A 52,741-nucleotide genomic window follows, 5' to 3' on the forward strand; every position below is an offset into this window, starting at 1 on the left:
GGGGGGAGCGGTATTTGTTCGCGGCAGGCGAGCCTCGCTCGCAATTGCTGGATGACCGGGGGCAGTCGTTACAGGTCATGCAGGTACGGGCTGAGGATGGCCGGGATCTGGCACCAGAGCAGTGCCAGCGGCGGGTGGTCCGGCACGGGTGAATGACTCAAGGACCTGGCGCACGACAGGTCCTTGAGGCTGGCCTCAGCGCTTGCCCAGCAGGCGCGCCAGGCCGTCGATGAAGGGCGTCGGCTCAGGCAGCTCGAAACGCGCCAGCAGCCGCGTATTATCAGCCCGGGAATGGCGGATGTCCCCCGCGCGCGCAGGCCCGTGGCTGATCGGCGGCAGGCTGCCGATCACGTCCTGCAACGCGGCCAGCAATTGCTTGATTGAGGTGGCTTGGTTAAGGCCGATATTCACTGCGCCCTCTTCCACCTGCGGCTGCTCCAGCGCCTGGACCATCACCTTGATCAGGTCCCCGACATAGAGGAAGTCACGGGTCTGCTCGCCATCGCCGAACACGCTGATCGGCAGGCCGGCCAGCGCACGCTCGGCGAAGATGCTGATGACCCCGGAGTACGGCGAAGAAGGATCCTGACGCGGGCCAAAAATATTGAAGAAGCGAAACACCACCGGTTCCAGGCCGTGCTGACGGCGATAGAAATCCAGGTACTGCTCGCTGGCCAGCTTGTCTACCGCATAGGGTGTCAGCGGCGCCTTGGGCGTGTCCTCGGCGATCGCCACGCCTTCGCCGTTGTTGCCGTACACCGCCGCACTGGAGGCGAACAACACACGCCGCACGCCACTCATACGCATGCCTTCGCACACGTTCAGGGTGCCGATGAAATTGCTCTGATGGGTTTTCACCGGATCGTCCACCGAAGCCTGCACCGACGCCACGGCCGCCAGGTGTACCACGGCCTGGCAACCGGCGACGGCGCGCGCCACCAGGGCCGCGTCGGCGACATCGCCTTCGATCAGCGTCAGACGCGGATGCTCCAGTTGCAGGTTGTCGCGTTTGCCGCTGGACAGGTCGTCGAGCACGCGCACCGCGTAGCCGTTCTCCAGCAACGCATCGCACAGGTGGGAGCCAATGAAGCCGGCACCGCCGGTGATCAGGATGGGGGCATCAACCATGTCGGTAGAAACGGTCCAGTAGGGGCGGCAAACCGGCGCGCCAGGCACGCGGCTTGATGCCAAAGGTATGAAGGATCTTCTTGCAGGCCAGCACCGCGTTCTGCGGCTCCTCGCTGGCATCGGCGCGTGCGGCGTGAGCCTGGGCGGTCGGCGCCTGCACAGCCAGGGTATGCCACTGGGCGGCTTCGGTCAGGATCGCCTGACCCAGCGCCAGCGGTGTGGTGGCCTCGTTGCCGGCATAGTGGTAGGTGCCCCACAGCGGCGCTTTGCAGTCGAGCTGCTTGAGCACCGAGAGGATCACCCGCGCCGCGTCGTCCACTGGCGTCGGGTTACCGCGCCGGTCATCGGCCAACAGCAGTTCCTGGGGTTGCTCGGCACGGGTCAGGAACCGCCCCAGCGAGCCGTCGCGGCTTTCATCCAGTAGCCAGCCGAAGCGCAACAGCACGTGCTGCGGACACGCGGCACGCACGCTTTGTTCGATACGCCAAAGCGCTTGCCCTCGTAGGCCCAGGGGCACGGGTTCGTCCTTCTCGCTGTAGGCCGTGGCGCGCGAGCCATCGAACACCCGGTAGCTAGACGGTTGCACCAGGACGATCTCGTGGTGCTGGCACAGCTCGGCCAAGCGCTCCACCGCGCGCTCCTGCTGCGCCAGGCGCGCCTCACTGACCGACTCGGCCTGGAACCAGTCGAAGTAATAGGCCAGGTTGACCACCGCGTCGGGGCGTTGCTCGTCGAGCAGCAGCGTCAGGCTCGACGCGCTCCAGCCACCCTCCGGTGGGCGCGGCGCCAGGAAGGCGATGTCTTCCTCGGCCCCGAGACGAATCAGCGCTTGCCCGAGGGCATTGCCACCACCCAACAGCATCAGGCGCATACGCATAGAGTCAGAAGGTCCGGTCCGATCGATAAGGGAAAGAGAGCATTTTGCGTTTTCCGCATGGGGAAGTCCAACCCAGACCGATGCAATACGGGCTGGGGGCTTTTCCACCCAGTCGCTTAGGAATCAGCTGATAGCCTACTCAGCGCCGTCGCACTGTTGGCGCGCTTCATCAATGCGAACGCCGGGGCTGGCGGGCGTTTGACGCTACCGGTGCTGTTCATCGTCGGTATCGACCCGGTGGCGGCGCTGCCGGCCTCGGGCGCAACTGGGGGCGCGCTGCGCGGTACGTTTCGGGCCAGGCCTGATTCGGCCTATGCTGGTGATCATGTGCTGTGCCATGGCGGCGAAGTTGCTGCGCACACCCGGCAACGCGCTAGGGGAATGGCTGCTAGGGTGGTTCACTTAGCCCCTCCAAGCGCGTTGCCAAGATGCCAAGTGAACCCGCGGGCCCGATAGAGGCGCTTCGACAGGAGGGCGAATGGAGCTAAACCCGATCAGCGCGCAACGCGCACTGTGGCAATTCGACGAACCCGCGCCAGGCGTGGAGCGTTTTCTCGACGAGCACTTCGAGGGCTACTGGCAGCAGGCCCGTCTGCTGCTGCCGAGCAACGAGCGAGCGGCGCCGCTGTTCGTGATCGGCGGTGCGCGCTCGGACTTCACTCGCCTCAACCCTCTGCTGTACCGCTTGCAACAGCAAGGCATCGGCTCGCTGACCGGCAACCTGTCTGGCCATAGCCGCGCGGCGCAGCCAGGGGCCAGAGACGCATCGCTGCGCAACAACCTGGCCGAGGCCCTGCGCTTTCACCGCTACCTGGAGGCGTGCAGTGACACAGTTATCGGCCATAGCCTGGGAGGCGCCATTGCCCTGAAGCTGGCCGCGCAGCGTCCAAGTGTGCGCAAACTGGTGCTGATCTGCCCTGCGGTCTATCCCGATAACGCCCACGACGCGCCGTTCGGCCCAGCGTTCACCAAGGCCATTGGCCGACCTTTCGGTTTTCTGGACTGCGATAGCTACACCTTCCTGCGCCAGTTCCGTGGCCGGGTGCTGCTGGTGATCGGGGAGTACGACGGGCTCAATTCGCAGGTGCATGGGAAAGGACCCGGGACCTCGGCTGGGGTACGCCGGCTGGGCGGCGTGGAGCGCTACAGCCCAATCCCTGAAGAAGTCACCCATGCGCTGCTGCGCTCGGTACCGGCAGCCGACGTGGAATGCCTGCTGCTGACAGACTGCGACCACGGCATTGCCGCACACTTGCGCGAGTGGCCAGAAGTGGCGGATCAGGTGGCCGAGGCGGTGAGCGCGTTCGTCATGCGCTGATGCACGACGATCACGCCCAAGCCCAGCGGTTTTTTACTCGATCTCGAACAACCCGTGGCTGATCATCCCTGCGCTCAGCCGCTCGCGAATGTCATCGTCGATGCGCGGATCGTCCGGACGATACAAGCGCACCTGACGGTAGGCATTGATACGATTGATCTCCTCGCCCAGGTACTCCCACACCACACGGGTACACGCCGGGTTGCGCCGGTCACCACTGGAAACCCCGGTTTTGAGACCATTGAGCCGGCTGATGCGACTTTTGAAACTGGGGATCAAGATAGTCTGGCTCATTTCGTTGAGCGTCAACGACTCGTAGTCGATCAGAAACATCCGGTCCTGCAACTGGAACGCGGCCCCCAGGTAGCGGCAGCGCACCTCGGCGTGCACGTCATGGGCACTGCTGCGCTCCTGGCGCTCCTGGCGCTCGAAGAGGAAGCTGCCGCGCTCCTCGCGCAGGTGCACCAGCGACACCAGGATCGAACCTGGGACCGACATGCAGTTGGAATACTCGAAGTAATACCCGCAGTAGCGCGACAGGTTGCCGGCCTCTTTGTGCAGCGGCTTGAACAGTTCGCTGATCGGGTCACTCAGTTGCCCCGGCTGCTCGCTCGGGGCCCGTGCGCCGATCAGCCGGGCGAATTGTTCCGGCGGCAGGCCCAGTTCGTAGTCCTCTACCCCGAAGAAATCACCAATCCGTTTGAGGTTGTAGGCCGTCGGACGGCTCTGCCCGCTCAGATACTTGTTGAACTGCGCGCGGTTGATCGACAGTTGCCGACAAACCTCCGAAATAGAGCGGTAGTGGCTGCAGGCCAGTTTGAGGTTGGTAGCGAAGTGATCGCCCATGATGCGGGGGTCCAGATGATGCGAGTGAAGCCAGTGTAGCATCAAGTCGCACCAAAATGGAGCAACCCGCGAAATTGTAACTACAGGTGTCATCGCCAACCATGCGCGCTAACGCCTAGCGGTGCGCCTGCCGTCCGCTTGTCATTCCATACGAAGAATAAGAATCGAGGTCATTTTCAATGCTCGAATTAATCAACGACTTCCTCTCGGGGAAGGTGCTCATCGTGCTGATCGTCGGACTCGGCAGCTACTTCACCCTCCGCTCGCGGTTCGTGCAGTTCCGCCACTTCGGCCACATGTTCGGTGTCTTCAAGGAATCCCTTCGCGGCCAGGCAGGCCAACTAAGCTCTTTCCAGGCCCTGATGCTGAGCCTGGCCGGTCGCGTCGGCGCCGGTAACATCGCCGGTGTCGGTATCGCCGTGACCCTCGGCGGCCCAGGCGCCGTGTTCTGGATGTGGGTCACCGCACTGGTGGGCATGTCCAGCAGCTTCTTCGAATGCACCCTGGCCCAGGTCTACAAGCGCGCCGATGGCGATGGCCTGTACCGCGGCGGCCCGGCGTACTACATCCTGCACGGCCTGAAGAACAAGCACATGGCGATCGTGTTCTCGATCCTGTTGCTGGTCACCTACGGCTTTGCCTTCATCGGCCTGCAGTCGTACACCGTGACCCACTCGCTGCAAAACGCCTTCGCCTTCGACCCGCAACACACCGGCATTGTCCTGGCCGTGCTGCTGGCGATCACCTTCATCGGTGGTATCAAGCGTATCGCGGCCGTCTCGGACCTGCTGGTGCCGGTCAAGACTCTGGCCTACATCGGCGTCACCCTGTACGTGATCGGCACCCAGATCGAACACGTACCGGCCATGCTGGAAACCATCTTCAAGAGCGCCTTCGGCCTCGACCCAGCGTTCGGCGGCCTGCTCGGCAGCGCCATCGTCATGGGCGTGAAGCGCGGCGTGTTCGCCAACGAAGCCGGTCTGGGCAGTGCCCCGAACGTGGCCGCCGTGGCGGCGGTGAAGCACCCTGGCGCACAGGGCGTGGTCCAAGCCTTCAGCGTGTTCCTCGACACCTTCGTGATCTGCACCTGCACCGCGCTGCTGATCCTGCTGTCGGGCTTCTACACCCCTGGCTTCGAAGGCGACGGCATCGTCCTGACCCAGAACTCGCTGGCCGCCGTGGTCGGTGACTGGGGTCGCCTGTTCGTCAGCGTTGCGCTGTCGCTGTTCGTGTTCACCTGCATCCTCTACAACTACTACCTGGGCGAGAACAGCCTGCAGTTCCTGAGCCGCAACCGCGCAGTGCTGATGGGCTTCCGCGGCCTGGTACTGGTCCTGGTGGTATGGGGTTCGATGCAGGACCTGTCGACTGTGTTCGCCTTCGCCGACATCACCATGACCTGCCTGGCGTTCGTCAACCTGGTGGCCCTGGCCTTGCTGTTCAACGTCGGCCTGCGTGTGATGCGCGACTACGACCAGCAACGCAAGGCAGGCATCCAGCAGCCAGTGTTCGACTCCAGCAAGTTTGCTGACCTGGATCTGGACCGCGCCGCCTGGCCAGCCAACCCGCAGGTAGAAACAGCCGCTGACAATAGCACTGTGCAAGTGCAAACCCAGCGCTGATACCCTGCACTGCCGCAGCCGCCCCACTCGTGGGCGGCTGACTATTTCCTCGCTCTCCCGCTACGGAATGCTCCCATGCGTGCAGTCTCGAATCTTCTCGTCCTCTACACCGGTGGCACCATCGGCATGTTGCAGACCGCCGAAGGCCTGGCGCCGGCCGGTGGTTTCGATGCACGCATGCGTGACCACTTCGCCGCCAGCCCAGACGCCCCACGACTGAACTGGACGCTGCGTGAACTCAATCCGCTGATCGATAGCGCCAACATGCAGCAGGCCAACTGGCTGGCGATGCGTGAGGCCATCGTCGAGGCCGTCGAGCGCGATGGCCACGACGGTGTACTGGTGCTGCACGGCACCGACACCCTGGCCTACAGCGCCGCCGCCCTGTCATTCCTGCTGTTGGGCCTGCCGGTGCCGGTGCTGCTGACCGGCTCCATGCTGCCCGCAGGGGCGCCGGAAAGCGACGCCTGGGCCAACCTGATCGGCGCCATGAACCTGTTCGAAACCGGTCTACAAGACGGCGTGCAGCTGTACTTCCACGGCCGACTGCTACATGGCTGCCGCGCCTCCAAGCTACGCAGCGAGGCGTTCGATGCCTTTACCGCGCCAGCCCGCCACCGCGAAGGCCAGCGTGCCGGCGAGGTGCCGGCCGTGCTGGGCTACCGCCAGGTACGCCAGCCGGTGAAGCTGGCGGTGCTGCCGGTGTTTCCAGGACTTGCGGCTGAACACATCGACGCGCTGCGGGCCAGCGGTATCCAGGGGCTGGTGCTGGAGTGCTACGGCAGCGGCACCGGCCCATCGGACGACCAGGCGCTGCTTGATGCCTTGCGCGGCGCGCGTCAGCGCGGCGTGATGATCGTCGCGATCAGCCAATGCCCGGAAGGTGCGGTGGTCTTCGACACCTATGCTGCCGGCAGTCGCCTGCGTGATAGCGGCCTGGTCAGCGGCGGCGGCATGACCCGTGAAGCCGCGTTGGGCAAGCTGTTCGCGCTGCTGGGTGCCGGGCTGGACGTGGCGTCGGCAGAGCACTGGTTCGCGCTGGATCTGTGCGGCGAACGCGTGTAGCCGCTGCCTTGCGTCGCGATGCAAGGCAAGTGCCTTCGGGCGTTCGTGAGATCAGTTGTTGGAACAACCATTCCCGATCACGCGGTACTCCATGATGTGCCGGTCGCCCTTGGAGTCTTCGTACGTCAGTTGCATCGGCACGACCTCGCAGACCGTGGGTACCGGACTCACCGCTAAGACACGCGCGATATCAAGGTTCTGACCGTATCGATAGGGCTCGACGGTAACCTGTGCCGTCTCAGCCACAGGCTCTGCCGCCATCGCGACGCAACCCAGGCAGCCGAGGAACAAAACGATTAACAGCTTCATGGCAATCACCTGTAGTAAGGGGTGAGCAGGCCTGAACGCGGGATGGCGCTCAGGCGTCATGCAGGTGGGGAGAGCCCAGCGCCATCTGCCGCCGGGCCAGGAGACTTCAGAACGGCTTGGTCGGCAGGTACTTGCCGTCCAGGGTGATCACCGCGCGGTGGCCACCTTCTGGATCTTCGACCTTCTTGATGTCCAGCTTGAAGTTGATGGCGCTGATGATGCCGTCACCAAACTTCTCGTGAACCAGGGCTTTGAGGGTGGTGCCGTAGACCGACATCATCTCGTAGAAACGGTAGATGGTCGGATCGCTCGGGATGCCTTCGAAGAAGCTCCCACGGATCGGCATCGATTGCAGCAAAGCGACTTGATCAGCGTCGAGATCGAGCTTGTCGCCAACGACTTTCGCGGCGCTGGCCGGCAGCGGATGCTGGCCGAGCAAGGCGGCGGTCACGAAGGCCTCGGACAGGCCGGTGCCCTCGACGATTTCGGCAAAGGACAGGTCTTTGCGAGCCTTGGCCAGAATGATGGCTTCGGTCAGTTCCTGGCGAGCGGTACGGGTAGCTTGAGTCTGGATCATGGTGAATCGCCTCAGTGGGTAAAGGGGCAGTTTTCAGGCAACGTGCCTGGCGTGGTGGGATACGGCATGGACTTCGGGATTTTCGGCAAGGGACACGAAGGCCCCGGTACGGCCATCGAAGGCGTCGATACGCCCTGACTCGATGTCATAGACCCAGCCATGCAGGGTCACGCGGCCTTCTTCGAGGGCCAGGCGAACAGAGGGGTGAGTCTGGATATTGGCCAGTTGCGCGATGACGTTTTCGCGCACCATAGAGGCGACTTTGCTCGGCTTGTCCGAATGTTGACGGGCTTCGTTGACCACCTTGGCCGAGTCGGCGTAGCGCAACCAACCGGCAACAGCGGGCATGTGATCCAGGCATTTGCAGGTTGCGATGGCCGTCATGGCGCCGCAGTCGGAGTGACCGCAGATCACGATGTCTGCGACGTTGAGTCCGGCCACCGCGTATTCGACCGAAGCCGATACACCCCCAGGCTCCGGGCCATACGACGGCACGATGTTGCCAGCGTTGCGGATGACGAACAGATCGCCTGGCTCGCGCTGAGTGACCAGTTCAGGAACCAGTCGGCTGTCTGAGCACGAAATGAACAGTGCCTTGGGGCTCTGCTGGTTGGCCAAGTCCTTGAACAGTTTGACCCGCTCAGGGAAGGCGTTTTGTTGGAACTTCAGAAAACCGTCGATAATCGCTTTCATGTTGGCTGCCTCAATGTCGCGGGTTGTGAGGCAAAGATTAAGCAGTGCATTACATAAGGTAAAAGTCTGAATTATTATGCTCCGTATCAGATAATCTTATGGGTAAGGCCATGCTCGCTCGACACATCCAGTACTTCCTCGCGGTGGCGGAACATTCGAGCTTCACCAAGGCGGCTGCAGCGCTGCATGTCTCCCAGCCCGCTCTTTCGCAGCAGGTCCGGCAGTTAGAGGAAAGCCTTGGGGCTCAGTTGTTCGATCGTTCAGGACGTACAACCCGGCTGACCGATGCCGGCGATGTCTACCTGATCTATGCACGGCGAGCCCTTCAGCAACTTCAGGAGGCTAAACGCGCCATTCATGACGTGAGCGACCTCAGCCGGGGCTCATTGCGCATAGCCGTCACGCCCACGTTCACCACCTACCTGGTTGGGCCGCTGATCGAGGCCTTTTATGCGCGATACCCCAACATCACACTTAACCTGCAAGAGATCTCCCAGGAGCGCATCGAGGCGCTGCTCATGGCAGATGAGCTGGACATAGGGATTGCGTTCGACGACATACAGACACCGGACCTTGAAGCGGTCCCGTTGTTGAGTGAAACCCTCGCCTTGGTGGTCAGCCGCAAACATCCCTTGGCCGAGCTGCGGTCCATTACATCGCAGGGTTTAAGTGCTGAATCATTGGTGCTGCTGGGCACCGAGTTCGCCACGCGCGAACAGATCGACCGCTACTGCCGCCAATACGAGATTCGCCCCCAGGTGCAGATGCAGGCCAATGCGCTGGGTGCCGTAATCGAGATTGTTCGACGCACGGGCCTGTCGACGCTGTTGCCGGCAAAAATTGCGTTGGCCCATGACGATCTGGTGGCCATCACCCTGGAACCAGAACGCTTGCAGCGCACGGCCGTCTTGATGCGGCGAAAAGATGCCTTCCTGAGCGCAGCAGTACGCGAGTTCATTGAGCTGGCTAAAGGCGTCGCCAGCGAACTGGGAGAGTGAGAGACGCAGGGTTCGCGTACGCCAACCGATGCCGGCCATGTGCCTTGCCTGGCGCGCGCATGGGGGTCAGTAGCCCCACTCAAAATAAAAAACCTGACCCTTCTTACAAAGGATCAGGTTCGGCACGACTTACAGACCCAGTTCAGTCAGCCCTGGATGGTCATCCGGGCGACGTCCCAGCGGCCAGTGGAACTTACGCTCGCTTTCCTTGATGGGCATGTCGTTGATGCAGGCAAAGCGGCGGTGCATCAGGCCGTCGGCTTCGAACTCCCAGTTTTCATTGCCATAGGAGCGGAACCAGTTACCTGAATCATCATGCCACTCGTAGGCATAACGGACGGCGATACGGTTGTCGGTGAAAGCCCAGAGTTCTTTGATCAGGCGGTAATCCAGTTCTTTTTTCCACTTGCGCGTCAGCAACGCCTGGGCTTCTTCGCGATTTGTCGCGAACTCGGTACGGTTACGCCATTGGGTGTCTCGGGTATAGGCCAGCGCAATTTTTTCAGGGGTGCGGGTATTCCAGCCGTCTTCTGCGAGGCGGACCTTTTCAATGGCCGATTCGCGAGTAAAAGGAGGAAGTGGCGGGCGAGCGGGTTCGTTGGACATGGTGGTGCCTCCAATCATTTGGATGCTGCAGTTGAGTGAGTACTTCTGAAACTTATAGCGCCGACGCGCTATACATCTTTAATCAACAACTCGGCGACTTCTTTTGCACTTTCGAGGGCCGTAAAGTCTCCCATGACACGCGCCACTGTTATCGCGCCCTCTATCAGCACGAACAATTGCCTGGCCAAGCGCACTGGATCTTTGACGCCTAAGTCACTGGTCAGCACCAGCATATAGTCCAGTAGCTTCTGCTTATGCAGCTTGGCAATTTGTCGGATCGGGTCATTTGCATCACCAACCTCCCCGGCCGTGTTGATAAACGCACACCCTCTAAAGTCGTCTGACTCGAACCAACTATTAAGCACATCAAACATGCTGATAACGCGTTCTCGCGGCGTGTGTGCTTTTTCGCACTCGCTTCTGAACCACTGCATCCAGCGTACATCGCGTGCATTGAGTGCCGCGGCAGCGACATCGTCCTTGTTCGCAAAATAGCGATAGATACTTTTACGTGCTACACCGGACGTCTTTACCAAAAGATCCATGCCGGTAGCGTGGATTCCGTTTTCGTAAATCAGTTTCTCGGCAGTGGCCAGGATTTTCTCGCGGGTATCGGTCATTGGCTTATCCATGTAGCCAGAGTAGAACGATCGTTCTCCCTGGTCAAGCAGCTATTGCATTTTTTCGATTACAGCCCGGGACGGACGCTCAATGGGTCTTGTGCTCAGGCCTGTGCGTGTTGGCTGCCCGCATGATGCTCGCGCATCCGACAGCCAAGCTGCCCGCGAGCCAGGCGCTTTGAAGGTCATCGAAGCTCGCCGTATCGGCGTATGCAGGCCAAAAAAAAGCGAAGCCAAATCAATGGCTTCGCTTCTTATGTTTACGGCTTTGTAAAACCTGGGCTTCAGAACGGAATATCGTCATCGAAGCTGTCGAAGTCAGCCGCTGGCTGTGGCGCCGGCTGCTGGGGGGCTGGGCGCTGCGGCGCTTGCTGCGGACGCGGAGCCTGCTGGCGTGGCGCCTGGTTATACTGCTGCTGGCCGCCGCCCTGGTTGTAGTTGCCACCACCCTGGTTGTAAGGGTCACCGCCCTGCTGCTGGCCCTGAGGACGCCCGCCGAGCAACTGCATGGTCCCGTTGATGTCGACGACAATCTCGGTGGTGTAGCGCTTGATGCCGTCTTTTTCCCACTCGCGGGTCTGCAACTTACCTTCGATATAGCATTGCGAACCTTTGCGCAGGTACTCACCAGCAATCTCGGCAACCTTGCCGAACAGCGCGACGCGGTGCCACTCGGTACGCTCGACCTTCTGCCCGGACTGCTTGTCGGTCCACTGCTCGCTGGTAGCCAGGCTCAGGTTGGTCACGGCATTACCGTTGGGCAGGTAGCGGACTTCGGGATCCTGGCCGCAGGTACCGACCAGAATGACTTTGTTAACCCCACGGGCCATAACGTTCTCCTAGGCTTCGCACGCCGCTGAGGCTGGGTTCACCAGACGCTCGAGGGTCGCACGGTCCAAAATTTTCGTATCCAGTTTGATATAGATGGCGGCTTCATCTGCCACCACCACAGCGTCGGTCACACCCGGCACGGCCATCAGACGCTCGGTCAGCCCGGCTTCACGGACTGCTTCGGGCGTCAGCGGCATGCGCAGGCTGGTCACATACGGCGGCTCGTTCATGCTCAAGGCGACGATCAGCCAAATGGCACATAGCACCGCGCAGCCGAGGAACACCGTATCCAGCCCACCGTGCTGGAACAACCAGCCTCCGAGGATTCCTCCCAGCGCCGCACCGAGGAACTGGCTCGTGGAGTACACCCCCATCGCCGTCCCCTTGCCACCGGCAGGCGACACTTTACTTACCAGCGAAGGCAGCGAAGCCTCCAACAGGTTGAATGCGGTGAAGAATACCACGGTGCCAATCACCAGTCCGCGCAAACCGTCAGCCCACTCCCAGAAGTATACCTCCGTCAGCAGCAGGACACCGACCGCGCCGGCCAGCACGCGTTTCATCTTGCGCTTCTTTTCGCCGTAGATGATGAACGGCACCATTGCAAAAAATGAGATGAACAGCGCGGTCAGGTACACCCACCAGTGCTGTTCTTTCGGCAGGCCGCCGCGCTCAACGAAGGCCAGTGGCAAGGCTACGAAGCTGGCCATGAGAATGGCGTGGAGGATGAAAATACTCACATCTAGGCGCAGAAGGTCCGGGTGGCGCAGGGTCGGGCCAATCGCCTGGCGCGCCACACCCGATTCACGGTGCTGCAGAATGCTGTGGGTGTTGGGTACGACGAAGGCGATCAACAGAATGCCGACCAAGGCAAGTCCTGCGGTAGCCAGGAACAATCCTGACAAGCCAAAGGCACTTGTCAGCAGTGGCCCGACCACCATCGCCACGGCGAATGACAATCCAATGCTCATGCCGATCATCGCCATGGCCTTGGTGCGATGTTGTTCGCGAGTGAGGTCGGACAACAGTGCCATGACCGCAGCGGATATGGCCCCTGCCCCCTGCAGGATACGTCCGGCAATCACCCCCCAAATCGAATCGGCCTGAGCGGCCAATACGCTGCCCAGGGCGAAGACCACCAACCCCAGATAGATCACCGGGCGCCGGCCGATGCGATCGGAAATCATGCCGAACGGAATCTGCAGCACCGCTTGGGTCAGGCCATAGGCGCCGATGGCCAGGCCGATCAACGCAGGTGTTGCACCCGCCAGATCCATGCCGTACGTGGCCAGCACCGGCAGGACCATGAACATGCCCAGCATACGAAAGGCAAAGACCAGGGCCAGGCCACCAGCGGCGCGGGTTTCGCTGCTGCTCATGCGATCGTTGTGGGTGTTGTGCATGGATTAACCTCATGTGAACCGGCGGCGATTCTATCAGTCCGACAGCTTGACGGCATCTGCGCGACGCTTTGCCGCGTGCTGGCCACGCGCCGTATACTTCCTTGTTTATGCCCGCCAAGCGAGGCCGCAGTGGACAAGATCCTGATTCGTGGGGCTCGTACCCACAACCTGAAGAACATCGACCTGACCCTGCCTCGGGACAAGCTGATCGTGATCACCGGCCTGTCCGGTTCCGGCAAGTCGTCCCTGGCGTTCGACACGTTGTACGCCGAAGGTCAACGCCGCTACGTGGAGTCGCTGTCGGCGTATGCCCGGCAGTTCCTGTCAATGATGGAAAAGCCCGATGTCGACACCATCGAAGGCCTGTCGCCGGCGATTTCCATCGAACAGAAGTCCACGTCGCACAACCCGCGCTCGACCGTGGGGACCATCACCGAAATCTACGACTACCTGCGCCTGCTGTACGCACGCGTCGGCACACCACGCTGCCCGGACCACGATATCCCACTGGAGGCGCAGACCATCAGCCAGATGGTCGACCTGGTGCTGGAGAACCCCGAGGGCAGCAAGCTGATGCTGCTGGCGCCAGTGATCCGCGAGCGCAAGGGCGAGCATCTGGCGGTGTTCGACGAACTGCGGGCCCAGGGCTTCGTGCGCGCCCGGATCAACGGCAAGCTCTATGAACTGGACGAACTGCCCAAGCTGGACAAGCAGAAGAAGCACAGCATCGATGTGGTGGTGGACCGCTTCAAAGTGCGCGCCGACTTGCAACAGCGTCTGGCCGAGTCGTTCGAGACTGCGCTCAAGCTCGCCGACGGCATCGCGCTGGTGGCGCCGATGGACGATGAGGATGGCGAGGAGACTATCTTCTCCGCGCGCTTCGCTTGCCCGATCTGCGGACATGCGATCAGCGAGCTGGAACCGAAGCTGTTTTCCTTCAACAATCCCGCAGGCGCCTGCCCGACCTGCGATGGCCTGGGGGTCAAGCAGTTCTTCGACACCAAGCGCCTTGTCAACGCCGAACTGACCTTGGCCGAGGGCGCGATACGCGGCTGGGACCGGCGCAACGTCTACTATTTCCAGATGCTGGGTTCACTGGCCGCGCATTACGGTTTCAGCCTCGAAGCCCCGTTCGGCGAGCTGTCGGCCGAACACCAGAAAGTCATCCTGAACGGCAGCGGCAAGCAAAGCGTCGATTTCAAGTACCTCAACGACCGTGGCGATATCGTCAAACGCTCGCATCCATTCGAAGGCATCGTACCTAACCTGGAACGGCGCTACCGCGAGACCGAGTCAGCCACTGTGCGCGAAGAGCTGGCCAAGTTCCTCGGCACCCAGCCCTGCCCCGACTGCCGTGGCACACGCCTGCGCCGTGAAGCGCGCCATGTATGGGTCGGCGAGAAAACCCTGCCAGCGGTGACCAACCTGCCAATCGGTGAAGCCAGCGATTATTTTGGCGCATTGACCCTGACCGGCCGGCGTGGCGAGATCGCGGCGAAGATCCTCAAGGAAATCTGCGAGCGCCTGCAATTTCTGGTCAACGTCGGCCTGGACTACCTGACCCTGGACCGCAGCGCCGATACGTTGTCCGGCGGCGAAGCCCAGCGTATTCGCCTGGCCAGCCAGATCGGCGCCGGACTGGTGGGTGTGATGTACATCCTCGACGAGCCGTCGATCGGCCTGCACCAACGCGACAACGACCGCTTGCTGGCCACCCTCAATCACCTGCGCGACTTGGGCAATACGGTGATCGTGGTGGAGCACGACGAGGACGCCATTCGCTTGGCCGACTACGTGGTGGATATTGGGCCAGGTGCTGGCGTGCATGGCGGGCAGATCGTCGCCGAGGGCACGCCCGACGAGGTCATGGCACACCCCGACTCGCTTACCGGCAAGTACCTGTCCGGACGCAAGAAGATCGTCGTGCCTGCAAAACGTACACCGCGTAACAAGAAGCTGCAGCTTAAGCTCAAAGGCGCACGCGGCAATAACCTGCAGAACGTCGACCTGGAAGTGCCGATCGGCCTGCTGACCTGTGTAACCGGCGTCTCCGGCTCCGGCAAATCGACGCTGATCAACAACACGCTGTTCCCATTGGCAGCCACCGCGCTCAATGGCGCAAGCAGCCTGGAGGCAGCAGCACACAGCAGCATCGACGGCCTGCAGCACCTGGACAAAGTGGTCGATATCGACCAGAGCCCGATCGGGCGTACGCCGCGCTCCAACCCGGCCACCTATACCGGTATTTTCACGCCTATTCGTGAACTGTTCGCGGGCGTGCCGGAATCGCGCTCGCGCGGCTACGGGCCGGGGCGTTTCTCGTTCAACGTCAAAGGTGGGCGCTGCGAAGCGTGCCAAGGCGATGGCTTGATCAAGGTAGAGATGCACTTCCTGCCGGACATCTATGTGCCCTGCGATGTGTGCAAGAGCAAGCGCTACAACCGCGAAACCCTGGAGATCAAGTACAAGGGCAAGAACATCCATGAGGTGCTGGAAATGACCATCGAGGATGCCCGTACATTCTTCGACGCGGTGCCAGCACTGGCGCGCAAGCTGCAAACGTTGATGGACGTAGGCCTGTCGTACATCAAGCTAGGACAGTCGGCCACCACGCTGTCCGGGGGCGAGGCGCAGCGGGTCAAGCTATCGCGCGAGCTGTCCAAGCGCGATACCGGCAAGACCCTGTACATCCTTGACGAACCCACCACCGGCCTGCACTTCGCGGACATCCAACAGTTGCTGGATGTACTGCACCGCCTGCGTGACCATGGCAACACCGTGGTGGTGATCGAGCATAACCTGGATGTGGTCAAGACCGCCGACTGGCTGGTGGACCTGGGGCCGGAGGGTGGCTCCAAAGGTGGGCAGATCATTGCCTGCGGTACGCCAGAGGAGTTGGCTGAGCAGAAGCAATCGTATACCGGACATTACCTGAAACCGCTACTGGAACGGGACCGGGCATAAGGCCACAGGGGCGCTTGCGCCCCGTTCGCGGCACAAGGCCGCTCCTACAGAGAGCGCAGATCTGACGATCTGCGATGTCCAAGAAGCGGCCTTGCCGGAGCGGGCGCAAAGGGCTGCAAAGCAGCCCCGCTTGTTACATCTGCGACTGCAGGTAGTTTTCCAGACCGATAGCCTTGATCAAGCCTTGCTGCTTCTCCAGCCAGTAGGTGTGATCTTCTTCGGTATCAGCCAACTGCGCGCGCAGGATGTCACGGCTGATGTAGTCCTTGTGCAGCTCGCACAGCTCGATGCCCTTGCACAGTGCGCCCCGCACCTTGTACTCGAGCTTCAGATCGGCTTCGATCATTTCGGGTACGGTGCTGCCTACTTCCAGATCGTCGGCACGCATATCGGGAGTGCCTTCAAGCATGAGGATACGGCGCATCAGAGCGTCAGCGTGCTGAGTCTCCTCCTCCATCTCGTGGTTGATACGCTCATAGAGCTTGGACAAGCCCCAATCCTCGTACATGCGCGAGTGGATGAAGTACTGATCGCGTGCTGCCAGTTCGCCCTTCAGCAACGTGACGAGATAATTGATTACGTCCGGGTGACCTTGCATTGCCCTGATTCTCCCTGTGAATACTTCAATGGCTCATAGTTTGAACCAGCTTTTGCTGGCGGTCACGGAAAAATGCGCAATTACTAGCAAAAGATCGGCTAAACAGTAGTGATATTCATTGAAAAACCGCCCAAACGAGGGCGGTTCTTGTTATCACTTCGACTTAGGCGAGATAGATCCCCAATGCCTTGGCGATACCTTCGCCATAGGCCGGATCCGCCTTGAAGAAGTGCTGCAGTTGGCGCTGCACCACATCCTCGCTGACGCCAGCCATGGTGCCGGCGATGTTGTCGATCAGCAGCGCTTTCTGTTCGTGATTCATCAGGCGGAACAGCGCGCCGGCGTGGCTGTAGTAGTCATTGTCCTCGCGGTGGTCGAAGCGGTCGGCTGCGCCACTCAGGGCCAATGCCGGCTCGGCGTGGCGCGGCGACTGCTTGGGCGCATCGCTGTAGCTGTTCGGCTCGTAGTTCGGTGCGCTGCCGTAGCTGCCGCCTGCCATGGAGCCATCACGCTGGTAGCTGTGCACCGGACTGCGGGGCGCATTCACTGGCAGTTGCTGATGGTTAGTGCCGACACGGTAGCGGTGGGCATCGGCATAGGCGAATACCCGGCCTTGCAGCATACGGTCTGGAGACAAACCGACACCCGGCACCATGTTGCTTGGGCCAAAGGTGGCCTGCTCAACCTCAGCGAAGTAGTTAAGCGGGTTGCGGTTAAGCTCCAACACCCCCACTTCAATCAGCGGGTAGTCTTTTTGCGACCAGGTCTTGGTCACGTCGAACGGATTCTCTTCGCGGTTCGCTGCTTCGTTTTCGCTCATCACCTGGATGCACACGCTCCAACGCGGATACTCGCCACGCTCGATGGCCTCGAAGAGGTCACGCTGGGCGTAGTCCGGGTCAGTGCCGGCCAGGCGAGCAGCATCGGCTGGAGCCAGATTCTTGATACCTTGCTGAGTCTTGAAATGCCACTTGACCCAAGTGCGCGCACCCTCAGCATTGATAAGGCTATAGGTATGGCTACCGAAACCATGCATGTGCCGATAGCCATCTGGAATACCACGGTCGGAGAACAGGATGGTGATCTGGTGCAGCGCCTCAGGCGAATGGGACCAGAAGTCCCACATCATCTGGGGGCTCTTCAGGTTGGTTTGAGGGTGGCGTTTCTGGGTGTGGATGAAGTCAGGAAACTTCAGCGGGTCACGGATGAAGAACACCGGCGTGTTGTTGCCAACGATATCCCAGTTACCTTCCTCGGTGTAGAACTTGACGGCAAAGCCACGTGGATCGCGCTCAGTGTCCGCAGAACCACGCTCGCCACCGACGGTGGAGAAGCGCAGGAACGTCTCGGTCTGCTTGCCAATGCTGTCGAAGAGCCTGGCACTGGTGAATTCGCTGATATCCCGGGTGACGGTGAAGGTGCCGTAGGCACCCGACCCCTTGGCGTGCACACGACGCTCGGGGATGTTCTCACGATTGAAATGAGCGAGCTTCTCAATCAGGTGAAAGTCGTCCAGCAACAACGGGCCGCGAGGGCCGGCGGAACGGGAGTTCTGGTTATCGGCAACCGGTGCACCGCTGGCGGTGGTCAGAATCTTGCTCATGGGCTCTCCTTATCAGTCTCTAATGGCCGGCTAAACGGCATATGGAGAAGTATTCGCGAGCAGGAGACAAAGAACCAATTCATTGATATTGTCGAATTGATAGAAATTAATAATCAATGCACACACAAAAAACCGGGCACTAGGCCCGGTTTTTTGTAGCAGACTGGACGTCTTACTCGGCAGCTTCTACAGCACCACCGACTGGACGATCAACCAGCTCGACGTACGCCATAGGCGCATTGTCGCCAGCGCGGAAACCGCACTTCAGGATACGCAGGTAGCCGCCCTGACGGGTGGCGTAGCGCTTGCCCAGATCGTTGAACAGTTTGCCAACGGCGGACTTCGAACGGGTACGATCGAAGGCCAGACGACGGTTGGCTACGCTGTCTTCCTTGGCCAGGGTGATCAGCGGCTCGGCAACGCGGCGCAGTTCCTTGGCTTTCGGCAGGGTGGTTTTGATCAGCTCGTGCTCGATCAGCGACACTGCCATGTTCTGGAACATAGCCTTGCGGTGAGAGCTGGTACGGCTCAGGTGACGTCCACTTTTACGATGACGCATGATTCATTCCTTACCAAACACTACGTTCGGTGATTACGACGATCAGGCAGTCGCCTTGTCGTCCTTCTTAAGACTTGCAGGCGGCCAGTTGTCGAGGCGCATGCCGAGGGACAGACCACGAGAGGCCAGAACGTCCTTGATTTCAGTCAGGGACTTCTTGCCCAGGTTAGGAGTCTTCAACAGCTCTACTTCGGTACGCTGAATCAGGTCGCCGATGTAGTAGATGTTCTCCGCCTTGAGGCAGTTGGCCGAACGTACGGTCAGTTCCAGGTCGTCAACCGGGCGCAGCAGGATCGGATCGATCTCGTCTTCCTGCTCGACCACAACCGGCTCGCTGTCACCTTTGAGGTCGACGAACGCAGCCAACTGCTGTTGCAGGATGGTCGCGGCACGACGAATAGCCTCTTCAGGATCCAGGGTACCGTTGGTTTCCAGATCGATGACCAGCTTGTCCAGGTTGGTACGCTGCTCAACACGGGCGTTCTCGACCACATAGGCGATACGACGCACCGGGCTGAAGGAGGCGTCCAGCTGGAGACGGCCAATGCTGCGGCTTTCGTCTTCGTCGGTCTGACGGGAGTCGGCCGGCTCGTAACCACGACCACGAGCTACGGTGAGCTTCATGTTCAGGGCGCCGTTGGACGCCAGGTTCGCGATTACGTGATCGGGGTTGACGATCTCGACATCGTGATCCAGCTGAATATCGGCAGCGGTAACCACCCCCGAACCCTTTTTCGACAAGGTCAGCGTAACTTCGTCACGACCGTGCAGCTTGATAGCCAGGCCTTTCAGGTTCAACAGGATTTCAATGACATCTTCCTGTACACCTTCGATCGCGGAGTACTCATGGAGTACGCCATCGATCTCGGCCTCGACTACTGCACAGCCAGGCATGGAGGACAACAGGATGCGGCGCAGCGCGTTGCCCAGGGTATGGCCGAAGCCACGCTCGAGAGGCTCGAGCGTGATCTTGGCGCGGGTTGGACTGACAACCTGAACGTCGATGTGACGGGGTGTCAGAAACTCATTTACCGAAATCTGCATGGATGCACCTATTTTCTAGCCCTTACTTGGAGTAGAGCTCGACAATCAGGTTTTCGTTGATGTCGGCGGACAGGTCGCTGCGAGCAGGAACGTTCTTGAAAACGCCCGACTTTTTAGCAGCATCCACATCAACCCACTCAACGCGGCCACGCTGGGCGCACAGTTCAAGGGCTTGAACAATGCGCAGCTGGTTCAGCGACTTCTCGCGAACTGCGACCACGTCACCCGGACGAACTTGGTAGGATGGAATGTTTACGGTCTTGCCGTTAACGCTGATCGCTTTGTGCGAAACCAGCTGACGGGACTCGGAACGGGTCGAACCGAAGCCCATACGATAAACGACGTTGTCCAGACGGCACTCGAGCAGTTGCAGCAGGTTCTCACCGGTGGCGCCTTTCTTCGAGGCAGCCGCTTGGTAGTAACCGCGGAATTGACGCTCCAGTACACCGTAGATACGACGGACTTTTTGTTTCTCGCGCAGCTGGGTACCGTAGTCGGACTGACGGCCACGGCGCTGGCCGTGGATACCTGGGGCTGCTTCGATGTTGCACTTCGATTCCAGAGCGCGAACGCCGCTCTTCAGGAACAGGTCAGTGCCTTCACGGCGAGACAGTTTGCATTTTGGACCAATGTAACGTGCCATTTATCTGTCTCCTGATTACACGCGACGCTTCTTCGGCGGACGGCACCCGTTGTGCGGGATTGGCGTCACGTCGGTGATGCTGGCGATCTTGTAGCCGCAGCTGTTCAGTGCACGAACGGCGGACTCACGACCTGGACCTGGACCCTTGACGTTGACGTCGAGGTTCTTCAGGCCGTATTCCAGCGCAGCTTGACCAGCACGCTCAGCAGCGATCTGAGCTGCGAACGGGGTGGATTTGCGCGAACCACGGAAACCCGAACCACCGGAAGTAGCCCAGGACAGTGCGTTGCCCTGACGGTCGGTGATGGTCACGATGGTATTGTTGAAAGAAGCATGGATGTGGGCGATGCCATCAACCACTGTCTTTTTGACTTTCTTACGAGGACGAGCAGCAGGTTTTGCCATGTCTATATTCCTGGGCGATTACTTGCGGATCGGCTTACGCGGGCCCTTACGGGTGCGTGCGTTGGTCTTGGTGCGCTGACCGCGAACCGGCAGACCTTTACGATGACGCAGGCCGCGGTAGCAACCCAGGTCCATCAAGCGCTTGATCTTCATGTTGATGTCACGACGCAGGTCACCTTCAGTGGTGAACTTCGCAACTTCGCCACGCAGGGTTTCGATTTGCTCGTCGCTCAGATCCTTGATCTTAGCGGCTGGGTTTACACCAGCATCTGCACAGATTTTCTGTGCAGTAGTGCGACCGACACCATAGATGTAGGTCAGCGAGATAACAGTATGCTTGTTATCTGGAATGTTGACGCCTGCAATACGGGCCATTCAGTGGGACTCCAATTGACAGCTACCTACGCCCCGGAAGCCAAGAAATAGGGCGCGAGATAATATCGCTGTAGAAACGAATAATCAACCCAGCAGCACACTAGCTGCTGGGTTTGAAGCGCAGATCACACTCAGCCTTGGCGCTGCTTGTGACGCGGTTCCGCGCTGCAGATCACGCGCACGATACCTTCGCGACGAATGATCTTGCAGTTACGGCACAGCTTTTTCACCGATGCACGAACTTTCATTACCGACTCCTCGAACCTTAGGTGGTCTATCAGCGCAGCAGACCGCTGCCGCCGTAGCCTTTCAGGTTGGCTTTCTTCATCAGGGATTCGTACTGGTGCGAAACGAGGTGCGATTGTACTTGGGACATGAAGTCCATCACAACCACTACCACAATCAGCAACGAGGTCCCGCCAAGGTAGAACGGCACGTTTGCAGCCACCACCAGGAACTGGGGCAACAAGCACACGGCCATCATGTAAAGAGCACCGAACATGGTCAAACGGGTCAGAACGCCATCAATGTAGCGCGCCGACTGCTCACCAGGACGGATGCCCGGAATAAAGGCACCGGACTTCTTCAGGTTTTCCGCTACGTCTTTCGGATTGAACATCAACGCTGTGTAGAAGAAGCAGAAGAAAATGATCCCTGCACTAAACAGCAGAATGTTCAACGGCTGACCAGGAGCGATCGACTGCGAGATGTCTTGCAGCCAGCCCATACCTTCGGACTGACCGAACCAGGCACCTAGCGAAGCCGGGAACAGCAAGATGCTGCTCGCGAAAATGGCCGGGATTACGCCCGCCATGTTCACTTTCAGCGGCAGGTGGCTGGTCTGCGCAGCGAAGACCTTACGGCCCTGCTGACGCTTGGCGTAGTGAACGGCGATACGACGCTGACCACGCTCAATGAACACCACGAAGCCGATAATCGCTACTGCCAGCAAACCGATAGCGACCAGGGCGAAGATGTTGATATCGCCTGTGCGTGCAGACTCGAAAGACTGCCCGATTGCTCTCGGAAGACCGGCAACGATACCTGCGAAGATCAACATCGAGATACCGTTGCCCACACCGCGCTCGGTGATCTGCTCGCCCAGCCACATCATGAACATCGCGCCCGCCACGAAAGTGGAGACGGCGACGACATGGAAGCCGAGGCCAACAGAAAACGCCACGCCCTGGTTGGCCAGGCCAATGGACATGCCAATGGCTTGGACCAGCGCCAGGATAACGGTGCCGTAGCGGGTGTACTGGCTGATCTTGCGACGGCCAGCTTCACCTTCCTTCTTCAACTGCTCCAGCTGCGGGCTGACAGCGGTCATGAGCTGCATGATGATCGATGCCGAGATGTACGGCATGATCCCCAGCGCAAAGATGCTCATGCGCTCCAGCGCGCCGCCGGAAAACATGTTGAACAAGCTAAGAATGGTCCCCTCATTCTGCCGGAACAGATCCGCGAGACGGTCCGGGTTAATGCCTGGTACCGGGATGTGCGCGCCAATCCGATAGACGATGATCGCCATGAACAGAAAGCGCAGACGAGCCCAGAGTTCCGACATCCCGCCCTTACCGAGCGAAGAGAGAGCACCTTGCTTAGCCATTTATTCCTCGAACTTGCCGCCAGCTGCTTCGATAGCCGCACGTGCACCTTTGGTGACGGCGATACCCTTGAGGGTGACTGCGCGAGTGACTTCGCCCGACAGCATGATTTTCACACGCTGTACGTGCTGGCCGATCACGTTGGCGTCCTTGAGGGACTGAACGGTGATCAGGTCGCCTTCCACCTTGGCCAGCTCGGACAGACGCACTTCAGCGCGGTCCATGGCTTTCAGGGAAACGAAGCCGAACTTCGGCAGACGACGGTGCAGCGGCTGTTGACCGCCTTCGAAGCCTGGAGCAATGGAACCACCGGAACGGGAGGTTTGACCCTTGTGGCCACGGCCGCCGGTCTTACCCAGACCGCTACCGATACCACGACCCGGACGGTGCTTCTCGCGACGGGAACCCGGCGCTGGACTCAGATCATTGAGTTTCATCGATTAACCCTCGACCTTCAGCATGTAGTAGGCCTTGTTGATCATCCCGCGGTTTTCAGGAGTATCTTGGACTTCTACAGTGTGACCGATGCGACGCAGACCCAGGCCTTTAACACACAGTTTGTGGTTAGGCAGGCGGCCGGCGGTGCTCTTGATCAGCGTTACTTTTACGGTTGCCATGATCAGATGATCTCCTCGACAGTCTTGCCGCGCTTGGCAGCAATGGACTCAGGGGATTGCATGGCTTTCAGACCCTTGAAGGTGGCGTGAACCACGTTCACCGGGTTGGTCGAACCGTAGCACTTGGCCAGAACGTTCTGAACGCCAGCAACTTCCAGGACGGCACGCATTGCGCCGCCGGCGATGATACCGGTACCTTCCGAGGCAGGCTGCATGTAAACCTTCGAGGCGCCGTGGGCGGCCTTGGTGGCGTACTGCAGGGTGGTGCCTTTCAGGTCAACCTGAATCATGTTGCGACGAGCAGCTTCCATGGCTTTCTGGATCGCAGCAGGTACTTCGCGCGATTTGCCACGGCCAAAGCCAACACGACCCTTACCATCACCAACCACGGTCAGTGCGGTGAAGGTGAAGATACGGCCGCCTTTTACGGTTTTAGCTACGCGGTTAACTTGAACCAGCTTCTCGATGTAGCCTTCGTCGCGCTTTTGATCGTTATTTGCCATAACTTAGAACTCCAGCCCGCCTTCACGAGCAGCATCAGCCAGCGCCTTGACGCGGCCGTGGTACTTGAAGCCGGAACGGTCAAAGGCAACTTGAGATACACCGGCGGCTTTCGCACGCTCAGCTACCAGCTTGCCAACCTTAGTGGCCGCGTCGATGTTGCCGGTGGCGCCATCACGCAGTTCTTTGTCCAAGGTCGAGGCACTTGCCAGAACCTTGCTGCCGTCGGCCGAAATGACCTGGGCGTAGATGTGCTGCGAGGAGCGGAACACGCACAGACGCACGGCTTCGAGCTCGTGCATTTTCAGGCGTGCTTTGCGAGCGCGACGCAGTCGAGTAACTTTTTTGTCGGTCATTTGCTAGGCCCTACTTCTTCTTGGCTTCTTTACGACGGACTACTTCATCCGCGTAACGCACACCCTTGCCCTTGTAAGGCTCTGGCGGACGGAAACCGCGGACTTCAGCGGCCACCTGACCCACCAGCTGCTTGTCGATACCCTTGATCAGGATGTCGGTCTGGCTTGGGGTTTCAGCGGTGATACCAGCTGGCAGTTCGTAATCCACTGGGTGCGAGAAGCCCAGAGCCAGGTTCAGGACGGAGCCTTTAGCCTGAGCTTTATAACCAACACCGACCAGCTGGAGCTTACGCTCGAAGCCTTGGCTTACGCCTTGGACCATGTTGTTCACCAGGGCGCGGGTGGTACCGGCCATGGCGCGAGCTTGCTGGTCACCGTTGCGAGCGGAGAAACGCAGCTCACCAGCTTCTTCGGTAACTTCAACAGACGAGTGAACGTTCAGTTCGAGAGTGCCCTTGGCACCCTTCACCGAAAGCTGCTGGCCGGCGAATTTGACTTCGACGCCTGCTGGCAACTTAACGGGGTTCTTAGCGACGCGAGACATGCCTATCTCCCCTTAGAACACTGTGCACAGAACTTCGCCGCCGACACCGGCAGCGCGCGCAGCGCGGTCAGTCATCACACCTTTGTTGGTGGAGACGATAGACACGCCCAGGCCGCCACGTACTTTCGGCAGCTCAGTGACGGCCTTGTACTGACGCAGACCTGGACGGCTGGAGCGCTTCAGCTCTTCAATGACCGGACGGCCTTCGAAGTACTTCAGCTCGATCGACAGGGAAGGCTTGGCTTCGCCAGTCACTTCGTAGCCGGCGATGTAACCTTCGTCTTTCAGTACTTTGGCAACCGCGACCTTCAGGGTGGAAGAAGGCATGCTTACGACAGACTTTTCAGCCATCTGGGCATTACGGATGCGAGTTAGCATGTCCGCTAACGGGTCCTGCATACTCATGGGCTAGATGCTCCTGATACAAGAATTATTAGCCTTGCGGCTATCACAACCACCCGAGCGGACAGGGCAAAAAACCCAGGCTCAGGTGAGCCGGTCATTCTAGACACAAGCCAGAAACGAAACAAGCCCCGTATAGGGGCTTGTTTCGTTGCGAGGTCACCGGCGGTCGGAAGATCTCCTCCTCGCGCCGGTGGTCACGACAGCTGGAATTACCAGCTAGCCTTGACCAGACCTGGAACGTCACCACGCATGGCGGCTTCACGCAGCTTGTTACGGCCGAGGCCGAACTTGCGGTATACACCGTGCGGACGACCGGTCAGGCGGCAACGGTTACGCAGGCGCGCAGCGCTGGCGTCACGTGGTTGCTTCTGAAGGGCGACAACGGCGGCGAAGCGCTCTTCAGGAGAGGCGTTCAGGTTGACGATGGTCGCTTTCAGCTCGGCACGCTTTTTAGCGTACTTGGCTACCGTGAGCTGACGCTTCAGCTCGCGGTTTTTCATGCTCTTCTTGGCCATTTTCCTACTCCAATCAGTTGCGGAACGGGAACTTGAAAGCACGCAGCAGAGCGCGGCCTTCGTCGTCCGAACGAGCAGTGGTGGTCAGGGTGATGTCCAAACCGCGCAGAGCATCGATCTTGTCGTAGTCGATTTCCGGGAAGATGATCTGCTCTTTCACGCCCATGCTGTAGTTGCCACGACCGTCGAAGGACTTGGCATTCAGGCCGCGGAAGTCGCGAACCCGTGGCAGGGAGATCGCCAGCAGGCGGTCCAGGAACTCGTACATTTTTTCGCGACGCAGGGTCACCTTGACACCGATCGGCCAGCCTTCACGGACTTTGAAGCCCGCGATGGATTTACGAGCGAAAGTCACGACCGGCTTTTGACCGGTGATCTTTTCCAGGTCGGCAACAGCGTGCTCGATGACTTTCTTGTCGCCGATCGCTTCGCCCAGACCCATGTTCAGGGTGATTTTGGTAACGCGCGGAACTTCCATCACGTTCGACAGCTTAAGTTCTTCCTTAAGCTTAGGAGCGATTTCGTTCCGGTAAATCTCTTTCAGTCGTGCCATGGTCTTCTACCTAGCAGTGTTCAAGCATCAACCGCTTTTTGGGTCGACTTGAAGACACGAATTTTTTTACCGTCTTCTACTTTGAAACCAACGCGGTCAGCCTTGTTGGTTTCACCGTTGAAGATGGCAACGTTGGAAGCGTGCAGAGGCGCTTCTTTCTCGACGATACCGCCCTGGACGCCCGCCATCGGGTTAGGCTTGGTGTGGCGCTTGACCAGGTTGACACCACCGACGACCAGACGGTCGTCAGCGAGAACCTTCAGCACCTTACCGCGCTTACCTTTGTCTTTGCCGGCGATCACGATGATCTCGTCGTCACGACGAATCTTTTGCATGTCGGATCTCCTTAGAGCACTTCAGGGGCGAGCGAGACGATCTTCATGAACTTCTCAGTACGAAGCTCACGGGTCACTGGCCCGAAGATGCGAGTGCCGATCGGCTCTTGCTTGGTGTTCAGCAGAACAGCAGCGTTGCCGTCGAAACGAATGATGGAACCGTCAGCGCGACGTACACCGTGACGGGTACGGACGACAACAGCGGTCATCACCTGGCCTTTTTTGACCTTACCGCGCGGAATCGCTTCCTTGACGGTTACTTTGATGATGTCACCGATACCGGCGTAACGGCGGTGAGAACCGCCGAGCACCTTGATGCACATGACGCGACGAGCGCCGCTGTTATCGGCCACATCGAGCATGGATTGAGTCTGAATCATAAAATTTCTCCGACCCTTAGCCCTTAGACTTCAACAGCGCGTTCGAGGACTTCAACCAGTGCCCAGGACTTGGTCTTGGCCAGCGGACGGGTTTCACGGATGGAAACCTTATCGCCGATCTTGCACTGGTTGGATTCGTCGTGCGCGTGCAGCTTAGTCGAACGCTTAACGTATTTACCGTAGATCGGGTGCTTTACGCGACGCTCGATCAGAACGGTGATGGTCTTGTCCATTTTGTCGCTGACGACACGGCCAGTCAGCGTACGGACGGTTTTTTCAGCTTCAGCCATGATCACTTACCTGCCTGCTGGTTGAGCACAGTTTTCACGCGAGCGATGTCACGCTTAACTTGCGAGAGCAGGTGCGACTGCCCCAACTGGCCAGTTGCTTTCTGCATACGCAGATTGAACTGGTCGCGCAGCAAGCCGAGCAGTTGCTCATTCAGTTGCTGTGCCGATTTTTCACGAAGTTCATTCGCTTTCATCACATCACCGTCCGCTTAACAAAGGAGGTGGCGAGAGGCAGCTTTGCAGCAGCCAGGGCGAATGCTTCGCGCGCCAGCTCTTCAGAAACACCCTCGATTTCGTACAGGACTTTGCCTGGCTGAATCTGGGCAACCCAGTACTCCACGGAACCCTTACCTTTACCCATCCGCACTTCGAGAGGCTTCTTGGTAACCGGCTTGTCCGGGAAGACACGGATCCAGATCTTACCGCCACGTTTAACGTGACGGGTCAGCGCACGACGTGCGGACTCGATCTGGCGGGCGGTGAGGCGACCGCGAGCAACAGCTTTCAGAGCGAACTCGCCGAAGCTGACCTTGCTACCGCGCAGTGCCAGACCACGGTTGTGGCCGGTCATCTGCTTGCGGAATTTTGTACGCTTTGGTTGCAACATTTGGCGTACCCCTTACTTAGCAGCTTTTTTACGAGGCGCTGGTGCTTGAGGCTTCAGCTCTTCCTGGCGACCACCAATCACTTCGCCTTTGAAGATCCAAACCTTCACACCGATCACACCATAGGTGGTGTGAGCTTCGTAGGTGTTGTAGTCGATATCGGCACGCAGGGTGTGCAGAGGCACACGACCTTCGCGATACCACTCGGTACGTGCGATCTCGGCACCGCCGAGACGACCGCTCACCTGGATCTTGATGCCTTTGGCACCAATACGCATGGCGTTCTGTACGGCGCGCTTCATGGCGCGACGGAACATAACGCGGCGTTCCAGCTGCTGGGCAACGCTCTGAGCAACCAGCATGGCGTCGAGTTCCGGCTTGCGGATCTCTTCGATGTTGATGTGCACAGGCACACCCATCTGCTTGGTCAGGTCCTGACGCAGTTTCTCAACATCTTCACCTTTCTTGCCGATAACGATACCGGGACGAGCGGTGTGGATGGTGATGCGTGCAGTTTGAGCCGGACGATGAATATCGATACGGCTAACGGACGCGCTTTTTAGTTTGTCTTGGAGGTACTCACGCGTTTTCAGATCCTTCAACAGGTAATCTGCGTAAGTCGCGCCGTCTGCATACCAGACGGAGGTGTGCTCCTTGACGATTCCCAGGCGAATGCCAGTGGGATGTACTTTCTGACCCATCTGATCGACTCCGTTACTTGTCCGCAACCTTGACAGTGATATGGCAAGACCGCTTGACGATGCGATCAGCGCGGCCTTTGGCACGCGGCATGATGCGCTTCAGCGAACGCCCTTCGTTGACGAAAACGGTGGAGACCTTCAGGTCATCAACGTCTGCGCCTTCGTTGTGTTCGGCGTTGGCAACGGCCGACTCGAGGACTTTCTTCATGATTTCAGCGGCTTTTTTGCTGCTGAAGGCCAACAGGTTGAGCGCTTCGCCCACCTTCTTCCCGCGGATCTGGTCGGCGACCAAGCGGGCTTTCTGGGCGGAGATGCGAGCGCCCGACAACTTAGCGGCTACTTCCATTTCCTTACCCCTTAACGCTTGGCTTTCTTGTCAGCCACGTGCCCGCGGTAGGTGCGGGTACCGGCGAACTCGCCCAGTTTGTGGCCGACCATGTCTTCGTTCACGAGAACTGGGACGTGTTGGCGACCGTTGTGTACCGCGATGGTCAGACCGACCATTTGTGGCAGGATCATCGAACGGCGCGACCAGGTTTTAACTGGCTTGCGATCGTTCTTCTCCACCGCCACTTCGACCTTCTTCAGCAGGTGAAGATCGATAAAAGGACCTTTTTTCAGAGAACGTGGCACTGTCGTATCCCTCTAGTTACTTGCGACGACGGACGATCATGTTGTCGGTACGCTTATTACCACGGGTTTTAGCACCCTTGGTTGGGAAGCCCCATGGCGATACCGGATGACGACCACCGGAGGTACGACCTTCACCACCACCATGCGGGTGGTCAACCGGGTTCATGGCAACACCACGAACGGTTGGGCGAACGCCGCGCCAGCGTTTTGCACCTGCTTTACCCAGCGAACGCAGGCTGTGCTCGGAGTTCGAGACTTCGCCCAGGGTCGCACGGCACTCAGCCAGTACTTTACGCATTTCGCCAGAGCGAAGACGCAGGGTCACGTAGACGCCTTCACGCGCGATCAGCTGAGCCGAAGCACCAGCGGAACGAGCGATTTGAGCACCTTTACCCGGCTTCAGTTCGATGCCGTGAACGGTGCTACCTACTGGGATGTTGCGCAGTTGCAGGGAGTTACCGGCCTTGATTGGAGCCAGGGCACCTGCGATCAGTTGGTCGCCAGCACTCACGCCTTTAGGGGCGATGATGTAGCGACGCTCACCGTCTGCGTAGCACAGCAGGGCGATATGAGCAGTACGGTTCGGGTCGTACTCGATACGCTCGACAGTGGCAGGGATGCCATCTTTGTCGTTGCGACGGAAGTCGACCAGACGGTAATGCTGCTTATGACCACCACCAACGTGACGAGTGGTAATGCGGCCATTGTTGTTACGACCACCAGACTTCGATTTTTTCTCGATCAGCGGTGCGTGAGGAGCGCCTTTGTGCAGCTCCTTGTTGACCACCTTGACCACAAAACGGCGGCCAGGGGAAGTCGGTTTGCATTTAACGATTGCCATGATGCACCCCTTCCTTACTCAGCACTGCTGCTGAAATCGAGATCTTGGCCTGGCTGAAGGGAGACGATCGCCTTCTTCCAGTCATTACGCTTGCCCAGACCACGTGCGGTACGCTTGGTTTTACCCAGAACGTTAACAGTCGACACGTTTTCAACTTTTACGTTGAACAGGCCTTCGACAGCTTTCTTGATTTCCAGCTTGGTTGCATCGGTAGCAACCTTGAATACGAACTGGCCTTTTTTCTCAGCCAGAACGGTAGCCTTCTCGGAAACGTGCGGGCCAAGGAGGACTTTGAATACGCGTTCCTGGTTCATCCCAGCAGCTCCTCGAATTTCTTCACGGCCGAGACAGTGATCAACACTTTCTCGTATGCGATCAGACTGACCGGATCCGAACCTTGAACGTCACGTACGTCGACGTGCGGCAGGTTACGAGCAGCCAGGTACAGGTTCTGATCAACAGCGTCCGAAACGATCAGAACGTCGTTCAGACCCATGCCGTTCAGCTTGTTCAGCAGGTCTTTGGTTTTCGGAGCTTCAACAGCGAAGTCCTGAACCACGACCAGACGGTCGCTACGCACCAGCTCAGCGAGGATGGAGCGCAGGGCTGCGCGGTACATCTTCTTGTTGAGCTTCTGCGAGTGATCTTGAGGACGCGCTGCGAAGGTAACACCACCGCCACGCCAGATCGGACCACGGGTAGTACCGGCACGAGCACGGCCAGTACCTTTCTGACGCCATGGGCGCTTACCGCCACCGGCCACGTCAGAACGGGTCTTCTGCTGCTTGGTGCCCTGACGGCCGCCGGCCATGTAGGCCACGACTGCTTGGTGTACCAGCGTCTCGTTGAATTCGCCACCGAAGGTCAGTTCGGAAACTTCGATCGCCTGAGCGTCATTTACATTGAGTTGCATGTCAGTTTCCCCTTACCCGCGAGCCTTGACAGCCGGACGCACGACCACGTCGCCGCCAGTAGCGCCTGGGACGGCACCCTTGATCAGCAGCAGGTTGCGTTCAGCGTCTACGCGTACTACTTCCAGGGACTGAACAGTCACGCGCTCGGCGCCCATGTGACCGGACATTTTCTTGCCCTTGAATACACGACCAGGAGTCTGGCACTGGCCGATGGAGCCAGGGACACGGTGCGATACGGAGTTACCGTGGGTGTTGTCTTGACCACGGAAATTCCAGCGCTTGATGGTACCGGCGAAGCCTTTACCTTTGGACTGACCGGTTACGTCTACCAGCTGGCCTGCAGTGAAGAGTTCAGCTTTGATCAGATCGCCAGCCTGGAAATCGCCTTCTTCAAGACGGAACTCCCAAACACCGCGACCAGCGGCAACGTTGGCCTTGGCAAAGTGGCCTGCCTGAGCGGCGGTCACGCGCGAAGCACGACGCTCGCCGACAGTGACTTGCACTGCACGGTAGCCATCAGTTTCTTCGGTTTTGAACTGGGTGACGCGATTCGGCTCGATCTCAATGACCGTGACCGGAATGGAGACACCTTCTTCGGTGAAAATACGGGTCATACCCGCTTTCCGACCGACTACACCAATAGTCATGTTGTAAACCTCATGAGTGTACGGGGCTTTCACCCGCTATGGCCGCCCATTTCAGAGCGTTACACGACCAAGACGCGAGTCTTAGCCGAGGCTGATCTGCACTTCCACACCGGCCGCCAGATCAAGCTTCATCAGCGCGTCGACGGTTTTATCCGTTGGCTGGACGATGTCCAGAACACGCTTATGAGTGCGAATCTCGTACTGGTCACGCGCGTCTTTGTTGACGTGCGGGGAGACCAGAACGGTGAAACGCTCTTTGCGGGTAGGCAGTGGAATTGGACCACGCACTTGTGCACCAGTACGTTTCGCGGTTTCCACGATTTCCTGGGTGGATTGGTCGATCAGGCGATGGTCGAAAGCCTTCAACCTGATACGGATTTGCTGATTTTGCATTGGATTTCAGACTCCAGGCTGTTCCCAACGGACGCACTACGCCCGCTAAAAGGAGGCGTGATTCTATAGACGCCCCAATTTAGTGTCAACCCAATAAAAAAAGCCCCCGCTGAGCGGGGGCTTTTTCAATCGGTCGAGTGATTACTCGATGATTTTGGCTACGACGCCGGCGCCGACGGTACGACCGCCTTCACGGATGGCGAAACGCAGGCCGTCTTCCATTGCGATGGTCTTGATCAGAGTGACAGTCATCTGGATGTTGTCACCTGGCATTACCATTTCAACGCCTTCCGGCAGTTCGCAGTTACCGGTCACGTCAGTGGTACGGAAGTAGAACTGAGGACGGTAGCCTTTGAAGAACGGAGTGTGACGGCCGCCTTCTTCCTTCGACAGGACGTAGACTTCTGCGGTGAACTTGGTGTGCGGCTTGACCGAACCTGGCTTGACCAGAACCTGGCCACGCTCAACGTCGTCACGCTTGGTACCACGCAGCAGAACGCCGCAGTTCTCGCCAGCACGACCTTCGTCCAGCAGCTTGCGGAACATCTCAACGCCGGTGCAGGTGGTGGTGGTGGTGTCACGCAGACCAACGATTTCCAGCGGATCCTGAACGCGGACGATACCACGCTCGATACGGCCGGTAACAACGGTACCACGACCCGAGATCGAGAACACGTCTTCGATCGGCATCAGGAACGGCTGGTCGATGGCACGAACTGGCTCAGGAATGTAGCTATCCAGAGTCTCTACCAGCTTCTTGACAGCGGTAGTGCCCATTTCGTTGTCGTCTTTGCCTTCCAGCGCCATACGAGCCGAACCGATGATGATCGGGGTGTCGTCGCCCGGGAAGTCGTAGGTGGACAGCAGGTCGCGAACTTCCATCTCGACCAGTTCCAGCAGCTCAGCGTCGTCTACCAGGTCAGCCTTGTTCAGGAAGACCACGATGTACGGAACGCCTACCTGACGGGACAGCAGGATGTGCTCACGGGTTTGTGGCATCGGACCATCGGCGGCCGAGCAAACCAGGATCGCGCCGTCCATCTGGGCAGCACCGGTGATCATGTTCTTCACGTAGTCAGCGTGACCTGGGCAGTCAACGTGAGCGTAGTGACGAATGTTCGAGTTGTACTCGACGTGAGCGGTGTTAATGGTGATACCGCGCGCTTTTTCTTCTGGAGCCGAGTCGATCTTGTCGAACTCAACAACGGCCGAACCGAAAACTTCGGAGCAGACGCGGGTCAGAGCTGCAGTCAGAGTGGTCTTACCGTGGTCAACGTGGCCGATGGTGCCGACGTTAACGTGGGGAAGGGAACGATCAAATTTTTCTTTAGCCACGACAGTGAACCTCTTGCCTAAAGGGGATTAGCCTTGTTTTTTAACGAGTGCTTCGACGATGTTCGACGGAGCTTCGGCGTATTTGGAGAATTCCATGGAGTAGCTTGCGCGACCCTGAGACATGGAACGAACGTCGGTTGCGTAACCGAACATCTCTCCGAGCGGCACCTCAGCAGTGATTACCTTGCCGGACACCGAGTCTTCATTACCCTGGATCATCCCGCGACGACGGCTCAGGTCACCCATCACGTCACCCAGGTAGTCTTCCGGGGTTACAACTTCAACCTTCATGATCGGCTCGAGCACCACGCCACCGCCCTTCTGGGCCAGTTGCTTGGTTGCCATCGACGCAGCGATCTTGAACGCCATTTCGTTGGAGTCGACGTCGTGGTACGAACCGTCGAATACCGTGGCCTTCAGGCCGAGCAGCGGATAGCCGGCAACAACGCCGTTTTTCATCTGCTCTTCGATACCTTTCTGGATCGGGGCGATGAATTCCTTAGGAATCACACCACCAACGACTTCGTTGGTGAACACCAGACCTTCGGTGATGTTGCCTTTCTCGTCGACGTCCGGCTCCGAGAAACGGATCCAGCAGTGACCGAACTGACCACGACCACCCGACTGACGAACGAACTTGCCTTCGATTTCGACGTTGGACTTGGTGATCTTCTCGCGGTACGAAACCTGCGGCTTGCCGACGTTGCACTCGACGTTGAACTCGCGCTTCATGCGGTCAACGAGGATGTCCAGGTGCAGCTCACCCATACCGGAGATGATGGTCTGGCCGGTTTCTTCGTCGGTCTTGACGCGGAACGACGGGTCTTCCTGGGCCAGCTTGCCCAGAGCGATACCCATCTTCTCCTGGTCAGCCTTGGTTTTCGGCTCTACAGAGAGCGAAATCACCGGCTCAGGGAAGTCCATACGCTCAAGGATGATCGGCTTGTCGGCGTTGCAGAGGGTGTCACCAGTGGTGACGTCCTTCATGCCGATCAGAGCAGCGATGTCGCCTGCACGTACTTCCTTGATCTCTTCACGCTGGTTGGCGTGCATCTGCACCATACGACCAACGCGCTCTTTCTTGCCCTTGACCGAGTTGATGACGGAGTCACCGGAGGTCAGGAAGCCCGAGTAGACGCGGACGAAGGTCAAGGTACCCACGAACGGGTCGGTAGCGATCTTGAACGCCAGGGCCGAGAACGGCTCGTTGTCGTCAGCAGGACGCTCGTCGTACTGCTCTGGCTTGACTTCATCCTTCGGCACGTCGATCAGATCAGGGTGGATACCCTTGATCGCAGGGATCTCGGTTGGCGCAGGCAGGTAGTCAATAACGGCATCGAGAACCAGGGGAACGCCCTTGTTCTTGAACGAAGAACCGCAGACAGCAGGAACGATCTCGCTCGCCAGGGTACGAGCGCGCAGACCAGCCTTGATGTCTTCGACGGACAGGTCACCTTCTTCAAGGTACTTGTTCATCAGCTCTTCGTTGGCCTCGGCAGCAGCCTCGACCATGTTGTTGCGCCATTCGTTGGCCAGGTCCACCAGCTCAGCAGGAATTTCTTCCTCGCGGTAGGTGGTACCTTTGTCGTCGTCGTTCCAGTAGATGGCTTTCATCTTGATCAGGTCAACCTGACCCTGGAAGTCATCTTCTGCACCGATGGCCAGCTGAACCGGAACCGGGGTGTGACCCAGACGGTTCTTGATCTGACCTACAACGCGCAGGAAGTTAGCACCGGCACGGTCCATCTTGTTCACGTAGACAACACGTGGAACGCCGTACTTGTTGGCCTGACGCCATACGGTTTCGGACTGCGGCTCAACGCCGGAGGTACCGCAGAACACAACGACCGCGCCGTCGAGTACGCGCAGCGAACGCTCTACTTCAATGGTGAAGTCAACGTGGCCGGGGGTATCGATGACGTTTACGCGGTAGTTGTCGTACTGACCACGGGAACCTTTCCAGAAGGTGGTAACGGCAGCGGAGGTAATGGTGATACCGCGCTCCTGCTCCTGCACCATCCAGTCGGTGGTCGCGGCGCCGTCATGCACCTCGCCCATCTTGTGGCTCAGACCTGTGTAGAACAGGATCCGCTCGGTAGTGGTGGTCTTGCCCGCGTCAACGTGGGCACAGATACCAATGTTACGGTAGCGGTTAATTGCTGTAGTACGAGCCATAAAGCCCTCGCAAAGTGATTGATGCTTGAATTAGAAGCGGTAGTGCGAGAACGCTTTGTTGGCTTCAGCCATACGGTGAACGTCTTCACGCTTCTTGACTGCAGCACCTTTGCCTTCGGCAGCATCCAGCAGTTCACCGGCCAGACGCAGGGCCATCGACTTCTCGCCGCGCTTGCGGGCGTAGTCTACGAGCCAGCGCATTGCCAGAGCGTTACGACGGGATGGACGAACTTCAACCGGAACCTGGTAAGTGGCACCGCCAACACGGCGGGACTTTACTTCGACCAGCGGAGCGATGGCGTCGAGAGCTTTCTCGAAGATTTCCAGGGGGTCGCTGTTCTTGCGTGCTTTGACAGTATCCAGGGCACCGTAAACGATGCGCTCGGCTACGGCCTTCTTGCCGCTTTCCATCACGTGGTTCATGAACTTGGCGAGGATCTGGGATCCGTACTTCGGATCGTCCAAAATCTCACGTTTTGCTGCTACACGACGTCTTGGCATGATAAGCCCTCAAACGGTCTTCAGGTTAGCCCGGGACGCGGGTCTTCGACCCCTGCCCGACCTTACTCTTATCGACTCAAAAAAATGGATGTCTGCAAACGGCCGATTACTTCGGACGCTTGGTACCGTACTTCGAACGACCCTGGTTACGGCCTTTGACGCCCGAAGTATCCAGAGAGCCGCGAACGGTGTGGTAACGAACACCTGGCAAGTCTTTTACACGGCCGCCACGAATCAGGACGACGCTGTGCTCTTGCAGGTTGTGGCCTTCACCACCGATGTACGAGGAAACCTCGAAACCGTTGGTCAGACGCACACGGCATACTTTACGCAGTGCCGAGTTAGGTTTTTTCGGCGTGGTGGTGTACACACGAGTGCACACGCCACGACGCTGCGGGCAGTTCTGCAGCGCAGGAACGTCGGACTTCTCGACCGAACGCTTACGCGGCTGACGTACCAGCTGGTTGATAGTTGCCATCTACTAGCTCCACTGATTGTCTTGCGACTCTATTGTCTTGCAAGAAAGCCAAAAATTGGCGAGACAGAGCCTCACCAAATTTAGGGGTACAAAAGTCTAAAGAGGATCTTGCACCCAGTCAAGACGAGGCCCCGGCCCTCCCCGCCCGGCCATCGGCAACAATTCATGTCACCGATGGCCTTGCGGGATGCGCCGGGGCCCTGCCCTGTCTTAGTTACCGCTGGAATTCAGCGCTTCGGTCAGTGCGGCTTCCACCTCACTGGCGCTAACACGCAGCGGCTTGTCGGCATCACGGCGACGCTTGCGCTCGCTGTGGTAAGCCAGACCGGTACCGGCCGGGATCAGACGACCCACGACCACGTTCTCTTTCAGGCCGCGCAGGTAATCGCGCTTGCCGGTTACCGCCGCTTCGGTCAGTACGCGGGTAGTTTCCTGGAAGGAAGCCGCGGAGATGAACGACTCGGTCGACAGCGACGCCTTGGTGATACCCAGCAGTACACGAGTGAACTTCGAAATGAACTTGTCTTCGGCGGCGAGACGCTCGTTCTCGACCAGCACCTGAGTCAGTTCCATCTGGTCGCCCTTGATGAAGCTGGAATCGCCCGACTCGGAGATCTCAACTTTACGCAGCATCTGACGCAGGATGGTCTCGATGTGCTTGTCGTTGATCTTCACGCCTTGCAGACGGTAAACGTCCTGGATCTCGTTGACGATGTACTTGGCCAGCGCGCTCACACCCAGCAGACGCAGGATGTCGTGCGGATCGCTCGGACCGTCCGAGATAACTTCGCCGCGGTTTACCTGTTCGCCTTCGAAGACGTTCAGGTGGCGCCACTTCGGAATCAGCTCTTCGTACGGATCGCTGCCATCGGTCGGGGTAATGACCAGGCGACGCTTGCCCTTGGTCTCTTTACCGAAAGCAATGGTGCCGCTGACTTCAGCCAGGATCGAGGCTTCTTTCGGACGACGCGCTTCGAACAAGTCGGCAACGCGTGGCAGACCACCGGTGATGTCACGGGTCTTCGACGTTTCTTGCGGGATACGCGCGATAACGTCACCGACGCCGATCTGGGCACCGTCAGCCACACCTACCAAGGCGTTGGCGGGCAGGAAGTACTGAGCCGGTACGTCGGTACCTGGCAGGTACAGGTCCTTGCCAGCAGCATCGACCATCTTGATTGCCGGACGAATTTCCTTGCCAGCGGCAGGGCGATCCTTGACGTCCATCACTTCGATGTTGGTCAGGCCGGTCAGTTCGTCGGTCTGACGCTTGATGGTGATGTTTTCTTCCATGCCCACGAAGGTCACGGTACCTTTCAGTTCGGTCACGATCGGGTGGGTGTGCGGGTCCCACTTGGCGACGATGGCGCCAGCTTCGACCTTCTCACCTTCCTTAACCGAAATCACCGCACCGTAAGGCAGCTTGTAGCGCTCACGCTCACGACCGAATTCGTCGGCAATAGCCAGCTCGCCGGAACGCGATACGGCAACCAGGTTGCCATCGGCACGCTCGACCTGCTTCAGGTTGTGCAGACGCACCATACCGCCGTTCTTCACCTGGACGCTGTCGGCAGCCGAAGTACGGCTTGCAGCACCACCGATGTGGAACGTACGCATGGTGAGCTGGGTACCCGGCTCACCGATCGACTGTGCAGCGATAACGCCGACAGCTTCACCGATATTCACCTGATGACCGCGAGCCAGGTCGCGACCGTAGCACTTGGCGCAGATGCCGTAGCGGGTTTCGCAGCTGATCGGCGAACGCACGACCACTTCGTCGATGCTGTTCAGTTCGATGAACTCGACCCACTGCTCGTCGACCAGGGTGCCGGCAGGAACGATAACGTCCTCGGTACCTGGCTTGAACACGTCGCGAGCGATGACACGACCCAGTACGCGCTCACCCAGCGGCTCGACAACGTCGCCGCCTTCGATGTGCGGAGTCATCAGCAGACCCTGGTCGGTGCCACAGTCGATCTCGGTCACGACCAGATCCTGCGCCACGTCTACCAGACGACGAGTCAGGTAACCGGAGTTCGCAGTCTTCAGTGCGGTATCCGCCAGACCTTTACGCGCACCGTGAGTCGAGATGAAGTACTGGAGTACGCTCAGACCTTCACGGAAGTTCGCGGTGATCGGCGTCTCGATGATCGAGCCGTCCGGCTTGGCCATCAGACCACGCATACCGGCCAGCTGACGAATCTGTGCCGCAGAACCACGCGCACCGGAGTCGGCCATCATGTACATCGAGTTGAAGGACTCTTGGTCGACTTCGTTGCCTTCGCGGTCGATGACCTTCTCTTTCGAGAGGTTGGCCATCATCGCCTTGGACACTTCGTCGTTCGCCTTCGACCACAAGTCGATGACCTTGTTGTACTTCTCGCCCTGGGTTACCAGACCGGAAGCGTACTGGCTCTCGATTTCCTTCACTTCATCGGTAGCGCTGTTGATGATGCGCGCCTTCTCATCCGGGATGACGAAGTCGTTCACACCAATGGACACACCAGAGATGGTGGAGTAGGCGAAACCGGTGTACATCAGCTGGTCGGCGAAGATAACGGTCTCTTTCAAACCCACCACGCGGTAGCACTGGTTGATCAGCTTGGAGATCGCCTTTTTCTTCATCGGCTGGTTGACCACGTCGTACGGCAGACCTGCCGGTACGACCTGGAACAGCAGCGCACGGCCGACGGTGGTGTCGACGATACGGGTGTTCTTGGTGATGCTGCCATCACGATCTTTCACGGTCTCGTTGATGCGGACCTTGATTTTCGCGTGCAGGGCAGCCTCACCGGCGCGGAATACGCGGTCGACTTCCTGCAGGTCGGCGAACACGCGACCTTCGCCCTTGGCGTTGATGGCTTCACGGGTCATGTAGTACAGACCCAGTACAACGTCCTGCGACGGAACGATGATTGGCTCACCGTTGGCTGGCGACAGAATGTTGTTGGTCGACATCATCAGCGCACGCGCTTCGAGCTGGGCTTCCAGCGTCAGCGGCACGTGAACGGCCATCTGGTCACCGTCGAAGTCGGCGTTGTACGCGGCGCAGACCAGCGGGTGCAGCTGGATAGCCTTACCTTCGATCAGAACCGGTTCAAAGGCCTGGATACCCAGACGGTGCAGCGTCGGTGCACGGTTGAGCAGGACGGGGTGTTCGCGGATCACCTCGGCGAGAACGTCCCAGACCTCTGGCAGTTCGCGCTCGACCATCTTCTTGGCGGCCTTGATGGTGGTCGCCAGACCACGCATTTCCAGCTTGCCGAAAATGAACGGCTTGAACAGCTCGAGAGCCATCTTCTTCGGCAGACCGCACTGGTGCAGACGCAGGGTCGGGCCTACGGTAATTACCGAACGGCCGGAGTAGTCCACACGCTTACCGAGCAAGTTCTGACGGAAGCGACCTTGCTTACCTTTGATCATGTCAGCCAGCGACTTCAGCGGACGCTTGTTCGAGCCAGTGATGGCGCGACCGCGACGGCCGTTGTCGAGCAGGGCGTCGACCGCTTCCTGCAGCATGCGCTTTTCGTTGCGCACGATGATGTCCGGCGCCGACAGATCGAGCAGGCGCTTCAGACGGTTGTTACGGTTGATCACCCGACGATACAGGTCGTTCAGGTCGGAGGTCGCGAAGCGGCCGCCATCCAGCGGAACCAGCGGACGCAGGTCCGGCGGCAGAACTGGCAGGACGGTCAGAACCATCCACTCAGGCAGGTTGCCCGAGCCCTGGAAAGCTTCCATCAGCTTCAGGCGCTTGGACAGCTTCTTGATCTTGGTTTCCGAGTTGGTCTGCGGAATCTCTTCGCGCAGGCGACCAATCTCATGCTCCAGATCGATAGCGTGCAGCAGCTCGCGGACAGCCTCGGCACCCATACGGGCGTCGAAGTCGTCACCGAACTCTTCCAGCGCTTCGAAGTACTGTTCGTCGTTGAGCAGCTGACCCTTCTCGAGGGTGGTCATGCCCGGGTCGATCACGACGTAGCTCTCGAAGTAGAGCACGCGCTCGATATCACGCAGGGTCATGTCCATCAGCAGGCCGATACGGGACGGCAGCGACTTCAGGAACCAGATATGGGCGACCGGCGAGGCCAGTTCGATGTGCGCCATACGCTCACGACGAACTTTTGCCAAGGCAACTTCAACGCCGCACTTCTCGCAGATCACACCGCGGTGCTTCAGGCGCTTGTACTTGCCGCACAGGCACTCGTAGTCCTTGACTGGGCCAAAGATCTTGGCGCAGAACAGGCCGTCACGTTCAGGTTTGAACGTACGGTAGTTGATGGTCTCGGGCTTTTTGACTTCACCGAACGACCACGAACGGATCATTTCAGGCGACGCCAGACCGATGCGGATGGCGTCGAACTCTTCGACTTGACCCTGGTTTTTCAGCAAATTCAGTAGGTCTTTCAAGGCCTTTCCTCCTGGCGGAGCAGGGAGCGGGCATTACCTGCCCCACTCCCCTTCGCGTCACGTGTTATTCGGTTTCCAGATCGATATCGATACCGAGCGAACGGATCTCTTTGATCAACACGTTGAAGGACTCGGGCATGCCCGGCTCCATACGGTGATCGCCATCCACGATGTTCTTGTACATCTTGGTACGGCCGTTCACGTCGTCCGACTTCACTGTGAGCATTTCTTGCAGGGTGTATGCCGCGCCGTATGCTTCCAGCGCCCACACTTCCATCTCCCCGAAACGCTGACCACCGAACTGCGCCTTACCACCCAGCGGCTGCTGGGTAACCAGGCTGTAGGAACCAGTGGAACGCGCGTGCATCTTGTCGTCCACCAAGTGGTTCAGCTTGAGCATGTACATGTAACCAACGGTCACAGGACGCTCGAACTTGTTGCCGGTCCGGCCATCGAACAGCTGCATCTGGCCGCTTTCTGGCAGGTCAGCCAGTTTCAGCATGGCCTTGATCTCACGCTCCTTGGCACCATCGAAGACCGGAGTGGCCATTGGCACACCTTTCTTCAGGTTGTTCGCCAGAGCGATGATCTCTTCGTCGGTGAACGACTCCAGGTTCTCCTGACGACCACCGATCTCGTTGTAGATCTCGGTGAGGAACGCACGCAGTTCAGCGATCTTGCGCTGCTCTTCGATCATCCGGTCGATCTTCTCGCCCAGACCTTTGGCCGCGAGGCCCAGGTGGGTTTCGAGGATCTGACCGACGTTCATACGCGAAGGTACGCCCAGCGGGTTCAGCACAACGTCTACCGGAGTACCGTTGGCGTCATGCGGCATGTCTTCGACCGGCATGATGACCGAGACGACACCCTTGTTACCGTGACGACCGGCCATCTTGTCACCCGGCTGGATGCGACGGCGGATAGCCAGGTAGACCTTGACGATCTTCAGTACGCCCGGTGCCAGGTCATCACCTTGCTGCAGCTTGCGCTTTTTGTCTTCGAACTTGTCGTCCAGCAGACGGCGGCGGTCGACGATGTACTGCTGAGCCTTTTCCAGCTGCTCGTTCAGTGCATCTTCAGCCATGCGCAGCTTGAACCACTGGCCGTGCTCCAGACCGTTCAGGACTTCGTCGCTGATCACGGTGCCTTTCTTCAGGCCCGCGCCACCGTCGACCACCTGACCGTTCAGGGCAGAACGCAGACGCTCGAAGGTAGCACCTTCGACGATGCGGAACTCTTCGTTCAGGTCCTTACGGATTTCGTCCAGCTGCATCTTCTCGATGGCCAGGGCGCGGCTATCGCGCTCGACGCCATCACGGGTGAAGACCTGTACGTCGATGACGGTGCCTTTGGTGCCGGTTGGCACGCGCAGGGAGGTGTCTTTGACGTCGCTGGCCTTCTCACCGAAGATCGCACGCAGCAGTTTTTCTTCCGGAGTCAGCTGGGTCTCGCCTTTCGGGGTGACCTTGCCGACCAGGATGTCGCCGGCGCCAACTTCAGCACCCACGTAGACGATACCGGCCTCATCCAGCTTGTTCAGCGCAGCTTCACCCACGTTCGGGATGTCCGCGGTGATTTCCTCTGGGCCAAGCTTGGTATCACGGGCCACACAGGTCAGTTCCTGAATGTGGATCGTGGTGAAGCGGTCTTCCTGAACCACACGCTCGGACAGGCAGATGGAGTCTTCGAAGTTGAAGCCGTTCCACGCCATGAACGCGATGCGCATGTTCTGACCCAGTGCCAGTTCACCCATGTCGGTGGACGGGCCGTCGGCCATGATGTCGCCACGTGCGACCACATCACCTTTGCTCACCAGCGGACGCTGGTTGATGCAGGTGTTCTGGTTCGAACGGGTGTACTTGGTCAGGTTGTAGATATCCACACCGGCTTCGCCGGTCTCGACTTCGTCATCGGCAACGCGAACGACGATACGGCTAGCATCGACCGAGTCAATCACGCCACCACGGCGAGCGACCACGCAGACACCGGAGTCACGGGCGACGTTGCGCTCCATGCCGGTACCCACCAGCGGTTTGTCGGCGCGCAGGGTCGGTACAGCCTGACGCTGCATGTTCGAACCCATCAAGGCACGGTTGGCGTCGTCGTGCTCGAGGAACGGAATCAACGAGGCCGCGACAGAAACAACCTGCTTCGGCGAAACGTCCATCAGCGTGACGTCTTCCGGCGCCTTGACGGTGAATTCGTTCAGGTGACGTACTGCTACCAGCTCGTCGATCAGTTGCTTCTTCTCGTTCATTGCGGCCGAAGCCTGTGCAATGACGTGATCGGCTTCTTCGATCGCGGACAGGAATACGATGTCGTCGCTGACCACACCCTCTTTCACCACGCGGTACGGGCTTTCCAGGAAGCCGTACTGGTTGGTGCGGGCGTACGCCGCCAGGGAGTTGATCAGACCGATGTTCGGACCTTCCGGCGTTTCGATCGGGCACACGCGACCGTAGTGGGTCGGGTGTACGTCACGTACTTCGAAGCCAGCACGCTCACGGGTCAGACCGCCCGGGCCGAGTGCAGAGACGCGGCGCTTGTGGGTGATCTCGGAGAGCGGGTTGTTCTGGTCCATGAACTGCGACAGCTGGCTGGAACCGAAGAACTCTTTCACCGCCGCCGCAACCGGCTTGGCGTTGATCAGGTCTTGCGGCATCAGGCCTTCGCTTTCAGCCATCGACAGGCGTTCCTTGACCGCGCGCTCTACACGCACCAGGCCAACGCGGAACTGGTTCTCGGCCATCTCGCCGACGCAACGAACGCGACGGTTACCCAGGTGGTCGATGTCGTCGACAATGCCTTTGCCGTTACGGATATCGACCAGGGTCTTGAGGACTTCGACGATATCTTCCTTGCTCAGTACGCCCGAACCTTCGATCTCGGTACGACCGATACGACGGTTGAACTTCATGCGACCGACAGCGGACAGGTCGTAACGCTCGGCGCTGAAGAACAGGTTGCTGAACAGGGTCTCGGCGGCGTCCTTGGTTGGCGGCTCGCCTGGACGCATCATGCGATAGATCTCGACCAGGGCTTCCAGCTGGTTGCTGGTGGTGTCGATCTTCAGGGTGTCCGAAATGAACGGACCGCAGTCGATGTCGTTGGTGTACAGGGTCTCGATGCGAACGACCTGAGCCTTGGCGATCTTGATCAGCAGATCGGTGGTCAGCTCGGTGTTGCACTCGGCCAGGATCTCGCCAGTGGCCGGGTGAACGATGGCCTTGGCGGTGGTGCGACCCAGTACGTACTCCATCGGCACGTCCAGCTCTTTCACACCAGCCTTTTCCAGCTGGTTGATGTGGCGCGCAGTGATACGACGGCCTTGCTCGACGATGACCTTGCCGCTGCCGTCATGGATGTCCATGACTGCGACTTCACCACGCAGACGCTGCGGCACCAGCTCCAGGCTCAGTTTCTCGCCGGAGATGTGGAAGACGTTGGTGGTATAGAAGGTGTTCAGCACTTCTTCAGTGCTGTAGCCCAGGGCGCGCAGCAGTACCGAGGCCGGCAGCTTGCGGCGACGGTCGATACGCACGAACACGCAGTCTTTCGGGTCGAACTCGAAGTCCAACCACGAACCGCGGTAAGGGATGATACGAGCGGAGTACAGCAGCTTGCCGGAGCTGTGGGTCTTGCCACGGTCGTGGTCGAAGAACACACCAGGCGAACGGTGCAACTGGGAGACGATCACACGCTCGGTACCGTTGATAACGAAGGTACCGTTCTCAGTCATCAGGGGAATTTCACCCATGTAGACTTCTTGCTCTTTGATGTCCTTGATCGCTTTGTTCGACGATTCCTTGTCGAAGATGATCAGGCGCACCTTCACACGCAGCGGAACCGCGAAGGTCACACCACGCAGGACACATTCCTTCACATCGAAGGCCGGCTCGCCCAGGCGATAGCCGACGTACTCCAGGGCAGCATTGCCGGAGTAGCTGATGATCGGGAATACCGATTTGAAGGCCGCATGCAGACCGACGTCGCGGAACTGGTCCTTGGATGCTCCCGCCTGCAGGAATTCGCGATACGAATCCAGCTGGATGGCCAGGAGGTAAGGCACATCCATGACGTCCGGCAACTTGCTAAAGTCCTTGCGGATACGTTTTTTCTCAGTGTATGAGTAAGCCATCAGCATTCCCCAGCTTGGTCACCTGCTTGTTTGGCATCTCCCGGCGGGAGCAGCCGAAAATCGTGCAAACCCCTTGGTTTGCGCCACCCTCTTGGGTGTCTTGCAGCTCGTTATCGGGGCCGACCTGATCGGCCACCAATAACGGAAAAAGGCCGGTGGCATAAGCCACCAGCCATCAGCCCTTCGCTCAACGCTCGGACTGGAGTCGCAAAGTCGAAATTACTTCAGCTCGACTTTAGCGCCTGCTTCTTCCAGCTTCTTCTTAGCGTCTTCAGCGGCTTCTTTCGAAACGCCTTCAGCTACAACCTGAGGAGCGCCATCGACTTTCTCTTTGGCTTCTTTCAGGCCCAGACCGGTCAGCTCGCGAACGGCTTTGATCACGTTCACTTTCTTGTCGCCGGCTTCAACCAGGACAACGTTGAACTCGGTCTGCTCTTCAACAACGGCAGCAGCAGCAGCTGGGCCAGCAGCGGCAACAGCAGCGGTAACGCCGAAGGTTTCTTCCATTGCTTTGATCAGCTCAACAACTTCCAGAACGGTTTTCTGGCCGATTGCTTCGATGATTTGCTCGTTAGTCAGGGACATGACTTAAATCCTGTATTGGGGTGACAGCCTACGCAGCCATCAAATTAAACGTATGATTTTGAAAGAGTTGCGCGTGCCTTAGGCAGCGGTAGCTTCTTTCTGGTCGCGAATGGCTGCCAGAGTACGAGCCAGCTTGCTGGTGGCGCCTTGGATCACGCTCATCAGTTTTGCGATAGCTTCGTCGCGGGTCGGCAGGGTAGCCAACACGTCGATCTGGTTCGCTGCAATGAAATTGCCGTCAAACGCAGCTGCCTTGATCTCGAACTTGTCCTGACCCTTGGCAAACTCCTTGAACAGACGGGCAGCAGCGCCCGGGTGTTCGTTGGAGAAGGCAATCAGGGTCGGGCCTTTGAACGCGTCGCTGAGGATCGAAAATTCGGTGCCTTCAACAGCGCGCTTGAGCAGGGTGTTACGTACGACACGTACGTAAACGCCAGCTTCGCGGGCCTCTTTACGGAGTCCGGTCATTGCGCCTACAGTCACACCACGGGCATCGGCCACGACAGCGGACAGAGCGACTTTGGCAGCCTCGTTGACTTCAGCGACGATGGCCTTCTTGTCTTCGAGTTTAATTGCCACGGGTTTACTCCTGGTTTCTACCGTTTCATCCAGCCGAGGCCGGATGTCGTTTTGGTGTCTGATTCGCGAACGAATCGGGAGCACCATCTGCGTAGGCTTTTGGTTTAAGGCTTGCGCCGCCTACGGTCTTGGATAGCCCCCGCCAGGCAGGGACCCCAATTTGATAGCCGGTACGACCAGGTCGCACCGGCCGAGCATTACACGTTCAGCGAGCTCTGATCGATGATCAGACCTGGGCCCATGGTGGTGCTCAGGGTAACGCGCTTGACGTAGATACCTTTCGAGGAAGCTGGCTTGATACGCTTCAGATCAGCGATCAGGGCTTCAACGTTTTCCTTCAGCTTGTTGGCTTCGAAACCAATTTTGCCTACGGAGGTGTGGATGATACCGTTCTTGTCGGTACGGTAGCGAACCTGACCGGCCTTGGCGTTCTTGACGGCGCCAGCCACGTCTGGAGTCACGGTACCAACTTTCGGGTTAGGCATCAGGCCGCGAGGACCCAGGACCTGACCCAGCTGACCTACAACGCGCATGGCATCAGGCGATGCGATAACGACGTCATAGTTCAGGTCGCCGCCTTTCATTTCGGCAGCCAGATCGTCCATACCTACGCGATCAGCGCCGGCAGCCAAAGCGGCTTCAGCAGCTGGACCCTGGGTGAAGACAGCAACGCGAACGGTCTTGCCAGTGCCGTGTGGCAGCACAGTAGCGCTACGAACGACCTGGTCGGATTTACGCGGGTCAACACCGAGGTTAACAGCGATGTCGTAGGACTCGACGAACTTGGCGGCAGGCAGCGAAGCCAGCAGGGTTGCCGCTTCTTCGAAGTTGTAGGATTTGCCAGCTTCGATTTTCTCGGCGATTGCCTTTTGACGCTTGGTCAGCTTAGCCATTACACACCCTCCACGTTCAGGCCCATGCTACGGGCAGAGCCGGCGATGGTGCGCACAGCTGCATCCAGGTCAGCGGCGGTCAGATCAGCCTGCTTGGTCTTGGCGATCTCTTCCAGCTGAGCACGGTTCACGGTACCGACTTTAACGGTGTTCGGGCGAGCCGAACCACTGGTCAGGCCAGCAGCTTTCTTCAGCAGAACCGAGGCAGGGGTGCTCTTGGTTTCGAAGGTGAAGCTACGGTCGCTGTAAACAGTGATGATCACTGGAGTCGGCAGACCTGGCTCTTGACCCTGAGTACGGGCGTTGAAAGCCTTGCAGAACTCCATGATGTTCACACCATGTTGACCCAGTGCTGGACCAACGGGTGGGCTTGGGTTGGCCTGGCCGGCCTTTACTTGCAGCTTGATGTAAGCCTGAATCTTCTTAGCCATGAGCTACTCCAAAATCGGGTACGAACGCCAGATGGCTCCCCGGATAACTTGCGTTTTATCCCAGTGACGACAAAACCCCGCAGCACGTAGGGCTGCGGGGTATGGGATGCTGCGTTCCGCTAGACCTTTTCGACCTGGCTGAACTCGAGCTCTACCGGAGTAGAGCGACCGAAAATAAGCACTGCAACCTGCAAGCGGCTCTTTTCGTAGTTAACTTCTTCGACACTGCCGTTGAAATCAGCGAAGGGACCGTCAATGACGCGAACCACTTCACCCGGCTCGAACAGCGTCTTGGGCTTAGGCTTATCACTGCCATCGGCGACGCGACGCAGGATGGCCTCAGCTTCTTTATCAGTGATCGGCGCGGGCTTATCCGCGGTACCACCAATGAAACCCATGACACGAGGGGTATCCTTGACAAGGTGCCAAGTCCCTTCGTTCATCTCCATCTGAACCAGCACATAGCCCGGGAAGAACTTGCGCTCGCTCTTACGCTTCTGGCCATTGCGCATTTCGACGACTTCCTCGGTCGGAACCAGGATCTCGCCGAACTCGTCTTCCATGCCAGCCAGCTTGACGCGCTCTACCAGGGAGCGCATCACATGCTTCTCGTAACCCGAGTAAGCATGCACAACGTACCAACGCTTAGCCACGGGACACCCTTAGCCAACAATCAAGGAGACCAACCAACCGAGCAGGGAATCGAGCCCCCACAACAGCAGCGCCATAACCAGAACTACAGCCACGACGATAAGCGTGGTCTGAGTGGTCTCTTGGCGGGTCGGCCACACGACTTTACGAATCTCGGCACGAGCTTCCTTCGCCAGCGTAAAGAACGACTTACCCTTGGCGGTCTGCAGAGCAACGAAGCCCGCGACAGCAGCCAGAACAAGCAGAACGAGTACGCGATACAGAATCGGAGAGGCGGAGTAATATTGATTACCCACGACACCTACGACTACCAATGCGACAACAGCGAGCCACTTGAACAGATCAAAACGCGATTCTTGGGCTTCAGTTTTGGGAGTCATCGGGGAGGATCCTGTAAGAAGAAAGCCAATCACACCGAGGTGAATGGCAGGTCAGGAGGGAATCGAACCCCCAACCTACGGTTTTGGAGACCGTCGCTCTGCCAATTGAGCTACTGACCTTTAACGCTGTATCAGGCCGGCCATTATACCGGCCCGATCAAGTAAATCAACTACTTATTCAATAATTTTTGCTACGACGCCGGCGCCGACGGTACGACCGCCTTCACGGATGGCGAAACGCAGGCCATCTTCCATTGCGATGGTCTTGATCAGAGTGACAGTCATCTGGATGTTGTCACCTGGCATTACCATTTCAACGCCTTCCGGCAGTTCGCAGTTACCGGTCACGTCAGTGGTACGGAAGTAGAACTGAGGACGGTAGCCTTTGAAGAACGGAGTGTGACGGCCGCCTTCTTCCTTCGACAGGACGTAGACTTCTGCGGTGAACTTGGTGTGCGGCTTGACCGAACCTGGCTTGACCAGAACCTGGCCACGCTCAACGTCGTCACGCTTGGTACCACGCAGCAGAACGCCGCAGTTCTCGCCAGCACGACCTTCGTCCAGCAGCTTGCGGAACATCTCAACGCCGGTGCAGGTGGTGGTGGTGGTGTCACGCAGACCAACGATTTCCAGCGGATCCTGAACGCGGACGATACCACGCTCGATACGGCCGGTAACAACGGTACCACGACCCGAGATCGAGAACACGTCTTCGATCGGCATCAGGAACGGCTGGTCGATGGCACGAACTGGCTCAGGAATGTAGCTATCCAGAGTCTCTACCAGCTTCTTGACAGCGGTAGTGCCCATTTCGTTGTCGTCTTTGCCTTCCAGCGCCATACGAGCCGAACCGATGATGATCGGGGTGTCGTCGCCCGGGAAGTCGTAGGTGGACAGCAGGTCGCGAACTTCCATCTCGACCAGTTCCAGCAGCTCAGCGTCGTCTACCAGGTCAGCCTTGTTCAGGAAGACCACGATGTACGGAACGCCTACCTGACGGGACAGCAGGATGTGCTCACGGGTTTGTGGCATCGGACCATCAGCGGCCGAGCAAACCAGGATCGCGCCGTCCATCTGGGCAGCACCGGTGATCATGTTCTTCACGTAGTCAGCGTGACCTGGGCAGTCAACGTGAGCGTAGTGACGAATGGTCGAGTTGTACTCGACGTGAGCGGTGTTGATGGTGATACCGCGCGCTTTCTCTTCTGGAGCCGAGTCGATCTTGTCGAACTCAACGATTGCCGAACCGAAAACTTCGGAGCAAACGCGGGTCAGAGCTGCAGTCAGAGTGGTCTTACCGTGGTCAACGTGGCCGATAGTGCCGACGTTAACGTGGGGAAGGGAACGATCAAACTTTTCCTTAGCCATCGATACAGTCCTCCGCAGAAGAAATAGTCATTGCGCTGATAAAACAAAGGCAGATATTTTCATATCTGCCTTTGTCTAAATGGAGCTCTTGAGCGGACTTGAACCGCTGACCTCACCCTTACCAAGGGTGTGCTCTACCAACTGAGCTACAAGAGCGAAACTCTTTGTGCAAAACCTGCAAAACTTGGAGCGGGTAGCGGGAATCGAACCCGCATCATCAGCTTGGAAGGCTGAGGTTCTACCACTAAACTATACCCGCGGAGCTTGCAGCTCTCGCTAAACTGGTGGAGGGAGAAGGATTCGAACCTTCGAAGCTCTCGCAACGGATTTACAGTCCGTCCCCTTTGGCCGCTCGGGAATCCCTCCAGATGTGGCCGGCATTCTATTTCTCTGCCGCCCCACTGTCAAGCATTTTTTTCAATTAAATCTGAAAGTTAGCTGCGTTGACATCACTTCCGGTACTACCACCTCAGTGGCGTTCCCTCTGAAGCGGGCGCCATTCTATCAACCTATTCGCCAGTTGCAATACCCTGGCAGAAAATAATTTTATGTTTTAAGTCTTTGAAATCGTTGGAAAGAGTAGCCAGGACTGCTGCATCCAGTAAACGCTCGCTTTGCGGGGCGATCTTGAGCCACATCCCATCTGCTCCTGGCAACTGCCCAGACACCGGCGCGGCCGAAATATCAAGGCTCAATAACCGCTGGCGCAGCGCATCGAGCTGCTCGCGAGCAGCAAGCCCCCCCACTACCAGGCATTCATCCCGGCGCGGCGGCGGCGCGGCGCCCCCCGTCTCTCGCAACAGGCGGATTTCCTGCTGCGTACCTTTGTACAGCGAAAGCGGGGCGACATCCTTGGCCTTGAGCGGGGCGCCCTGCTGATGCCAGACGTAGTAGAAGGCATTCAGCACCAGCAACAGCAGAAACAACCAACGCATAAGCACCTCAGTCCAATGGACAGGCCATTGCAAGGCCAACGAATACCAGGTCAGGAACCACACGCGCCTGAGGCGCAGCATCACGTACGAGTGGCGCATCACCACCAGTCAGGAACACTGTGAAGCGCTCGCCCCACAGGGCACGTGCCTGCTCAAGCTGGATGCGCGCAAAACCTTGTAGCATCAGCACACACCCGCGCTCGACAGCCTCGACAGTTGAACGCCCCGGTGCAAGGCTGCTCAACGCTCGCTCGGCAGAGGCATCGTCGTAACGGATACGCCGCGTATGCGTGCGCAGCTGGCTACGCATCAGCGGCATGCCAGGGCAGATATAGCCACCCAAGTGTTCGCCATCGGGGCCGACGAAATCCGCCTTGGCGGCAGTCCCCAGATCAATCACCAAGCAAGCTCCCTTCGCCAGATGAAAAGCCCCCAGAGCCGCCAACCAGCGATCCATACCCAGGCGCTGATAGTCGTCATAGCCATTGCGCACCCCTGCCATTTCACGCGCAGGCTCAGCCACCCTGGCGAACACGCCGAACGCCTGAGCAATCAACGCACATAGCGCTGCCGTTTCCTCTTCGCTGCGCACACTCACGATACGACAGCCTGCGAGGCATAACTGGGAGAGTGCTGCGACCTCATCCAGCAGAGCCTGGTCCGAGTCGACGATGCCTCCACCCACGATGGCGGCGTCCGCCGCGTGAATCACACGCCACTTGATAAAGCTGTTACCGCAATCGAGCTCAAGAATCATCACGCAACCTCAAACTGAGCTCACCACCACTGAAGCTCTTCTCCACACCGTCGACCTCAAGACGCAAACCACCCTGCCCATCCACGCCCAACACCACGCCGTCGATCTGGCTGTTACCTGCAATCAACGAAACATTACGCCCCTGCCAGAGATGCGCTTGCTCCCACTCCTCCTGGAATGCTGCGAAGCCATAGCGACGGTGACGCTCCAACTCACGCTTCAATTGACGACTTAAGGTAGCCACCAACTGATTGCGATCAATTGCCGCGCCCACTTCACGCCGTAAGGACGTCCACTGCTGATCGACTTGTTCATTGGCCTGCATGTTCACATTGATGCCTATACCCAGCACGACATGGCAAACATCCGCCGGATCACCGACCAACTCAAGAAGAATACCGGTGATCTTCTGCCCGCGAACCAAAACGTCGTTGGGCCACTTCAGCCCGACTCCCTTCACACCAAACCCTTGTAGCGTACGCATCACAGCGAGCCCCACCACCAAGCTCAATCCCTCGAGCTGGCGCATGCCACCTTCGACACGCAGGACCAAGCTGTAATACAGGTTCTCAGCGAAGGGACTCACCCACATACGGCCACGTCGGCCACGACCAGCAGTCTGACGCTCAGCCAGTACTAGAAATGGCGCCGCATGACCTTGCCCGGCAAGGCGCAAGCCTTCAGCATTGGTCGAATCGATGGTTTGGTGAATGAAAACCGGCCATGACTCGCCTTCAGCAAATTCGCTGATGGCTTGCGTGTCGAGCAAGACCAATGGCGCAGCCAGCTGGTAGCCACGCCCACGGACCTTGTGAATAGTGAGGTTAAACTCACCTTCCAGGTGTTGCAGCTGCTTCCAAACGGCGCTGCGACTCACCCCGAGCGCTGCCCCCAAAGCCTCTCCGGAATGGAACCGGCCGTCCTTGAGGAGATTCAACAACTTCAGCATGCCAGTCTCGACTTGGAATAAGGCAGGCATGATAGCTAGGGGGGCTTGGCTTGCATAGGAAAAGGGCTGTACGCAGCAGGCAGTGCCGACGAGCATTTCGGCCATTTTTGGCCAGCAGGAAAAGACAAAACCCCTACCTGCTTACGCAGATAGGGGTTTTGCGAAATGAATCTTGACGATGACCTACTCTCACATGGGGAAGCCCCACACTACCATCGGCGATGCATCGTTTCACTACTGAGTTCGGGATGGGAT

62 protein-coding genes and 4 tRNA genes (1 of these 66 running past the window's edge) are annotated in these 52,741 nt (G+C 58.6%); 6 read left to right on the forward strand and 60 right to left on the reverse strand.

What is annotated here, in order from left to right; all coding sequences use genetic code 11:
- Positions 1 to 152, forward strand: partial view of a winged helix-turn-helix transcriptional regulator gene (locus ACNFIC_RS03825; protein ID WP_138221802.1) — the 3' portion only. 289 nt of this gene lie to the left of the window's left edge; only the last 152 of its 441 coding nucleotides appear in the window; its start codon lies beyond the left edge, outside the window; it ends in the stop codon at positions 150 to 152.
- Between the two features lie 43 nt (positions 153 to 195).
- Here the strand turns inward: ACNFIC_RS03825 and ACNFIC_RS03830 are convergent, their stop codons facing one another.
- Entirely contained in the window at positions 196 to 1,128 is a 933-nt protein-coding gene (locus ACNFIC_RS03830) for an NAD-dependent epimerase/dehydratase family protein (protein ID WP_416779990.1), read from the reverse strand.
- Positions 1,121 to 2,005, reverse strand: coding sequence for a sugar nucleotide-binding protein (locus ACNFIC_RS03835; RefSeq protein ID WP_138221800.1), 885 nt, complete (start codon positions 2,003 to 2,005; stop codon positions 1,121 to 1,123). Before ACNFIC_RS03835 ends, ACNFIC_RS03830 begins: the two co-directional genes overlap by 8 nt.
- Positions 2,006 to 2,483: 478 nt before the next feature.
- Here ACNFIC_RS03835 and ACNFIC_RS03840 point away from each other — a divergent pair, with 478 nt between their 5' ends.
- Complete coding sequence (locus tag ACNFIC_RS03840; protein WP_416779992.1) at positions 2,484 to 3,323, forward strand: alpha/beta hydrolase; 840 nt, start codon at positions 2,484 to 2,486, stop codon at positions 3,321 to 3,323.
- A 33-nt stretch (positions 3,324 to 3,356) separates the two neighbouring features.
- Here the strand turns inward: ACNFIC_RS03840 and ACNFIC_RS03845 are convergent, their stop codons facing one another.
- Positions 3,357 to 4,169, reverse strand: coding sequence for a helix-turn-helix domain-containing protein (locus ACNFIC_RS03845; RefSeq protein ID WP_138221798.1), 813 nt, complete (start codon positions 4,167 to 4,169; stop codon positions 3,357 to 3,359).
- A gap of 179 nt (positions 4,170 to 4,348) precedes the next feature.
- On the opposite strand from ACNFIC_RS03845, the gene ACNFIC_RS03850 reads away from it, so the two are divergent.
- Together ACNFIC_RS03850 and ACNFIC_RS03855 are read left to right on the forward strand one after the other, a co-directional pair.
- Positions 4,349 to 5,791 carry an alanine/glycine:cation symporter family protein gene (locus tag ACNFIC_RS03850; RefSeq protein WP_138221797.1) on the forward strand — a complete coding sequence of 481 codons (1,443 nt, stop codon included), beginning with the start codon at positions 4,349 to 4,351 and terminating at the stop codon, positions 5,789 to 5,791.
- A gap of 75 nt (positions 5,792 to 5,866) precedes the next feature.
- Entirely contained in the window at positions 5,867 to 6,856 is a 990-nt protein-coding gene (locus ACNFIC_RS03855; protein WP_416779994.1) for an asparaginase, read from the forward strand.
- A 51-nt stretch (positions 6,857 to 6,907) separates the two neighbouring features.
- On the opposite strand, the gene ACNFIC_RS03860 is transcribed toward ACNFIC_RS03855, so the two are convergent.
- The 3 genes from ACNFIC_RS03860 to ACNFIC_RS03870 form a co-directional block, all read right to left on the reverse strand.
- Positions 6,908 to 7,165, reverse strand: a complete 258-nt coding sequence (locus ACNFIC_RS03860) for a DUF2790 domain-containing protein (RefSeq protein WP_138221795.1) — start codon at positions 7,163 to 7,165, stop codon at positions 6,908 to 6,910.
- A 106-nt stretch (positions 7,166 to 7,271) separates the two neighbouring features.
- Positions 7,272 to 7,742 carry a cyanase gene (cynS, locus tag ACNFIC_RS03865; RefSeq protein WP_138221794.1) on the reverse strand — a complete coding sequence of 157 codons (471 nt, stop codon included), beginning with the start codon at positions 7,740 to 7,742 and terminating at the stop codon, positions 7,272 to 7,274.
- A 33-nt stretch (positions 7,743 to 7,775) separates the two neighbouring features.
- A complete protein-coding gene (locus ACNFIC_RS03870) occupies positions 7,776 to 8,435 on the reverse strand; it encodes a carbonic anhydrase (protein WP_138221793.1) in 660 nt (219 codons plus the stop codon).
- Positions 8,436 to 8,545: 110 nt separating this feature from the next.
- On the opposite strand from ACNFIC_RS03870, the gene cynR reads away from it, so the two are divergent.
- Complete coding sequence (gene cynR, locus ACNFIC_RS03875; RefSeq protein ID WP_416779997.1) at positions 8,546 to 9,433, forward strand: transcriptional regulator CynR; 888 nt, start codon at positions 8,546 to 8,548, stop codon at positions 9,431 to 9,433.
- A 129-nt stretch (positions 9,434 to 9,562) separates the two neighbouring features.
- Here the strand turns inward: cynR and ACNFIC_RS03880 are convergent, their stop codons facing one another.
- The 4 genes from ACNFIC_RS03880 to ACNFIC_RS03895 form a co-directional block, all read right to left on the reverse strand.
- Positions 9,563 to 10,039 (reverse strand): DUF1348 family protein, encoded by a 477-nt coding sequence (locus ACNFIC_RS03880; protein ID WP_416779999.1) that lies wholly within the window; start codon positions 10,037 to 10,039, stop codon positions 9,563 to 9,565.
- A 68-nt stretch (positions 10,040 to 10,107) separates the two neighbouring features.
- The gene (locus tag ACNFIC_RS03885) at positions 10,108 to 10,671 is read right to left on the reverse strand and encodes a TetR/AcrR family transcriptional regulator (RefSeq protein WP_416780001.1); all 564 of its coding nucleotides are present in this window, start codon (positions 10,669 to 10,671) and stop codon (positions 10,108 to 10,110) included.
- Positions 10,672 to 10,943: 272 nt separating this feature from the next.
- A complete protein-coding gene (locus ACNFIC_RS03890; protein ID WP_138221827.1) occupies positions 10,944 to 11,489 on the reverse strand; it encodes a single-stranded DNA-binding protein in 546 nt (181 codons plus the stop codon).
- A 9-nt stretch (positions 11,490 to 11,498) separates the two neighbouring features.
- The gene (locus ACNFIC_RS03895; protein ID WP_138221826.1) at positions 11,499 to 12,893 is read right to left on the reverse strand and encodes an MFS transporter; all 1,395 of its coding nucleotides are present in this window, start codon (positions 12,891 to 12,893) and stop codon (positions 11,499 to 11,501) included.
- Between the two features lie 129 nt (positions 12,894 to 13,022).
- On the opposite strand from ACNFIC_RS03895, the gene uvrA reads away from it, so the two are divergent.
- Positions 13,023 to 15,857, forward strand: a complete 2,835-nt coding sequence (gene uvrA, locus ACNFIC_RS03900) for an excinuclease ABC subunit UvrA (RefSeq protein ID WP_171031018.1) — start codon at positions 13,023 to 13,025, stop codon at positions 15,855 to 15,857.
- Positions 15,858 to 15,990: 133 nt separating this feature from the next.
- Here uvrA and bfr read toward each other — a convergent pair whose 3' ends face one another.
- From bfr to birA, 50 genes are all read right to left on the reverse strand, one after another.
- Positions 15,991 to 16,455, reverse strand: a complete 465-nt coding sequence (bfr, locus tag ACNFIC_RS03905; RefSeq protein ID WP_003257116.1) for a bacterioferritin — start codon at positions 16,453 to 16,455, stop codon at positions 15,991 to 15,993.
- Positions 16,456 to 16,618: 163 nt separating this feature from the next.
- Positions 16,619 to 18,058, reverse strand: coding sequence for a catalase (locus tag ACNFIC_RS03910; protein WP_416780005.1), 1,440 nt, complete (start codon positions 18,056 to 18,058; stop codon positions 16,619 to 16,621).
- 172 nt (positions 18,059 to 18,230) lie between these two features.
- Positions 18,231 to 18,617 (reverse strand): 50S ribosomal protein L17, encoded by a 387-nt coding sequence (gene rplQ, locus ACNFIC_RS03915; RefSeq protein ID WP_003255451.1) that lies wholly within the window; start codon positions 18,615 to 18,617, stop codon positions 18,231 to 18,233.
- Between the two features lie 42 nt (positions 18,618 to 18,659).
- Positions 18,660 to 19,661, reverse strand: a complete 1,002-nt coding sequence (locus ACNFIC_RS03920; protein ID WP_003255452.1) for a DNA-directed RNA polymerase subunit alpha — start codon at positions 19,659 to 19,661, stop codon at positions 18,660 to 18,662.
- A gap of 22 nt (positions 19,662 to 19,683) precedes the next feature.
- The gene (gene rpsD / locus ACNFIC_RS03925; RefSeq protein WP_003257114.1) at positions 19,684 to 20,304 is read right to left on the reverse strand and encodes a 30S ribosomal protein S4; all 621 of its coding nucleotides are present in this window, start codon (positions 20,302 to 20,304) and stop codon (positions 19,684 to 19,686) included.
- 15 nt (positions 20,305 to 20,319) lie between these two features.
- Complete coding sequence (gene rpsK / locus ACNFIC_RS03930; RefSeq protein ID WP_003255454.1) at positions 20,320 to 20,709, reverse strand: 30S ribosomal protein S11; 390 nt, start codon at positions 20,707 to 20,709, stop codon at positions 20,320 to 20,322.
- 18 nt (positions 20,710 to 20,727) lie between these two features.
- The gene (gene rpsM / locus ACNFIC_RS03935; RefSeq protein ID WP_003255457.1) at positions 20,728 to 21,084 is read right to left on the reverse strand and encodes a 30S ribosomal protein S13; all 357 of its coding nucleotides are present in this window, start codon (positions 21,082 to 21,084) and stop codon (positions 20,728 to 20,730) included.
- Positions 21,085 to 21,215: 131 nt separating this feature from the next.
- Positions 21,216 to 21,332 (reverse strand): 50S ribosomal protein L36, encoded by a 117-nt coding sequence (rpmJ, locus tag ACNFIC_RS03940; protein WP_011531897.1) that lies wholly within the window; start codon positions 21,330 to 21,332, stop codon positions 21,216 to 21,218.
- Between the two features lie 29 nt (positions 21,333 to 21,361).
- Positions 21,362 to 22,693: a preprotein translocase subunit SecY gene (secY, locus tag ACNFIC_RS03945; protein WP_003257108.1), complete on the reverse strand. Its 1,332-nt coding sequence runs from the start codon at positions 22,691 to 22,693 to the stop codon at positions 21,362 to 21,364.
- Complete coding sequence (rplO, locus tag ACNFIC_RS03950) at positions 22,694 to 23,128, reverse strand: 50S ribosomal protein L15 (RefSeq protein WP_011531896.1); 435 nt, start codon at positions 23,126 to 23,128, stop codon at positions 22,694 to 22,696.
- Positions 23,129 to 23,131: 3 nt separating this feature from the next.
- Entirely contained in the window at positions 23,132 to 23,308 is a 177-nt protein-coding gene (rpmD, locus tag ACNFIC_RS03955; protein ID WP_028690238.1) for a 50S ribosomal protein L30, read from the reverse strand.
- A gap of 2 nt (positions 23,309 to 23,310) precedes the next feature.
- Entirely contained in the window at positions 23,311 to 23,811 is a 501-nt protein-coding gene (gene rpsE, locus ACNFIC_RS03960) for a 30S ribosomal protein S5 (RefSeq protein WP_023629184.1), read from the reverse strand.
- Positions 23,812 to 23,814: 3 nt separating this feature from the next.
- Positions 23,815 to 24,165 carry a 50S ribosomal protein L18 gene (gene rplR / locus ACNFIC_RS03965; RefSeq protein ID WP_011531893.1) on the reverse strand — a complete coding sequence of 117 codons (351 nt, stop codon included), beginning with the start codon at positions 24,163 to 24,165 and terminating at the stop codon, positions 23,815 to 23,817.
- A 10-nt stretch (positions 24,166 to 24,175) separates the two neighbouring features.
- Positions 24,176 to 24,709, reverse strand: a complete 534-nt coding sequence (rplF, locus tag ACNFIC_RS03970; RefSeq protein ID WP_138221824.1) for a 50S ribosomal protein L6 — start codon at positions 24,707 to 24,709, stop codon at positions 24,176 to 24,178.
- A 12-nt stretch (positions 24,710 to 24,721) separates the two neighbouring features.
- Positions 24,722 to 25,114 (reverse strand): 30S ribosomal protein S8, encoded by a 393-nt coding sequence (gene rpsH / locus ACNFIC_RS03975; protein ID WP_138221823.1) that lies wholly within the window; start codon positions 25,112 to 25,114, stop codon positions 24,722 to 24,724.
- Positions 25,115 to 25,323: 209 nt separating this feature from the next.
- Positions 25,324 to 25,629: a 30S ribosomal protein S14 gene (gene rpsN / locus ACNFIC_RS03980; RefSeq protein WP_138221822.1), complete on the reverse strand. Its 306-nt coding sequence runs from the start codon at positions 25,627 to 25,629 to the stop codon at positions 25,324 to 25,326.
- Between the two features lie 13 nt (positions 25,630 to 25,642).
- Positions 25,643 to 26,182, reverse strand: a complete 540-nt coding sequence (gene rplE, locus ACNFIC_RS03985; RefSeq protein WP_012316517.1) for a 50S ribosomal protein L5 — start codon at positions 26,180 to 26,182, stop codon at positions 25,643 to 25,645.
- Positions 26,183 to 26,202: 20 nt separating this feature from the next.
- On the reverse strand, positions 26,203 to 26,517 hold the full coding sequence (gene rplX, locus ACNFIC_RS03990; RefSeq protein WP_016715319.1) for a 50S ribosomal protein L24: 315 nt from the start codon (positions 26,515 to 26,517) through the stop codon (positions 26,203 to 26,205).
- 11 nt (positions 26,518 to 26,528) lie between these two features.
- The gene (rplN, locus tag ACNFIC_RS03995; RefSeq protein ID WP_008089810.1) at positions 26,529 to 26,897 is read right to left on the reverse strand and encodes a 50S ribosomal protein L14; all 369 of its coding nucleotides are present in this window, start codon (positions 26,895 to 26,897) and stop codon (positions 26,529 to 26,531) included.
- A gap of 23 nt (positions 26,898 to 26,920) precedes the next feature.
- Positions 26,921 to 27,187: a 30S ribosomal protein S17 gene (rpsQ, locus tag ACNFIC_RS04000; protein WP_008089812.1), complete on the reverse strand. Its 267-nt coding sequence runs from the start codon at positions 27,185 to 27,187 to the stop codon at positions 26,921 to 26,923.
- 2 nt (positions 27,188 to 27,189) lie between these two features.
- Positions 27,190 to 27,381 (reverse strand): 50S ribosomal protein L29, encoded by a 192-nt coding sequence (gene rpmC, locus ACNFIC_RS04005; RefSeq protein WP_002555481.1) that lies wholly within the window; start codon positions 27,379 to 27,381, stop codon positions 27,190 to 27,192.
- Entirely contained in the window at positions 27,381 to 27,794 is a 414-nt protein-coding gene (gene rplP / locus ACNFIC_RS04010) for a 50S ribosomal protein L16 (RefSeq protein WP_009397508.1), read from the reverse strand. Before rplP ends, rpmC begins: the two co-directional genes overlap by 1 nt.
- A 12-nt stretch (positions 27,795 to 27,806) precedes the next feature.
- The gene (rpsC, locus tag ACNFIC_RS04015; RefSeq protein WP_003255481.1) at positions 27,807 to 28,493 is read right to left on the reverse strand and encodes a 30S ribosomal protein S3; all 687 of its coding nucleotides are present in this window, start codon (positions 28,491 to 28,493) and stop codon (positions 27,807 to 27,809) included.
- A 13-nt stretch (positions 28,494 to 28,506) separates the two neighbouring features.
- Complete coding sequence (gene rplV, locus ACNFIC_RS04020) at positions 28,507 to 28,839, reverse strand: 50S ribosomal protein L22 (protein WP_003103908.1); 333 nt, start codon at positions 28,837 to 28,839, stop codon at positions 28,507 to 28,509.
- A gap of 11 nt (positions 28,840 to 28,850) precedes the next feature.
- Positions 28,851 to 29,126, reverse strand: a complete 276-nt coding sequence (gene rpsS, locus ACNFIC_RS04025; RefSeq protein WP_003255482.1) for a 30S ribosomal protein S19 — start codon at positions 29,124 to 29,126, stop codon at positions 28,851 to 28,853.
- A gap of 16 nt (positions 29,127 to 29,142) precedes the next feature.
- A complete protein-coding gene (gene rplB, locus ACNFIC_RS04030) occupies positions 29,143 to 29,967 on the reverse strand; it encodes a 50S ribosomal protein L2 (protein ID WP_011531888.1) in 825 nt (274 codons plus the stop codon).
- Positions 29,968 to 29,981: 14 nt separating this feature from the next.
- Positions 29,982 to 30,281, reverse strand: a complete 300-nt coding sequence (gene rplW / locus ACNFIC_RS04035; protein ID WP_003255484.1) for a 50S ribosomal protein L23 — start codon at positions 30,279 to 30,281, stop codon at positions 29,982 to 29,984.
- Entirely contained in the window at positions 30,278 to 30,880 is a 603-nt protein-coding gene (gene rplD / locus ACNFIC_RS04040) for a 50S ribosomal protein L4 (RefSeq protein WP_008089819.1), read from the reverse strand. Before rplD ends, rplW begins: the two co-directional genes overlap by 4 nt.
- Before the next feature lie 12 nt (positions 30,881 to 30,892).
- Positions 30,893 to 31,528 carry a 50S ribosomal protein L3 gene (rplC, locus tag ACNFIC_RS04045; RefSeq protein WP_011531887.1) on the reverse strand — a complete coding sequence of 212 codons (636 nt, stop codon included), beginning with the start codon at positions 31,526 to 31,528 and terminating at the stop codon, positions 30,893 to 30,895.
- A gap of 81 nt (positions 31,529 to 31,609) precedes the next feature.
- The gene (gene rpsJ / locus ACNFIC_RS04050; RefSeq protein WP_003186070.1) at positions 31,610 to 31,921 is read right to left on the reverse strand and encodes a 30S ribosomal protein S10; all 312 of its coding nucleotides are present in this window, start codon (positions 31,919 to 31,921) and stop codon (positions 31,610 to 31,612) included.
- Positions 31,922 to 32,062: 141 nt separating this feature from the next.
- On the reverse strand, positions 32,063 to 33,256 hold the full coding sequence (gene tuf, locus ACNFIC_RS04055; protein WP_053868071.1) for an elongation factor Tu: 1,194 nt from the start codon (positions 33,254 to 33,256) through the stop codon (positions 32,063 to 32,065).
- Positions 33,257 to 33,283: 27 nt separating this feature from the next.
- Complete coding sequence (gene fusA / locus ACNFIC_RS04060) at positions 33,284 to 35,431, reverse strand: elongation factor G (protein WP_138221849.1); 2,148 nt, start codon at positions 35,429 to 35,431, stop codon at positions 33,284 to 33,286.
- A gap of 30 nt (positions 35,432 to 35,461) precedes the next feature.
- On the reverse strand, positions 35,462 to 35,932 hold the full coding sequence (rpsG, locus tag ACNFIC_RS04065; protein ID WP_003246741.1) for a 30S ribosomal protein S7: 471 nt from the start codon (positions 35,930 to 35,932) through the stop codon (positions 35,462 to 35,464).
- 106 nt (positions 35,933 to 36,038) lie between these two features.
- Positions 36,039 to 36,410: a 30S ribosomal protein S12 gene (rpsL, locus tag ACNFIC_RS04070; protein ID WP_003255492.1), complete on the reverse strand. Its 372-nt coding sequence runs from the start codon at positions 36,408 to 36,410 to the stop codon at positions 36,039 to 36,041.
- A 210-nt stretch (positions 36,411 to 36,620) separates the two neighbouring features.
- Positions 36,621 to 40,820: a DNA-directed RNA polymerase subunit beta' gene (gene rpoC / locus ACNFIC_RS04075; protein WP_138221850.1), complete on the reverse strand. Its 4,200-nt coding sequence runs from the start codon at positions 40,818 to 40,820 to the stop codon at positions 36,621 to 36,623.
- A gap of 64 nt (positions 40,821 to 40,884) precedes the next feature.
- A complete protein-coding gene (gene rpoB / locus ACNFIC_RS04080) occupies positions 40,885 to 44,958 on the reverse strand; it encodes a DNA-directed RNA polymerase subunit beta (protein ID WP_138221851.1) in 4,074 nt (1,357 codons plus the stop codon).
- A 219-nt stretch (positions 44,959 to 45,177) separates the two neighbouring features.
- Positions 45,178 to 45,543 (reverse strand): 50S ribosomal protein L7/L12, encoded by a 366-nt coding sequence (gene rplL, locus ACNFIC_RS04085; RefSeq protein ID WP_003255496.1) that lies wholly within the window; start codon positions 45,541 to 45,543, stop codon positions 45,178 to 45,180.
- A 78-nt stretch (positions 45,544 to 45,621) separates the two neighbouring features.
- Positions 45,622 to 46,122, reverse strand: a complete 501-nt coding sequence (gene rplJ / locus ACNFIC_RS04090; protein WP_138221852.1) for a 50S ribosomal protein L10 — start codon at positions 46,120 to 46,122, stop codon at positions 45,622 to 45,624.
- 197 nt (positions 46,123 to 46,319) lie between these two features.
- Positions 46,320 to 47,015: a 50S ribosomal protein L1 gene (gene rplA / locus ACNFIC_RS04095; protein ID WP_416780013.1), complete on the reverse strand. Its 696-nt coding sequence runs from the start codon at positions 47,013 to 47,015 to the stop codon at positions 46,320 to 46,322.
- Positions 47,015 to 47,446, reverse strand: a complete 432-nt coding sequence (gene rplK, locus ACNFIC_RS04100) for a 50S ribosomal protein L11 (protein WP_023382638.1) — start codon at positions 47,444 to 47,446, stop codon at positions 47,015 to 47,017. The genes rplA and rplK overlap by 1 nt, the downstream gene beginning before the upstream one ends.
- Positions 47,447 to 47,565: 119 nt before the next feature.
- Positions 47,566 to 48,099: a transcription termination/antitermination protein NusG gene (nusG, locus tag ACNFIC_RS04105; RefSeq protein WP_110996446.1), complete on the reverse strand. Its 534-nt coding sequence runs from the start codon at positions 48,097 to 48,099 to the stop codon at positions 47,566 to 47,568.
- 9 nt (positions 48,100 to 48,108) lie between these two features.
- Positions 48,109 to 48,477: a preprotein translocase subunit SecE gene (gene secE, locus ACNFIC_RS04110; RefSeq protein ID WP_138221854.1), complete on the reverse strand. Its 369-nt coding sequence runs from the start codon at positions 48,475 to 48,477 to the stop codon at positions 48,109 to 48,111.
- 44 nt (positions 48,478 to 48,521) lie between these two features.
- Positions 48,522 to 48,597: transfer RNA gene (locus ACNFIC_RS04115), tRNA-Trp, on the reverse strand.
- A gap of 54 nt (positions 48,598 to 48,651) precedes the next feature.
- Positions 48,652 to 49,845, reverse strand: coding sequence for an elongation factor Tu (tuf, locus tag ACNFIC_RS04120; protein ID WP_003255489.1), 1,194 nt, complete (start codon positions 49,843 to 49,845; stop codon positions 48,652 to 48,654).
- Between the two features lie 80 nt (positions 49,846 to 49,925).
- A tRNA-Thr gene (locus ACNFIC_RS04125) sits at positions 49,926 to 50,001 on the reverse strand.
- Between the two features lie 29 nt (positions 50,002 to 50,030).
- Positions 50,031 to 50,104: transfer RNA gene (locus ACNFIC_RS04130), tRNA-Gly, on the reverse strand.
- A gap of 23 nt (positions 50,105 to 50,127) precedes the next feature.
- A tRNA-Tyr gene (locus ACNFIC_RS04135) sits at positions 50,128 to 50,211 on the reverse strand.
- 143 nt (positions 50,212 to 50,354) lie between these two features.
- Complete coding sequence (locus ACNFIC_RS04140; protein ID WP_138221881.1) at positions 50,355 to 50,780, reverse strand: hypothetical protein; 426 nt, start codon at positions 50,778 to 50,780, stop codon at positions 50,355 to 50,357.
- Positions 50,781 to 50,787: 7 nt separating this feature from the next.
- Complete coding sequence (locus ACNFIC_RS04145; RefSeq protein ID WP_138221882.1) at positions 50,788 to 51,537, reverse strand: pantothenate kinase; 750 nt, start codon at positions 51,535 to 51,537, stop codon at positions 50,788 to 50,790.
- Positions 51,527 to 52,486, reverse strand: coding sequence for a bifunctional biotin--[acetyl-CoA-carboxylase] ligase/biotin operon repressor BirA (birA, locus tag ACNFIC_RS04150; RefSeq protein ID WP_138221883.1), 960 nt, complete (start codon positions 52,484 to 52,486; stop codon positions 51,527 to 51,529). The genes ACNFIC_RS04145 and birA overlap by 11 nt, the downstream gene beginning before the upstream one ends.
- Positions 52,487 to 52,741: the final 255 nt, after the last annotated feature.

This window comes from Pseudomonas sp. NY15463 (assembly GCF_048068415.1).
GTDB classification, from domain to species: Bacteria; Pseudomonadota; Gammaproteobacteria; order Pseudomonadales; family Pseudomonadaceae; genus Aquipseudomonas; species Aquipseudomonas mosselii_C.

What these genes read in the sequence shown, in the direction of transcription:
- rplQ (WP_003255451.1), bottom strand. Translation starts at nt 18,617, where the DNA reads ATGCGTCATCGTAAAAGTGGACGTCACCTGAGCCGTACCAGCTCTCAC.
- rplK (WP_023382638.1), bottom strand. Translation starts at nt 47,446, where the DNA reads ATGGCTAAGAAGATTCAGGCTTACATCAAGCTGCAAGTAAAGGCCGGC.
- rplO (WP_011531896.1), bottom strand. Translation starts at nt 23,128, where the DNA reads ATGAAACTCAATGATCTGAGTCCAGCGCCGGGTTCCCGTCGCGAGAAG.
- ACNFIC_RS03850 (WP_138221797.1), top strand. Translation starts at nt 4,349, where the DNA reads ATGCTCGAATTAATCAACGACTTCCTCTCGGGGAAGGTGCTCATCGTG.
- ACNFIC_RS03860 (WP_138221795.1), bottom strand. Translation starts at nt 7,165, where the DNA reads ATGAAGCTGTTAATCGTTTTGTTCCTCGGCTGCCTGGGTTGCGTCGCG.
- rpsE (WP_023629184.1), bottom strand. Translation starts at nt 23,811, where the DNA reads ATGGCAAATAACGATCAAAAGCGCGACGAAGGCTACATCGAGAAGCTG.
- ACNFIC_RS03830 (WP_416779990.1), bottom strand. Translation starts at nt 1,128, where the DNA reads ATGGTTGATGCCCCCATCCTGATCACCGGCGGTGCCGGCTTCATTGGC.
- rplP (WP_009397508.1), bottom strand. Translation starts at nt 27,794, where the DNA reads ATGTTGCAACCAAAGCGTACAAAATTCCGCAAGCAGATGACCGGCCAC.
- rpsG (WP_003246741.1), bottom strand. Translation starts at nt 35,932, where the DNA reads ATGCCAAGACGTCGTGTAGCAGCAAAACGTGAGATTTTGGACGATCCG.
- rplA (WP_416780013.1), bottom strand. Translation starts at nt 47,015, where the DNA reads ATGGCTAAGCTGACCAAGCGTCAAAAGGCAATCGCCGAGAAAATCGAA.
- rpsL (WP_003255492.1), bottom strand. Translation starts at nt 36,410, where the DNA reads ATGGCAACTATCAACCAGCTGGTACGTCAGCCGCGTAAGCGTTCGGTC.
- rplF (WP_138221824.1), bottom strand. Translation starts at nt 24,709, where the DNA reads ATGTCTCGCGTCGCTAAGAACCCCGTTAAGTTGCCAGCAGGCGTCGAA.
- rplD (WP_008089819.1), bottom strand. Translation starts at nt 30,880, where the DNA reads ATGCAACTCAATGTAAATGACGCTCAGGCGATCGAAGTTTCCGAACTG.
- ACNFIC_RS03920 (WP_003255452.1), bottom strand. Translation starts at nt 19,661, where the DNA reads ATGCAGATTTCGGTAAATGAGTTTCTGACACCCCGTCACATCGACGTT.
- secY (WP_003257108.1), bottom strand. Translation starts at nt 22,693, where the DNA reads ATGGCTAAGCAAGGTGCTCTCTCTTCGCTCGGTAAGGGCGGGATGTCG.
- rpsN (WP_138221822.1), bottom strand. Translation starts at nt 25,629, where the DNA reads ATGGCCAAGAAGAGCATGAAAAACCGCGAGCTGAAGCGTCAGCTCACG.
- rpsC (WP_003255481.1), bottom strand. Translation starts at nt 28,493, where the DNA reads ATGGGTCAGAAAGTACATCCCACTGGCATTCGCCTGGGAATCGTCAAG.
- ACNFIC_RS03855 (WP_416779994.1), top strand. Translation starts at nt 5,867, where the DNA reads ATGCGTGCAGTCTCGAATCTTCTCGTCCTCTACACCGGTGGCACCATC.
- ACNFIC_RS03840 (WP_416779992.1), top strand. Translation starts at nt 2,484, where the DNA reads ATGGAGCTAAACCCGATCAGCGCGCAACGCGCACTGTGGCAATTCGAC.
- rpsD (WP_003257114.1), bottom strand. Translation starts at nt 20,304, where the DNA reads ATGGCACGTTACATTGGTCCAAAATGCAAACTGTCTCGCCGTGAAGGC.
- ACNFIC_RS03885 (WP_416780001.1), bottom strand. Translation starts at nt 10,671, where the DNA reads ATGGATAAGCCAATGACCGATACCCGCGAGAAAATCCTGGCCACTGCC.
- bfr (WP_003257116.1), bottom strand. Translation starts at nt 16,455, where the DNA reads ATGCAAGGTCACCCGGACGTAATCAATTATCTCGTCACGTTGCTGAAG.
- rplR (WP_011531893.1), bottom strand. Translation starts at nt 24,165, where the DNA reads ATGACCGACAAAAAAGTTACTCGACTGCGTCGCGCTCGCAAAGCACGC.
- rplE (WP_012316517.1), bottom strand. Translation starts at nt 26,182, where the DNA reads ATGGCACGACTGAAAGAGATTTACCGGAACGAAATCGCTCCTAAGCTT.
- rplW (WP_003255484.1), bottom strand. Translation starts at nt 30,281, where the DNA reads ATGAACCAGGAACGCGTATTCAAAGTCCTCCTTGGCCCGCACGTTTCC.
- ACNFIC_RS03835 (WP_138221800.1), bottom strand. Translation starts at nt 2,005, where the DNA reads ATGCGTATGCGCCTGATGCTGTTGGGTGGTGGCAATGCCCTCGGGCAA.
- rpoB (WP_138221851.1), bottom strand. Translation starts at nt 44,958, where the DNA reads ATGGCTTACTCATACACTGAGAAAAAACGTATCCGCAAGGACTTTAGC.
- ACNFIC_RS04140 (WP_138221881.1), bottom strand. Translation starts at nt 50,780, where the DNA reads ATGCGTTGGTTGTTTCTGCTGTTGCTGGTGCTGAATGCCTTCTACTAC.
- ACNFIC_RS03890 (WP_138221827.1), bottom strand. Translation starts at nt 11,489, where the DNA reads ATGGCCCGTGGGGTTAACAAAGTCATTCTGGTCGGTACCTGCGGCCAG.
- tuf (WP_003255489.1), bottom strand. Translation starts at nt 49,845, where the DNA reads ATGGCTAAGGAAAAGTTTGATCGTTCCCTTCCCCACGTTAACGTCGGC.
- rpsH (WP_138221823.1), bottom strand. Translation starts at nt 25,114, where the DNA reads ATGAGTATGCAGGACCCGTTAGCGGACATGCTAACTCGCATCCGTAAT.
- rplB (WP_011531888.1), bottom strand. Translation starts at nt 29,967, where the DNA reads ATGGCAATCGTTAAATGCAAACCGACTTCCCCTGGCCGCCGTTTTGTG.
- rpsM (WP_003255457.1), bottom strand. Translation starts at nt 21,084, where the DNA reads ATGGCCCGTATTGCAGGCGTCAACATTCCAGATAACAAGCATACTGTT.
- rplL (WP_003255496.1), bottom strand. Translation starts at nt 45,543, where the DNA reads ATGTCCCTGACTAACGAGCAAATCATCGAAGCAATCGGCCAGAAAACC.
- ACNFIC_RS03910 (WP_416780005.1), bottom strand. Translation starts at nt 18,058, where the DNA reads ATGAGCAAGATTCTGACCACCGCCAGCGGTGCACCGGTTGCCGATAAC.
- rplV (WP_003103908.1), bottom strand. Translation starts at nt 28,839, where the DNA reads ATGGAAGTAGCCGCTAAGTTGTCGGGCGCTCGCATCTCCGCCCAGAAA.
- rpsQ (WP_008089812.1), bottom strand. Translation starts at nt 27,187, where the DNA reads ATGGCTGAAGCTGAAAAAACCGTCCGTACGCTGACTGGCCGTGTCGTC.
- rplN (WP_008089810.1), bottom strand. Translation starts at nt 26,897, where the DNA reads ATGATTCAGACTCAATCCATGCTCGATGTGGCCGATAACAGCGGCGCT.
- rpsK (WP_003255454.1), bottom strand. Translation starts at nt 20,709, where the DNA reads ATGGCAAAACCTGCTGCTCGTCCTCGTAAGAAAGTCAAAAAGACAGTG.
- birA (WP_138221883.1), bottom strand. Translation starts at nt 52,486, where the DNA reads ATGCTGAAGTTGTTGAATCTCCTCAAGGACGGCCGGTTCCATTCCGGA.
- rplX (WP_016715319.1), bottom strand. Translation starts at nt 26,517, where the DNA reads ATGCAAAAGATTCGTCGTGACGACGAGATCATCGTGATCGCCGGCAAA.
- rpmJ (WP_011531897.1), bottom strand. Translation starts at nt 21,332, where the DNA reads ATGAAAGTTCGTGCATCGGTGAAAAAGCTGTGCCGTAACTGCAAGATC.
- ACNFIC_RS03895 (WP_138221826.1), bottom strand. Translation starts at nt 12,893, where the DNA reads ATGCACAACACCCACAACGATCGCATGAGCAGCAGCGAAACCCGCGCC.
- ACNFIC_RS03870 (WP_138221793.1), bottom strand. Translation starts at nt 8,435, where the DNA reads ATGAAAGCGATTATCGACGGTTTTCTGAAGTTCCAACAAAACGCCTTC.
- rpsJ (WP_003186070.1), bottom strand. Translation starts at nt 31,921, where the DNA reads ATGCAAAATCAGCAAATCCGTATCAGGTTGAAGGCTTTCGACCATCGC.
- fusA (WP_138221849.1), bottom strand. Translation starts at nt 35,431, where the DNA reads ATGGCTCGTACTACAGCAATTAACCGCTACCGTAACATTGGTATCTGT.
- ACNFIC_RS03880 (WP_416779999.1), bottom strand. Translation starts at nt 10,039, where the DNA reads ATGTCCAACGAACCCGCTCGCCCGCCACTTCCTCCTTTTACTCGCGAA.
- cynS (WP_138221794.1), bottom strand. Translation starts at nt 7,742, where the DNA reads ATGATCCAGACTCAAGCTACCCGTACCGCTCGCCAGGAACTGACCGAA.
- rplC (WP_011531887.1), bottom strand. Translation starts at nt 31,528, where the DNA reads ATGACTATTGGTGTAGTCGGTCGGAAAGCGGGTATGACCCGTATTTTC.
- rpmC (WP_002555481.1), bottom strand. Translation starts at nt 27,381, where the DNA reads ATGAAAGCGAATGAACTTCGTGAAAAATCGGCACAGCAACTGAATGAG.
- rpmD (WP_028690238.1), bottom strand. Translation starts at nt 23,308, where the DNA reads ATGGCAACCGTAAAAGTAACGCTGATCAAGAGCACCGCCGGCCGCCTG.
- cynR (WP_416779997.1), top strand. Translation starts at nt 8,546, where the DNA reads ATGCTCGCTCGACACATCCAGTACTTCCTCGCGGTGGCGGAACATTCG.
- ACNFIC_RS04145 (WP_138221882.1), bottom strand. Translation starts at nt 51,537, where the DNA reads ATGATTCTTGAGCTCGATTGCGGTAACAGCTTTATCAAGTGGCGTGTG.
- secE (WP_138221854.1), bottom strand. Translation starts at nt 48,477, where the DNA reads ATGACTCCCAAAACTGAAGCCCAAGAATCGCGTTTTGATCTGTTCAAG.
- ACNFIC_RS03845 (WP_138221798.1), bottom strand. Translation starts at nt 4,169, where the DNA reads ATGGGCGATCACTTCGCTACCAACCTCAAACTGGCCTGCAGCCACTAC.